Annotated in this window: 45 protein-coding genes, 1 tRNA gene and 1 riboswitch (1 of these 47 only partly in view); of the genes, 27 read left to right on the top strand and 19 right to left on the bottom strand. The window is 71.7% G+C overall.

Annotated features, from left to right (window positions below; translation table 11 throughout):
• Positions 1–102: 102 nt before the first annotated feature.
• Entirely contained in the window at positions 103–2,313 is a 2,211-nt protein-coding gene (locus ACZ61E_RS12340; RefSeq protein WP_469699524.1) for an MMPL family transporter, read from the bottom strand.
• Between the two features lie 86 nt (positions 2,314–2,399).
• Between ACZ61E_RS12340 and ACZ61E_RS12335 the strand changes: the two genes are divergently transcribed.
• The 11 genes from ACZ61E_RS12335 (at position 2,400) to ACZ61E_RS12285 (ending at position 14,561) form a co-directional block, all read left to right on the top strand.
• Positions 2,400–3,104: a TetR/AcrR family transcriptional regulator gene (locus tag ACZ61E_RS12335; protein ID WP_469699523.1), complete on the top strand. Its 705-nt coding sequence runs from the start codon at positions 2,400–2,402 to the stop codon at positions 3,102–3,104.
• Positions 3,105–3,553: 449 nt separating this feature from the next.
• A complete protein-coding gene (gene hpnC, locus ACZ61E_RS12330) occupies positions 3,554–4,474 on the top strand; it encodes a squalene synthase HpnC (protein WP_469699522.1) in 921 nt (306 codons plus the stop codon).
• Positions 4,471–5,421, top strand: coding sequence for a presqualene diphosphate synthase HpnD (hpnD, locus tag ACZ61E_RS12325; protein ID WP_469699521.1), 951 nt, complete (start codon positions 4,471–4,473; stop codon positions 5,419–5,421). The genes hpnC and hpnD overlap by 4 nt, the downstream gene beginning before the upstream one ends.
• 121 nt (positions 5,422–5,542) lie before the next feature.
• Positions 5,543–6,931: a hydroxysqualene dehydroxylase HpnE gene (gene hpnE / locus ACZ61E_RS12320; RefSeq protein WP_469699520.1), complete on the top strand. Its 1,389-nt coding sequence runs from the start codon at positions 5,543–5,545 to the stop codon at positions 6,929–6,931.
• A 62-nt stretch (positions 6,932–6,993) separates the two neighbouring features.
• Positions 6,994–8,088: a polyprenyl synthetase family protein gene (locus tag ACZ61E_RS12315; protein WP_469699519.1), complete on the top strand. Its 1,095-nt coding sequence runs from the start codon at positions 6,994–6,996 to the stop codon at positions 8,086–8,088.
• Between the two features lie 147 nt (positions 8,089–8,235).
• Entirely contained in the window at positions 8,236–10,323 is a 2,088-nt protein-coding gene (gene shc / locus ACZ61E_RS12310; protein ID WP_469699518.1) for a squalene--hopene cyclase, read from the top strand.
• Positions 10,323–11,054, top strand: coding sequence for a phosphorylase family protein (locus ACZ61E_RS12305; protein ID WP_469699517.1), 732 nt, complete (start codon positions 10,323–10,325; stop codon positions 11,052–11,054). The genes shc and ACZ61E_RS12305 overlap by 1 nt, the downstream gene beginning before the upstream one ends.
• A gap of 5 nt (positions 11,055–11,059) precedes the next feature.
• Complete coding sequence (hpnH, locus tag ACZ61E_RS12300) at positions 11,060–12,079, top strand: adenosyl-hopene transferase HpnH (protein WP_469699516.1); 1,020 nt, start codon at positions 11,060–11,062, stop codon at positions 12,077–12,079.
• Positions 12,080–12,185: 106 nt separating this feature from the next.
• A complete protein-coding gene (locus tag ACZ61E_RS12295) occupies positions 12,186–13,646 on the top strand; it encodes an aspartate aminotransferase family protein (RefSeq protein ID WP_469699514.1) in 1,461 nt (486 codons plus the stop codon).
• A 64-nt stretch (positions 13,647–13,710) separates the two neighbouring features.
• Complete coding sequence (locus ACZ61E_RS12290) at positions 13,711–14,337, top strand: helix-turn-helix domain-containing protein (protein WP_469699513.1); 627 nt, start codon at positions 13,711–13,713, stop codon at positions 14,335–14,337.
• A gap of 38 nt (positions 14,338–14,375) precedes the next feature.
• A complete protein-coding gene (locus ACZ61E_RS12285) occupies positions 14,376–14,561 on the top strand; it encodes a DUF6126 family protein (protein WP_469699512.1) in 186 nt (61 codons plus the stop codon).
• A 25-nt stretch (positions 14,562–14,586) separates the two neighbouring features.
• On the opposite strand, the gene ACZ61E_RS12280 is transcribed toward ACZ61E_RS12285, so the two are convergent.
• The gene (locus ACZ61E_RS12280) at positions 14,587–15,390 is read right to left on the bottom strand and encodes a tyrosine-protein phosphatase (RefSeq protein ID WP_469699545.1); all 804 of its coding nucleotides are present in this window, start codon (positions 15,388–15,390) and stop codon (positions 14,587–14,589) included.
• Between the two features lie 413 nt (positions 15,391–15,803).
• Positions 15,804–15,962, top strand: a riboswitch (cyclic di-AMP (ydaO/yuaA leader).
• Positions 15,963–15,966: 4 nt separating this feature from the next.
• Here ACZ61E_RS12280 and ACZ61E_RS12275 point away from each other — a divergent pair.
• Entirely contained in the window at positions 15,967–16,887 is a 921-nt protein-coding gene (locus ACZ61E_RS12275) for a peptidoglycan DD-metalloendopeptidase family protein (protein ID WP_469699511.1), read from the top strand.
• Between the two features lie 167 nt (positions 16,888–17,054).
• Positions 17,055–17,882: an SGNH/GDSL hydrolase family protein gene (locus ACZ61E_RS12270; protein ID WP_469699510.1), complete on the top strand. Its 828-nt coding sequence runs from the start codon at positions 17,055–17,057 to the stop codon at positions 17,880–17,882.
• Between the two features lie 21 nt (positions 17,883–17,903).
• Here the strand turns inward: ACZ61E_RS12270 and ACZ61E_RS12265 are convergent, their stop codons facing one another.
• The 6 genes from ACZ61E_RS12265 to ACZ61E_RS12240 are packed head-to-tail and all read right to left on the bottom strand — an operon-like array spanning position 17,904 to position 24,159.
• Entirely contained in the window at positions 17,904–18,755 is an 852-nt protein-coding gene (locus ACZ61E_RS12265; RefSeq protein ID WP_469699509.1) for an STM4011 family radical SAM protein, read from the bottom strand.
• A gap of 7 nt (positions 18,756–18,762) precedes the next feature.
• Positions 18,763–20,175, bottom strand: coding sequence for an STM4012 family radical SAM protein (locus ACZ61E_RS12260; RefSeq protein ID WP_469699508.1), 1,413 nt, complete (start codon positions 20,173–20,175; stop codon positions 18,763–18,765).
• On the bottom strand, positions 20,175–20,984 hold the full coding sequence (locus tag ACZ61E_RS12255) for an STM4013/SEN3800 family hydrolase (protein WP_469699543.1): 810 nt from the start codon (positions 20,982–20,984) through the stop codon (positions 20,175–20,177). The genes ACZ61E_RS12260 and ACZ61E_RS12255 overlap by 1 nt, the downstream gene beginning before the upstream one ends.
• A gap of 28 nt (positions 20,985–21,012) precedes the next feature.
• Complete coding sequence (locus ACZ61E_RS12250; protein ID WP_469699506.1) at positions 21,013–22,239, bottom strand: STM4014 family protein; 1,227 nt, start codon at positions 22,237–22,239, stop codon at positions 21,013–21,015.
• Positions 22,220–23,215: an STM4015 family protein gene (locus ACZ61E_RS12245; protein WP_469699505.1), complete on the bottom strand. Its 996-nt coding sequence runs from the start codon at positions 23,213–23,215 to the stop codon at positions 22,220–22,222. Before ACZ61E_RS12245 ends, ACZ61E_RS12250 begins: the two co-directional genes overlap by 20 nt.
• Positions 23,212–24,159, bottom strand: coding sequence for an STM4015 family protein (locus ACZ61E_RS12240; RefSeq protein ID WP_469699504.1), 948 nt, complete (start codon positions 24,157–24,159; stop codon positions 23,212–23,214). The genes ACZ61E_RS12245 and ACZ61E_RS12240 overlap by 4 nt, the downstream gene beginning before the upstream one ends.
• 169 nt (positions 24,160–24,328) lie before the next feature.
• Between ACZ61E_RS12240 and ACZ61E_RS12235 the strand changes: the two genes are divergently transcribed.
• A complete protein-coding gene (locus tag ACZ61E_RS12235; RefSeq protein WP_469699503.1) occupies positions 24,329–24,658 on the top strand; it encodes a hypothetical protein in 330 nt (109 codons plus the stop codon).
• A gap of 93 nt (positions 24,659–24,751) precedes the next feature.
• Entirely contained in the window at positions 24,752–25,753 is a 1,002-nt protein-coding gene (locus ACZ61E_RS12230; protein WP_469699502.1) for a DUF6745 domain-containing protein, read from the top strand.
• 30 nt (positions 25,754–25,783) lie between these two features.
• On the opposite strand, the gene ACZ61E_RS12225 is transcribed toward ACZ61E_RS12230, so the two are convergent.
• The 3 genes from ACZ61E_RS12225 to ACZ61E_RS12215 form a co-directional block, all read right to left on the bottom strand.
• Positions 25,784–26,659 (bottom strand): carbohydrate kinase family protein, encoded by an 876-nt coding sequence (locus tag ACZ61E_RS12225; protein ID WP_469699542.1) that lies wholly within the window; start codon positions 26,657–26,659, stop codon positions 25,784–25,786.
• Between the two features lie 162 nt (positions 26,660–26,821).
• Positions 26,822–27,460, bottom strand: a complete 639-nt coding sequence (locus tag ACZ61E_RS12220) for a TetR/AcrR family transcriptional regulator (protein WP_469699501.1) — start codon at positions 27,458–27,460, stop codon at positions 26,822–26,824.
• Between the two features lie 72 nt (positions 27,461–27,532).
• Positions 27,533–28,714 (bottom strand): Glu/Leu/Phe/Val dehydrogenase dimerization domain-containing protein, encoded by a 1,182-nt coding sequence (locus ACZ61E_RS12215; protein ID WP_469699500.1) that lies wholly within the window; start codon positions 28,712–28,714, stop codon positions 27,533–27,535.
• 293 nt (positions 28,715–29,007) lie between these two features.
• Between ACZ61E_RS12215 and ACZ61E_RS12210 the strand changes: the two genes are divergently transcribed.
• Positions 29,008–30,351, top strand: coding sequence for an MBL fold metallo-hydrolase (locus ACZ61E_RS12210; RefSeq protein ID WP_469699499.1), 1,344 nt, complete (start codon positions 29,008–29,010; stop codon positions 30,349–30,351).
• 58 nt (positions 30,352–30,409) lie between these two features.
• On the opposite strand, the gene ACZ61E_RS12205 is transcribed toward ACZ61E_RS12210, so the two are convergent.
• A complete protein-coding gene (locus ACZ61E_RS12205) occupies positions 30,410–31,201 on the bottom strand; it encodes a DeoR/GlpR family DNA-binding transcription regulator (protein WP_469699498.1) in 792 nt (263 codons plus the stop codon).
• A gap of 145 nt (positions 31,202–31,346) precedes the next feature.
• Here ACZ61E_RS12205 and ACZ61E_RS12200 point away from each other — a divergent pair, with 145 nt between their 5' ends.
• From ACZ61E_RS12200 to ACZ61E_RS12175, 6 genes are all read left to right on the top strand, one after another.
• Positions 31,347–32,240 (top strand): SIS domain-containing protein, encoded by an 894-nt coding sequence (locus tag ACZ61E_RS12200; protein WP_469699497.1) that lies wholly within the window; start codon positions 31,347–31,349, stop codon positions 32,238–32,240.
• A gap of 339 nt (positions 32,241–32,579) precedes the next feature.
• Entirely contained in the window at positions 32,580–34,571 is a 1,992-nt protein-coding gene (locus ACZ61E_RS12195; protein ID WP_469699496.1) for a sensor histidine kinase, read from the top strand.
• A 6-nt stretch (positions 34,572–34,577) separates the two neighbouring features.
• Complete coding sequence (locus tag ACZ61E_RS12190; RefSeq protein ID WP_469699495.1) at positions 34,578–35,015, top strand: roadblock/LC7 domain-containing protein; 438 nt, start codon at positions 34,578–34,580, stop codon at positions 35,013–35,015.
• A gap of 2 nt (positions 35,016–35,017) precedes the next feature.
• Positions 35,018–35,389 carry a DUF742 domain-containing protein gene (locus ACZ61E_RS12185; RefSeq protein WP_469699494.1) on the top strand — a complete coding sequence of 124 codons (372 nt, stop codon included), beginning with the start codon at positions 35,018–35,020 and terminating at the stop codon, positions 35,387–35,389.
• A complete protein-coding gene (locus ACZ61E_RS12180; RefSeq protein WP_469699493.1) occupies positions 35,367–35,996 on the top strand; it encodes a GTP-binding protein in 630 nt (209 codons plus the stop codon). Before ACZ61E_RS12185 ends, ACZ61E_RS12180 begins: the two co-directional genes overlap by 23 nt.
• 12 nt (positions 35,997–36,008) lie before the next feature.
• Entirely contained in the window at positions 36,009–36,548 is a 540-nt protein-coding gene (locus ACZ61E_RS12175) for a GAF domain-containing protein (protein ID WP_469699492.1), read from the top strand.
• A 7-nt stretch (positions 36,549–36,555) separates the two neighbouring features.
• Here ACZ61E_RS12175 and ACZ61E_RS12170 read toward each other — a convergent pair whose 3' ends face one another.
• Together ACZ61E_RS12170 and ACZ61E_RS12165 are read right to left on the bottom strand one after the other, a co-directional pair.
• Positions 36,556–37,716: a mandelate racemase/muconate lactonizing enzyme family protein gene (locus tag ACZ61E_RS12170; RefSeq protein WP_469699491.1), complete on the bottom strand. Its 1,161-nt coding sequence runs from the start codon at positions 37,714–37,716 to the stop codon at positions 36,556–36,558.
• A 47-nt stretch (positions 37,717–37,763) separates the two neighbouring features.
• Positions 37,764–38,828, bottom strand: coding sequence for a LacI family DNA-binding transcriptional regulator (locus ACZ61E_RS12165; RefSeq protein ID WP_469699541.1), 1,065 nt, complete (start codon positions 38,826–38,828; stop codon positions 37,764–37,766).
• Positions 38,829–39,090: 262 nt separating this feature from the next.
• Between ACZ61E_RS12165 and ACZ61E_RS12160 the strand changes: the two genes are divergently transcribed.
• From ACZ61E_RS12160 to ACZ61E_RS12145, 4 genes are all read left to right on the top strand, one after another.
• On the top strand, positions 39,091–39,939 hold the full coding sequence (locus ACZ61E_RS12160) for an ABC transporter permease (protein ID WP_469699540.1): 849 nt from the start codon (positions 39,091–39,093) through the stop codon (positions 39,937–39,939).
• Between the two features lie 89 nt (positions 39,940–40,028).
• On the top strand, positions 40,029–41,045 hold the full coding sequence (locus ACZ61E_RS12155) for an ABC transporter substrate-binding protein (RefSeq protein WP_469699490.1): 1,017 nt from the start codon (positions 40,029–40,031) through the stop codon (positions 41,043–41,045).
• Positions 41,042–41,911, top strand: coding sequence for an ABC transporter ATP-binding protein (locus tag ACZ61E_RS12150; protein ID WP_469699489.1), 870 nt, complete (start codon positions 41,042–41,044; stop codon positions 41,909–41,911). Before ACZ61E_RS12155 ends, ACZ61E_RS12150 begins: the two co-directional genes overlap by 4 nt.
• Before the next feature lie 250 nt (positions 41,912–42,161).
• Positions 42,162–42,692 (top strand): GNAT family N-acetyltransferase, encoded by a 531-nt coding sequence (locus ACZ61E_RS12145; RefSeq protein WP_469699488.1) that lies wholly within the window; start codon positions 42,162–42,164, stop codon positions 42,690–42,692.
• A gap of 141 nt (positions 42,693–42,833) precedes the next feature.
• Here ACZ61E_RS12145 and ACZ61E_RS12140 read toward each other — a convergent pair whose 3' ends face one another.
• Together ACZ61E_RS12140 and ACZ61E_RS12135 are read right to left on the bottom strand one after the other, a co-directional pair.
• Entirely contained in the window at positions 42,834–43,715 is an 882-nt protein-coding gene (locus ACZ61E_RS12140; protein ID WP_469699487.1) for a sugar phosphate isomerase/epimerase family protein, read from the bottom strand.
• Positions 43,716–43,783: 68 nt separating this feature from the next.
• A complete protein-coding gene (locus ACZ61E_RS12135; protein WP_469699486.1) occupies positions 43,784–47,284 on the bottom strand; it encodes a ThuA domain-containing protein in 3,501 nt (1,166 codons plus the stop codon).
• Positions 47,285–47,670: 386 nt separating this feature from the next.
• Between ACZ61E_RS12135 and ACZ61E_RS12130 the strand changes: the two genes are divergently transcribed.
• Positions 47,671–47,744 (top strand) — tRNA-Pro (locus tag ACZ61E_RS12130).
• Positions 47,745–47,952: 208 nt separating this feature from the next.
• On the opposite strand, the gene ACZ61E_RS12125 is transcribed toward ACZ61E_RS12130, so the two are convergent.
• The 3 genes from ACZ61E_RS12125 to ACZ61E_RS12115 form a co-directional block, all read right to left on the bottom strand.
• Positions 47,953–48,984: a TerC family protein gene (locus ACZ61E_RS12125; protein WP_469699485.1), complete on the bottom strand. Its 1,032-nt coding sequence runs from the start codon at positions 48,982–48,984 to the stop codon at positions 47,953–47,955.
• A 207-nt stretch (positions 48,985–49,191) separates the two neighbouring features.
• A complete protein-coding gene (locus ACZ61E_RS12120) occupies positions 49,192–50,517 on the bottom strand; it encodes a geranylgeranyl reductase family protein (RefSeq protein WP_469699484.1) in 1,326 nt (441 codons plus the stop codon).
• 239 nt (positions 50,518–50,756) lie between these two features.
• On the bottom strand, positions 50,757–51,169 hold the 3' portion of the coding sequence (locus ACZ61E_RS12115) for a hypothetical protein (RefSeq protein ID WP_469699483.1). Its footprint extends 856 nt past the window's final position; the window shows 413 of its 1,269 coding nt (coding positions 857–1,269); its start codon lies off the right edge, out of view — the gene reads right to left on this strand; its stop codon occupies positions 50,757–50,759.

Below are 51,169 nucleotides of genomic sequence, written 5' to 3'. Positions count from 1 at the left end.
ACGCCAAAACCGACAACCGCCCCCCCCCCCCCCCCCCCCCGTCCCCCCCCCCCCCCCCCCCCCCCCCCCCGGGCCCTGCGTCCGGGCCCTGCGTCCGGGCCGTCAGACGGCCGCCGGCGCCCGGTCCGCTCCGGCGGTGGCGGCCGACTCATCGGAGAGGCCGATCCTCCCGTGCAGCGCGCGCAGCGCGGACGGCGCGTACCAGGCGCCGCGGCCCAGCAGCCGCATCGCGGCGGGTACGAGCACACCGCGTACCGCCACCGCGTCGATGACGATCGCCAGGCCGCTGCCGATGCCGAACATCTGGAGGAAGCTGATCTGGCTCGTCCCGAAGGCGAAGAAGCTCACGGCCAGCAGTCCGGCCGCCATGCTGACGATCCTCCCGGTACGGGCCAGGCCCTGGGTGACGGTCGTCGTCCGGTCCGCGCCCGCGTCGTGCAGCTCCTTCATCCGGCTGGTCACGAACACCTCGTAGTCCATGGACAGACCGAAGGCGACGCAGAACAGCAGCACGGTCATCGAGGTGTCCATGGGCTGGGGGGTGAAGCCCAGCAGCGAGGACAGATGGCCGTCCTGGAAGATCCACACCATCGCGCCGATCGCGGCCGACAGGCTGATCGCGTTGAGCAGCAGGGCGCGCAGCGGCTGGACGACGCTGCCGGTGAACAGGAACAGCAGCGCGAACGTCGTCACGAGGACCAGCCCGATCGCCAGGGGCAGCCGGTCACCGATGGACCGACGGGAGTCGACCAGTGCCGCGTCCGTGCCGCCGACCAGCATCTCGGTGCCCGCGGGCCGGTCCACGGCGCGGATGTCCGCCACCAGGTCCTGGGCGGCGCCGGACTTGGGCGCGGTGTCGGTGACGACGGCGAGACGCTGCGCGTCTGGCCGGGCGAGTCCGGCGCCGGCCGGGCCGGGCGGCTCGCTCCGTCCGTCGGTGTAGCTGCCGGTGGAGGCGTCGACGCGTACGACACCGTCGAGCCGGGACAGTTCGGCCGCGTACGCCGCCAGCGGCGCCGCCGCGACGGCGGAGGTGCTGACGATCTGGACGGCGCCCGCCTCGTCGGCCGGGAAGTCGTGCCGGACCGCTGTCGCGACCTGTCGGCCGGCCGCGTCCTCGGGCAGCACCCGTTCGTCGGGCGTACCGAACGTGACCCCGAGCAGCGGGCTCGCGACCAGCAGCAGTACGGCGAGCACGGGCAGCGCGGTGAGGGCGGGGCGGCGCATGACGAGAGCGGCGAGCCGCCCCCAGAAGGGCGCGTCGGAGCGGCGCCCCCTCGCCCACGGCAGTCGCCCTTTGTTGACCCGGTGACCCAGCACGGCGAGCAGCGGCGGCACCACGAACAGGGCGGCGACGACCGCGATCAGGACCACGCCGATCCCCGCGTAGGCGAAGGACCGCAGGAAGAACGGCGGGAAGACCAGCAGCGCCGCGAGCGCGGCGGCGACGGTCGCGGCCGAGAACAGGATCGTGCGTCCCGCCGTCCGTACCGTCGTGCGCAGCGCCTCGGGGACCCCTTCGCCCGCGGTGAGCTGTTCGCGGAAGCGGCTCACCAGGAGGAGCGCGTAGTCGATGCCGAGGCCCAGACCGAGCGCGGTCGTGAGGTTGATCGCGAAGACGGACACCTCGGTCAGGCTGCCGAGGGCGGAGAGCAGCGCGAACGTGCCGACGATCGCGATCAGGCCGATCACCAGGGGCAGCGTCGCGGCCACCAGGCTGCCGAAGGCCAGGACCAGCAGCACGAGTGTGACGGGTACGGCGATCGCCTCGGCCACGGCCAGGTCGCCGGAGACCTGTGAGCCGACGTCGATGCTCACCGCGCTCTCACCGCCCGCCCGGACCTCGACCCCGTCGCGGTCACCGGTGTAGCGGTCGATGAGCCGCTCGGCGCGTTCGCCGCGCTCGGTCTCGTCCCCCTTCACATGGAGGGCGATCAGGGCCTCGCCGCCGTTCTCGGAGATCAGCCGCGGGCTCCGGGTGTCCCAGTACGAGACCACGTTGCTCACGGCGGGATCGTCCTTGAGGCCCTCGGTGATGGAGCGGCCCCGCTCGTCGACGGCGGGGGAGCCGGGCCCCTGCCGCCCGCCGTCCCCGGAGCCGATCAGGAACAGCAGGTTGGTCTCGCCCCCGAACCTCTCGTCGATCCGGACGGCGGCGCGCGAGGACTGCGCGTCGGGGTCGTCGAATCCGCCGCCGAGCAGTTTGCCGAAGGCGCCCGCGCCGAGCACGCCCATGGCGACGACGGCGACGGCGGCCAGTACGAGTAGGAGCCGTGACCTCTTCAGGGCCAGCTCAGCGATCTTGGACAGCACGGGATCCCCCATCTCCGATGTTAACGGCGTCAACAATGACTCTGACAGGGGATGTTAATGCTGTCAACATCGGGCAGGATGGGGGCATGGAGACCAACCGCGCGAACCGGGGGGCCAAAGCCGGCTATCACCACGGCGACCTGCGCAACGCGCTGATCGCCGCCGGAGTGGAGCTGGCGACCGATGGCGGACCGGCGAAGATCGTGCTGCGCGAGGCGGCCCGCCGCGCCGGCGTCTCGCCCACCGCTGCCTACCGGCACTTCGCTGGGCAGGGCGATCTGCTCCTCGCGGTCAAGATCCACGCGCAGCAGCTGCTCGCCGACGCCATGGAGCGGGTCGCGGCCGGTCTGCCCCCGGGTGGCCACCCCGGAGCCGCCGCCGAGCGCCGCCTGGCCGCGATCGGCCGGGGTTACGTGGGCTTCGCCCTGGAGCACCCCGGCCTCTTCCGTACCGCCTTCTCCCACCCGGTGCCGGGTACGGACGAGGACGCCGGATGGGGCGGTGTGACACCACCCGCCGACAATCCCCAGTACCGCTCGTACAACCTGCTCAGCCAGGCGCTGGACGAACTGGTCGCCACCGGCCGCATGCCCGCCGCCAACCGGCCCGGAGCCGAGGCCGCCGCCTGGTCGACGGCGCACGGCCTCGCGATGCTCCTCCTCGACGGCCCGATGCGGCTGCTCCCGGCCGCGGACCGCGACGCCGTGATAGGCCGCACGACCGACACGATCGTCGCCGGTCTCCTGGTTCCGCGCGACGGCGCTCCCCATGACGACCCCGGGGGCCGGTGAGTGGATCATGCGGGGATCGTGTGCCGAGACCGTGTGGAGTCCCCGTCGGGCGCCGCGCCCGGCCGCCGCTCCCCGGCCGGTGTCCGGCGCCGCTCCGGCCCGCCCATGGCCCGTGAACAGTCAAGATTCCGTCAAGTCCCGCACCCCGGCGGGAGGTTGAGGTCGGCCCAGCCGCCCTCGCCGCGGCCGAGGTGCCCCGGCGCGGCCATGGCCGTTGTACGACGTAAGCTGTAGCGGTGCTGATTCGTGGCAAGAGCGGCGATACGTCCGTAAGCCCCGGCTGACCCTTCGAGGGTCCGCCAGATCGGCGGCATCCCCGTGGTCAGGCCGCGCGGCGTGTCCGAAATGGGATGTTTGGGTCGGCAGTGTAGAACGGGAGACGTGACGGCAATGACGGTTGATCTCCAGCTCCGCGAGGGTCGCGCCGTCCCCGCAGCAGGCGGTTCGCAGTGACGGGCGGCCCCCAGAACCAGGCCGACAGCTCCTCGCGTGCCACTCTCGACAAAGCCTCCGGTGAGAACTTCCCGGTCGCCCCCTTCTTCCTGCCCCGCGCCTGGCGCGAGGACCTGATGGCCGTCTACGGCTACGCCCGCCTCGTCGACGACATCGGCGACGGCGACCTCGCACCCGGCGGCGCCGACGCCCGCCACCTCGGCCTCGACCCCGCGCGTACGGACGACAGGCTCGCCATGCTGGACGCCTTCGAGGCCGACCTGGGCCGGGTGTTCGATCCGGCGGGTCCGGGCCCCGGCCATCCGCTGCTGCGGGGCATCGTCCCCACCGTCCGGCGCCACCGGCTCACTCCCGAGCCGTTCCTCCGTCTGATCGAGGCCAACCGCCAGGACCAGTCCGTACGGCGCTACGGCACCTACGACGACCTGCTCGCGTACTGCGAACTCTCCGCAAACCCCGTAGGCCGCCTCGTCCTCGCCATCACCGGCACCACCAGCCCCGAACGCGTGCGCTGCTCCGACGCCGTCTGCACCGCGCTCCAGATCGTCGAGCACATCCAGGACGTCGCCGAGGACCTCGCCGAGGACCGGATCTATCTGCCCGCCGACGACATGAAGCGCTTCCATGTCTCCGAGGCGGACCTCGCCGCACCGACGGCGAGTGCCTCCGTACGGAGCCTGATCGCCTTCGAGGCCGAGCGCGCCGGCCAACTCCTGGACGAGGGAGGGCCGTTGGTCCACAGCGTCCGGGGCAGGCTCCGGCTGCTCCTCGCCGGATTCGTCGGCGGGGGGCGCGCCGCCCTCTCCTCGGTGGCCGCCGTGGGACACGATGTACTGCCCGGACCGCCCAAAGCCACCACACCACGTCTGCTGCGTGAAGTGGGAGCAGTCCTGCGGAAATCGCACAGAGAGGGGTGAGCCGGATCGTGGAGCAACAGCCCCCCGCGTCGGCGCCGGTACTGGCCGCGTACAGCTACTGCGAGGCCGTCACCGGGCAGCAGGCCCGTAATTTCGCCTACGGCATCCGGCTGCTGCCCGCCGAGAAGCGGCAGGCGATGTCGGCGCTCTACGCGTTCTCGCGGCGCGTCGACGACATCGGCGACGGCACGCTGGAGCCCGACGCCAAGCAGTCGAGACTGGAGGACACCCGCGCCCTCCTCGCACGGATCGCACAGGGGCGGGTCGAGGAGGACGACACCGACCCCGTGGCCGTGGCGCTCTCCGACGCGACCCGCCGCCTCGGGCTCCCGCTCGACGGGCTCGACGAACTGATCGACGGTGTCCTCATGGACGTCAAGGGCGAGACGTACGAGACCTGGGACGACCTCAAGATCTACTGCCGCTGTGTCGCCGGAGCCATCGGCAGGCTCTCGCTCGGGGTGTTCGGCACCGACCCCGCCGCGGCCGGCACCGAGCGCGCGCCCGAGTACGCCGACACCCTGGGCCTCGCCCTCCAGCTCACCAACATCCTGCGCGACGTCCGTGAGGACGCCGCCAACGGCCGCACCTACCTGCCCGCCGACGACCTCGCCAAGTTCGGCTGCTCGGCGGGCTTCGGCGCCGCCGTCCCGCCCGCCGGCGCCGACTTCGGCGGACTCGTCCGCTTCGAGGTCAGACGGGCCCGCGCGCTCTTCGCCGAGGGCTACCGGCTGCTGCCCATGCTCGACCGGCGCAGCGGCGCCTGCGTCGCCGCGATGGCGGGCATCTACCGCCGGCTGCTCGACCGCATCGAACGCGACCCCGGGGCCGTCCTGCGTGGCCGCGTCTCCCTGCCGGGACGCGAGAAGGCGTACGTCGCCGTGCGCGGCCTCTCCGGTCTCGACGCCAGGAGCATCTCCCGGCAGAGCGTCAGGAGGCGCCCGTGACACTCCCGCAGGGCACCGGCGCCCGCGCCCTCCCGGGCGCCGCGACCGACCCCACGGCCGCACGGCCGACCCACCGGGTACCTGGCGCGTCATCCGCCGCGACAGTCGTGGGGGAGCGCGCATGACGACGACGGACAGCGCGGGCCCCCGCCACGCGGTCGTCGTCGGCGGGGGCATCGCCGGGGTCACCGCCGCACTCCAGCTCGCCGACGCCGGAGTGCGCGTCACCCTGGTCGAGGGCCGCCCCCGCCTCGGCGGTCTCGCCTTCTCCTTCACCCGCGGCGAGTTGACCGTCGACAACGGCCAGCACGTGTACCTGCGCTGCTGCACCGCCTACCGCTGGCTGCTCGACCGGATCGGCGGCGCAGCGCTCGCACCCGTCCAGGACCGGCTCGACATCCCCGTACTCGACGTGGGACGCCCCGACCGGCCCCGCGTCGGACGGCTGCGCCGCGACGCCCTGCCCGTACCGCTGCACCTCGCCGGCGGGCTCGCCGCCTACCCGCACCTCTCGCTCGCGGAGAAGGCGTCCGTGGGACGCGCCGCGCTCGCGCTCAAGGCGCTCGACCCCGCCGACCCGGCGCTCGACGGCATGGACTTCGCGACCTGGCTCCGCCGGCACGGCCAGTCGGCGCGCGCCGTCGACGCGCTGTGGAACCTCGTCTGCGTCGCCACCCTCAACGTCCGCGCGGAGCAGGCGTCCATGGGCCTGGCCGCGATGGTCTTCAAGACCGGACTGCTCTCCGAGCGCGGCGCCGCCGACATCGGCTGGGCACGGGTGCCGCTCGGCGACCTGCACGACACGCTCTCCCGCAAGGCGCTCGACGCCGCGGGCGTACGCACCGAACTGCGCACCCGCGTCAGGGCCGTGGCCCGCACCGCGGACGGGCGCTGGAGCGTCGACGTACCGGGGGAGCGCATCGAGGCGGACACGGTGATCCTCGCCGTACCGCAGCGCGAGACGCACGCCCTGCTGCCCGACGGCGCGCTGGACCGGCCCGGCCGGCTCCTCGACATCGGCACGTCGCCGATCCTCAACGTGCACGTCGTGTACGACCGCCAGGTGCTGCGCCGCCCGTTCTTCGCCGCGATCGGCACCCCCGTGCAGTGGGTCTTCGACCGCACCGACGCCTCGGGGCTGAAGGAGGGGCAGTACGTGGCGCTGTCGCAGTCGGCCGTCGCGGACGAGATCGACCTGCCCGTCGCCGAACTGCGCGAGCGCTATCTGCCCGAGCTGAAACGTCTCCTCCCGGCCGCGAGAAGCGCCGCGGTGCGGGACTTCTTCGTGACCCGGGAGCGGACGGCCACCTTCGCCCCGGCACCCGGCGTGGGGCGGCTGCGCCCCGCCGCCCGCACCCGGGCGGCCGGGCTCTTCCTGGCGGGCGCGTGGACCGCGACCGGCTGGCCGGCGACGATGGAAGGCGCGGTCCGCAGCGGTTTCAGCGCCGCCGGTGAGGCCCTGTCCGAACTGGGCCGCGCCCACCGGCACCCGCTGCGGGAGGCCGCGTGAGACGGGACGCCGCCATGACGGGCGCGACCAGGACGAGTACGGCGACGGCGCGTACGGGACCCATGAGTACTGCGAATAGAGGAGAGACCGTGCCGACTGTGCCCCCGGCCGACCCGGCTGTCGACACCGCGGACGTCTTCGCTCTGCTGGAGCGCGGCCGCACCCTGGCAACCCCCGTGCTGCGGGCCGTCGTCGACCGGCTCGCCCCGCCGATGAACACCGTCGCCGCCTACCACTTCGGCTGGATCGACGCCGAGGGCCGGCCCGCCGACGGCGACGGCGGAAAGGCCGTACGCCCCGCGCTCTCCCTGCTGGCCGCCGAGGCGGCGGGATCGGCGCCCGAGACGGGTGTGCCCGGCGCCGTCGCCGTCGAACTGGTCCACAACTTCTCGCTGCTGCACGACGACCTGATGGACGGCGACGAACAGCGCCGCCACCGCGACACCGTCTGGAAGGTGCACGGCCCCGCCCAGGCGATCCTCGTCGGTGACGCCCTCTTCGCCCTCGCCAACGAGGTCCTGCTGGAGATCGGCACCGCCGGCTCCGGCCGGGCCGCTCGCCGCCTCACCACGGCCAGCCGCAAGCTGATCGACGGCCAGGCGCAGGACATCTCCTTCGAGCACCGCGAGCGGGTCACCGTCGAGGAGTGCCTGGAGATGGAGGGCAACAAGACGGGCGCGCTGCTCGCCTGCGCCGTCTCCATCGGGGCCGTCCTCGGCGGGGCCGACGACCGGACGGCCGACATCCTGGAGTCGTACGGCCACCACCTCGGCCTCGCCTTCCAGGCCGTCGACGACCTGCTCGGCATCTGGGGCGACCCCGTGGCCACCGGCAAGCAGACATGGAGCGATCTGCGGCAGCGCAAGAAGTCCCTGCCGGTCGTCGCCGCGCTCGCCGCGGGAGGCGCGGCGTCGGAACGGCTCGCCGAACTCCTGGCCGCCGACGCCAAGAGCAACGATCTCGACGGCTTCTCCGAGGAGGAGTTCGCCACCAGGGCCGCGCTCATCGAGGAGGCGGGCGGCCGTGAGTGGACCTCCGATGAGGCCCGCAGGCAGCACGCCGTCGCCATCGAGGCCCTGAACCGGGTCGACATGCCCGAACACGTCCGCGCGCGGTTCACCGCGCTCGCCGACTTCGTCGTCGTCCGAAAGAGATGATCACCATCGCGCTTCGCATATCCACGCTCACCGGAGGCTGACACAGCATCAGAAGCCTCCGTAGTCGCCGTCCGGCGGTCCTGACCGATCCGCCGGACGACGGAGACCCCAGCACAGCAGAGGACCAACTGCACGTAAGGGGAAGCCATGACTGCGACGACCGACGGAAGCACCGGGGCCGTGGGACCCCGCGCTGCCGCGGCGAGCGAACCGTCCGACACCACTCCCGCCACGAACGACATCGCGGAGGCCGCACGGCGGGCCACCGCACGCTCCGTCGAGCATCTGCTCGGCCGACAGGACGCCCAGGGCTGGTGGAAGGGCGACCTGGAGACCAACGTCACCATGGACGCCGAGGATCTGCTGCTCCGTCAGTTCCTGGGAATCCAGGACACGGCGACCACCGAGGCGGCCGGCCGGTTCATCCGCGGACAACAGCGGGCCGACGGGACCTGGGCCACCTTCCACGGCGGCCCCGGTGAACTCTCCACGACCATCGAGGGATACGTCGCGCTGCGCCTCGCCGGGGACCGGCCCGACGCCCCGCACATGGCGCGCGCCGCCGCCTGGATCAGGGAGCACGGCGGTATCGCCGGGAGCCGGGTCTTCACCCGGATCTGGCTCGCCCTCTTCGGCTGGTGGAAGTGGGACGACCTGCCCGAGGTGCCGCCCGAACTGATCTTCCTGCCCAAGTGGTTCCCGCTGAACATCTACTCGTTCGGCTGCTGGGCCCGGCAGACCATCGTGCCGCTCACCATCGTCTCGGCGCTGCGGCCCGTCCGTCCCGCGCCCTTCGCGCTGGACGAGCTGCACACTGACGCCAGCCGCCCGAACCCCGTCGAACCCCTTGCCTCCGCCACCAGTTGGGACGGCGTATTCCAGCGTCTCGACAAGGCGCTGCACTTCTACCACAAGGTCGCCCCGCGCCGGGTCCGCTGGACGGCGATGAACGCGGCGGCCCGCTGGATCGTCGAACGCCAGGAGAACGACGGCTGCTGGGGCGGCATCCAGCCGCCGGCCGTCTACTCGGTGATCGCCCTGCATCTGCTCGGCTACGACCTCCGGCACCCGGTCATGCGCGCCGGACTCGAATCGCTCGACCGGTTCGCCGTCTGGCGCGAGGACGGCTCGCGCATGATCGAGGCGTGTCAGTCCCCGGTCTGGGACACCTGCCTGGCCACGATCGCCCTGGCGGACGCGGGGGTCGGTCCCGACCACCCCGCCCTCGTCAAGGCGGCCGGGTGGATGCTGGACGAGGAGATCACGCGCCCCGGTGACTGGGCCGTGCGCCGGCCGGGACTCGCCCCCGGCGGCTGGGCGTTCGAGTTCCACAACGACAACTACCCCGACATCGACGACACCGCCGAGGTCATCCTCGCCCTGCGCCGGGTCCGCCACCCCGACTCCGCGCGCCTGGACGCCGCCGTCGAGCGCGGGGCGCGCTGGACGCTCGGCATGCAGTCGAGGAACGGCGCCTGGGGCGCCTTCGACGCCGACAACGTCAGCCCGTTCCCCAACCGGCTGCCGTTCTGCGACTTCGGCGAGGTCATCGACCCGCCGTCGGCCGATGTCACCGCGCACGTCGTGGAGATGCTGGCGTACGAGGGCCTGGCCCAGCACCCCGACACCCGGCGCGGCATCGAGTGGCTGCTCGCCGAACAGGAGGCCGACGGCTCCTGGTTCGGCCGCTGGGGCGTCAACTACGTGTACGGGACGGGCTCCGCCGTACCGGCACTCGTCGCGGCCGGGATCCCCGTCGGCCACCCCGCGATCCGCCGCGCCGTCGGCTGGGTCGAATCCGTGCAGAACGAGGACGGGGGCTGGGGCGAGGACCTGCGCTCGTACCGCGACGAGAAGTGGATCGGGCACGGCTCGTCGACCGCCTCGCAGACCGCGTGGGCGCTGCTCGCGCTGCTCGCCGCCGGGCGGCGCGGGACGCGGGCCGTCGAACGGGGCGTGGCCTGGCTGGCGGCGGCCCAGCGGGAGGACGGCTCCTGGGACGAGCCGTACTTCACCGGCACCGGTTTCCCGTGGGACTTCTCCATCAACTACCACCTCTACCGGCAGGTGTTCCCGCTCACCGCACTCGGCCGGTACGTCAACGGCGAACCGGGTCCGGACCGCACGCCCGCCCGCGCCGAGCGCCTCGTCCTGGGCCGGGCGGAGAGCATCGGGGAGCGACGGCCGGCCACCCGGTCGGCGGACAGCCGGGCGGACAGCCGCAAGGGGGCGTGATGGACGCTCCCGCCGACCGGGCCGACCGGGCCGACCGGGCCGACCGGGCCGACCGGGCCGACCGCGCCGGCGGCCCGGCCGGGACTCCGCTGCTGATCGCCTGCGCGCTCGGCATCGAGCAGCTGGCCCTGCGCAGCGCGCTGCGCGGGGGCCGGGCGGGCCGGAACGGCCGGGCACCCGGCGCCGGACCCGTGACCGTGCTCCGTACGGGCATGGGCCCCGGGAACGCCGAGCGTGCGACGGCGCGCGCGCTCGGCGCGGACCGGCACAGAAACGCCGCCGTCATCGCGTCCGGATTCTGTGCCGGACTGGCCCCCGGTATGAACCCCGGGGACCTGATCGTCGCCGAAGAGACCCGGGGTCCCCACGGCTCGACGCCATGCACGGGAACGGCGCTGCTGGTGGAGGCGCTGTCCAGGACGCTGCCCGGACGTACGGTCCACACCGGCCCGCTCACCGGCTCCGACCATGTCGTACGCGGCCCCGAGAGGGCCGGACTGCGCGCCACGGGGGCGCTCGCCGTGGACATGGAGTCCGCCGCCACGCTGCTCAGCGCGCTGAGCGCCGGGGCACGCCCCGTTGCCGCCGTACGGGTGGTCGTGGACGCCCCTGAGCACGAGCTAGTCCGAATTGGTACGGTTCGCGGTGGAATATCAGCTTTCCGTGTCCTTCATGCGGTCATTCCGGCTTTTCTTGAATGGCACCGTTCTTTGCTGCTCCCCAGGAGGTGAGCTAGATGGCCATGCCGCTCCGTCAGACCATCAGGGTCGGGACGTACCTCTTCGAACAGAAACTCCGCAGGCGTGAGAAGTTCCCACTCATCGTCGAGCTCGAACCGCTCTACGCCTGCAATCTCGCCTGTGAGGGCTGCGGCAAGATCCAGCACCCGGCCGGCGTCCTGAAGCAGCGCATGCCCGTGGCGCAGGCGGTGGGGGCGGTGCTCGAATCCGGGGCGCCGATGGTCTCCATCGCCGGCGGAGAGCCGCTGATGCACCCTCAGATCGACGAGATCGTCCGGCAGTTGGTGGCGAAGAAGAAGTACGTCTTCCTCTGCACCAACGCGCTGCTGATGCGCAAGAAGATGGACAGGTTCACACCGTCGCCGTACTTCGCGTTCGCCGTGCACATCGACGGCCTCCGGGAGAGGCACGACGAGTCCGTCGCCAAGGAAGGGGTCTTCGACGAGGCCGTGGAGGCGATGAAGGAGGCCAAGAAGCGCGGCTTCCGGGTCACCACCAACTCCACCTTCTTCAACACCGACACCCCGCAGACCGTCATCGAGGTCCTCAACTACCTCAACGACGACCTCAAGGTCGACGAGATGATGATCTCGCCCGCCTACGCCTACGAGAAGGCGCCCGACCAGGAGCACTTCCTGGGCGTCGAGCAGACACGGGACCTTTTCAAGAAGGCGTTCTCCGGCGGCAACAGGGCCCGCTGGCGGCTCAACCACTCCCCGCTCTTCCTGGACTTCCTGGAGGGCAAGGCCGACTTCCCGTGCACGGCCTGGGCCATTCCCAACTACTCGCTCTTCGGCTGGCAGCGCCCCTGCTATCTGATGAGTGACGGGTACGTCCCGACGTACCGGGAGCTGATCGAGGAGACCGACTGGGACAAGTACGGCCGTGGCAAGGACCCGCGCTGTGCCAACTGCATGGCGCACTGCGGTTACGAACCCACCGCCGTGCTCGCCACCATGGGCTCCCTCAAGGAGTCGCTGCGGGCGGTTCGCGAGACGGTCTCCGGCGGCAAGTAGACCCCCGGCCCGTGACGTCGTGGCCACCGGAGGGACGGCGGCGCCCGTCGCCGCCGTCCCTCCGGCGCCCCGGCCCGCGAGCACGGTTCCTGGAGGAGAACACACCATGACGGAGTACAGCGAGAGCCGCGCGGGGCGCGGCGGCGCCACCGGAGCGGCGGGACACCGGGAGCTCGGCACCCCGGGCAAGGGCTTCGACCTCGCCAAGCTCCTCGCCGAACGCGGCGGCGAGCGCTACGAGTTGCACACCGCCCACCTCAACCACCAACTCCCGCGCATGCTGCGGACCATCGGCTTCGACAAGGTGTACGAACGCGCCGAGGGTGCCTACTTCTGGGACGCCGAGGGCAACGACTACCTCGACATGCTCGCCGGCTTCGGCGTCATGGGCCTCGGCCGGCACCACCCCGTCGTCCGCGAGGCCCTCCACGACGTCCTCGACGCCTCGCTCGCCGACCTCACCCGCTTCGACTGCCAGCCGCTGCCCGGCCTGCTCGCCGAGAGACTGCTCGCCCACAGCCCGCACCTGGACCGGGTCTTCTTCGGCAACAGCGGAACCGAGGCCGTCGAGACCGCCCTGAAATTCGCCCGGTACGCCACCGGCAGGCCCAGGATCCTCTACTGCGCCCACGCCTTCCACGGCCTTACCGCCGGCTCGCTCTCGGTCAACGGCGAGTCCGGATTCCGCGACGGCTTCGCACCGCTGCTCCCGGACACCGCGCTTGAACTCGGTGATCTCGACGCGCTGGAGAGGGAGTTGAAGCGCGGCGACGTCGCCGGCTTCGTCGTCGAACCCATCCAGGGCAAGGGTGTGCGCGCGGCGCCGCCCGGATTCCTGCGGGCGGCGCAGGAGTTGCTGCACCGGCACAAGGCGCTGCTCATCGCCGACGAGGTGCAGACCGGCCTCGGCAGGACCGGGGACTTCTACGCGTACCAGCACGAGGAAGGAGTCGAGCCGGACCTGGTCTGCGTCGCGAAGGCGCTCTCCGGCGGCTACGTGCCGGTCGGCGCGACCCTCGGCAAGGACTGGATCTTCCGGCGGGTCTACTCCTCGATGGACCGGGTGCTGGTCCACTCGGCCAGCTTCGGGTCCAACGCGCAGGCGATGGCCGCGGGGCTCGCCGTCCTGTCGGTGATCGAGGACGAGCGGATCGTCGACAACGCCAGGACGACCGGCGATCTGCTCCGGACACGGCTGGCGGAGCTGGTCGGCCGGTACGAGTTCCTGAGCGAGGTGCGCGGCCGGGGGCTGATGATCGGGATCGAGTTCGGGAGGCCCGCGTCGATCGGACTGCGTGGCCGCTGGACGATGCTCCAGGCGGCCCGGAAGGGTCTCTTCGCGCAGATGGTCGTGGTGCCGCTCCTCCAGAAGCACCGCATCCTCACCCAGGTCTCCGGGGACGAGCTGGAAGTGATCAAACTGATTCCGCCGCTGACCATCGGGGAGCGGGAGGTCGACCGCTTCGTCACGGCCTTCACGGCGGTCATGGACGACGCGCACAAGGGCGGCGGACTGATGTGGGACTTCGGCAGGACGCTGATGAAACAGGCGATCGCCAACCGGTGAACAGGCTTTTTGCCTCATAGGCAAGAGATTTGCCTCAGAGGAAAAATCCTGGCGCAATGGAGGCATGGACAACCCAGCCGCCATCGACGGGCCCGACCCCGGGACCGAGGCCCTGCCGGACGTCGCCCCACAGCTGCGCGAGCTGCGCCGGGGCCGTGGCCTCACCCTGGAGGCCGCCGCCGCACGGGCCGGGCTCTCCCCGGCCCATCTCTCCCGGCTGGAGACCGGGCGCCGCCAGCCCTCGCTGCCCATGCTGCTCGGTCTCGCGCGTGTCTACGGTACGACGGTCTCCGAACTGCTGGGCGAGGAACCGCCCGAACGCGATCCGGTCATCCGCGCCGCACGGGCGGAACCGGTGGAGGCCGACGGCTGGATCTACCGCCAGGCCGGCAGCTCATCCGGCCGCGCCATGCAGCCGCTGCGGGTCACGGTGCCCTACGGGGCGCAGGGCGACCTCGTCCGCGTCCACCCGGGGGAGGAGTGGATCCACGTCCTCCAGGGGCGGCTCCGGCTGGGTCTCGGGGACGCCGCCCATGTGCTCGGGCCGGGCGACAGCGCCCACTTCGACTCGATGACACCGCACCGTCTCGCGGCGGCCGGCCCCGACGGCGCCGAGCTGCTGTTCGTACACACCCTGCTCACCAGCCCCACCACCGAGCTGTGCCTGCCGGGCGGGGCCCACCGCCGCTGATCCGCCATCGGCTCCGACCAGATGAGAGAGGCCACCCCGTGTCCGACAGCCCCGTGGACCCCGCCGCCGCGCGTGAGCCGGAGACGGCCGCCGAGCCCGTCATGGACGAGGAGCGCAACTTCCCGCGCGGCCTCGCCATCCGCCTCTTCGCCTACCTCGTGGCCGGCCATGTCCTGGCCGGCTTCCTCTACCTGCTCTTCGAGGCGGGCGCGCAGGGCCGCTAGGGTCTGTCCGGGCGGGCCGGACGTGCTACGTCTCGTCGACCAGACGGCTCCGCAGCCGCTCGCGCCTCTCGTCCGTCAGGCCCAGGCCGTCCGTGAGGTAGCGGTCGATGCTGCCCCACGTCTCCTCCATCGTCGTGAAGGCCGTTTCGAGGTACTCGGCCCGCGCGTCGAACAGCGGCGCCAGCAGCTCCATCACCTCGGGCGAGGTCCCGTCCGGCGCCGTGCCGCTGCGGCGTACCCGGTACCTGCGGTGCGGCTCGTTCGACTTCAGGTAGTCCGCCTCGATCGCGTCCCGCTCCACCCCCACGGCGAGCAGCGACACGGCGATGGAGAGACCGGCCCGGTCCTTGCCCGCGGCGCAGTGCATCAGGGCGGGCAGGCTCTCCTCGGCCAGGGCGTGCAGCACGCGCCGGTGCTCGGCGGTGCGGTCCAGAATGATCGAACGGTACGAAGCGGACATCCGGGCCACGCCCTTGCCGTCGGCGAGGATCGACCGGAGCTGGTCGAGATCCCCGTCGCGGACCATCTTCCAGAACTCGGTCCCGTCGGCCGGGTCGGTGAGCGGGATGTTCACATTGCGTACGCCGATCAGCTCGACGTCCAGACCGTCCAGCTTCTGGTCGGCCGCGTTGCGGAAGTCGAAGACCGTGTGCAGTTCCAGTGACGTGAGGAACGCGGTGTCCTCGGCCGTGGCGTGCGCGAGATGACCGCTGCGGAAGAGCCGGCCGTACCGCACGCGCCGTCCGTCGGAGGTCGGCAGGCCGCCCACGTCGCGGAAGTTGCGTACACCGGCCAGTTCGGGCTCGGTCGTCGGGACCGGCTGCGGCACCTCGTGCGTCACGTGAGCTCCTCCGCGTCTGCGGCCGGCGCTCGTCGCCGACGCTGTCGCGCTCCGACTTTACGACATCGGTTTCCGGCGAGATCACTGCGCGATTGCGGCTTCTGTCCGTATTGGAGGATTCAACCCAACGTGCCCTGTTCGCGGGTGAGATGGGGGCAGATCGTCCACGGCTGGTGAGCCAGATCATATCCGTGACGGTGTGTGGCGGCGCCGGGAAGGGGAATTGGGGCGGCGCACGGAATTCGAAGATCCGTAATCCACGCAGGGTGACCACTCACGGAGACCGGTATTCGACGACGTATTGCCGGAGGAATACGACGGCTTGTCCGCGTCGGTGCACGCGGCTTACCGTCACCGCAATCCGAGCGGATCGCCGAATCCTGCCGCCGTTCGGAATCCGCATCCACCCAGCACCCATCCACGTGTGGCAGGAGCGGGGGACCCAGGTAGTACGCCGGTCCGGACTTCCGGAACGGCTCGGGGTGAAGTCGCGTCACGGCGCGGCCGGGCATCTCCAGCCCGAACCCGACAGCTCACCTCGCAGGCGCCGGAGAGGAATCCGCCATGCCCGGAAAGGGTAAGCACCGTCGTCCGAGGACCAACCCGATCACCCGCGGATTCGTCGCCGCCGGAACGGGTGGCGCCGCCATCGCAATTCCGCTCATCGGTGCCACCGGCGCGCACGCCGCCGAACAGGCCGCCGCCCCGTCCGTCGCGCCGGAGCGCGCCGCGCACGCCGCCCCCGCCACGCAGACGCCCAAGCAGGCCGCCACCGCCAAGACCGTCAAGACGTACTCGGTCAAGGCCGGCGACTACCTCGCCAAGATCGCCGCGACGCAGAAGGTCAGCGGCGGCTGGCACAAGCTGTACAAGGACAACCGCGCGGCCGTCGGCGACGACCCGTCGCTGATCCACCCGGGCCTGAAGCTCACCATCGGCGCGAAGAGCAAGGCGTCCTCCGAGGGCAAGGCCCGGACCACCCCGGAGAAGCCGGCCCCGGCCGAACCCGCGCCGGCCGAGCCCGCGCCGGAGGCCGACACCACCTCGGCGAACGAGCCCGCCGCCCAGAGCGGCAGCTCCGGGTACACCGCGCCCGTCGACGGCGCGAGCGCCACCACCGCCTACCGCGCGGCCGGCGGCAGCTGGGCCAGCGGCTACCACACCGGTGTCGACTTCGCGGCCGCCACGGGCACCACCGTCAAGGCGGTCGGCCCCGGCACCGTCGTCTCGGCCGGCTGGGCCGGGTCCTACGGCAACGAGGTCGTCATCAAGCACGACGACGGCCAGTACTCGCAGTACGCCCACCTTTCCTCGCTCGCCGTCACCGCGGGCCAGACCGTCGCGGGCGGCGACCAGATCGGCCTCTCCGGTTCCACCGGCAACTCCACGGGACCGCACCTGCACTTCGAGATCCGCACCGGCCCGAGTTACGGCTCGGACGTCGACCCGCTGGCGTACCTGCGCGAGCACGGCGTTTCCATCTGACCGGTTCGACCGCACCGGAAAAGGCCGTTGGCCGGCACCCCGGGTGCCCGTCAACGGCCTTTTCGCTATTCCGGCTTGAACGAATTTTGACCGGTGGTGTTTCTCACCGGCGTCAACCTCTCCTTACGGTCGCGTAGGTCACATACGCGGGTGAAGGATGTTCCGCTGTGGCTGACGATTCGAGAAGAGAAACAGGCAAGTTCTTCGGGTCGTACGCCGCCGTCGGTGACAGTTTCACCGAAGGCGTCGGCGATCCCGGACCGGGCGGAGTGTATGTCGGCTGGGCCGACCGGCTCGCCGTACTGCTCGCCGACCGGACACCCGACGGTGCGGCCGTCGACGACCCGGACCACGGGTCGTTCCGGTACGCCAACCTCGCCGTACGAGGACGGCTGCTCGACCAGATCGTGGCCGAGCAGATCCCGCGCGCCAGGCAACTCGCCCCGGACCTGGTGACCTTCTGCGCCGGCGGCAACGACATCATCAGGCCCGGCAGCGACCCCGACGACGTCGCCGAACGCTTCGAACGCGCGCTGGCGGACCTGACGAGCGCGGTCGGCACGGTCATGGTCCCCACCGGGTTCGACACCCGCGGCGTGCCGGTGCTGCGCCATCTGCGCGGCAAGATGGCCACGTTCACCGCCCATGTCCGTTCCATCGCCGACCGCCACGACTGCCCGGTCCTGGACCTGTGGTCACTGCGCTCCGTCCAGGACCGCCGTGCCTGGGACGGCGACCGGCTGCATCTGTCCCCGGAGGGCCACACCCGCGTCGCCCTGCGCGCCGCCCAGGTCCTCGGCCTCGACGTCCCGGCCGACCCGGACCAGCCGTGGCCGCCGCTGCCCCCGCGCGGCACGCTGGAGGTGCGCCGCGACGACATGCAGTGGGCGCGCGAATACCTGGTCCCGTGGATCGGCCGCCGGCTGCGCGGTGAATCCTCGGGTGACCACACGGTCGCCAAACGCCCGGACCTGCTGCCGCTGGCGCGGCACTGACGCCCCTTCACCGGTGACCCGTCACCGGGCCGGCGCCGCCGGTATCCGTTCCAGGACGCCGCCCGCGAAGACGTCGTACAGCGGCAGCGTCTCCAGGTGGACGTAGCCGATGTGGCAGTCGCACGTCGCCAGCGGGCACACGCGCGGCTCCAGGGCCGCGCGGTACGAGCCGTCGTAGAGGTTGCCCAGCTCCGCCGGGACGAAGTGGCAGCGGCGGACCGTGCCCTCGCCGTCCACCGAGATCACCGATTCGCCCGTCCGGCACGGCAGGCCGGCCGAGCGGTGGGGATGGCGGCTGTACGGGAACAACGGGTCGACCGACGTCCAGTCGGCGGCCTCGGCGTCCGAATAGATGCGGCCCTCCGCCGCGTTGACCCACAGATAGACATGCCCGGGGAGGTCGGCACGCAGGCGGCGTGCCCGGTCCAGGTGGTCGGGGAAGCCCACGATGCCGACGCTGAAGCGGATGCCCGCGGCGCCCAGCTCATGGCACTTGGTGAGGAAGCGGTCGTACGGTGTCTGACCCGGGTGGTACGTGCACCACAGGGCCACCTTCGCCGGGTCCGCGTCCTTCAGCCAGTCCGTGCGGCAGCTCAGGTTCGTCTGGATGGCGACCCGCGCGACGTGCGGGAGGTGGGAGAGGCCGGTGAGCGCGCGCCGGTACCAGGAGCGGGTGAGCCCCTCGCCCCACGGGGTGAACAGCACCGACAGCCGGTCGTCCGTCCGCTCCGCGGCCCAGGCCGTGAACCGCTCCAGCGCCGCGCGGTCCGCGCGCAGCTGGTCGGGGGTGTCACGGCGCTTGGCGAACGGGCAGTAGGGGCAGTCGTAGTCGCAGGACGCGAGGGGACCGCGGTAGAGGATCGTCAGGTCCACGTCTGTCTCACTTCGGTTCGTACGACGCCATCGCCGCCCGGACGGCGGGCGAGAACAGCGCCGGACCCAGTGCGTCGGAGTGGGCCAGGCCCTCGGGTGAGAGCCGCAGCAGACCGGGGCCCGCGTCCGTGTCGAGCCAGCCGAGGGCGGCGAAACGGTTCAGCTCGTCGGGGAAGTCGTCGTCGGGGCCGCCGCCGAACCGCTCACGGTAGTCGGCCACCGCCATCCCCCCGGCCTGGAGCAGCGACTGGAGCAGATGGCGCCGGCGCGCCTCGTCCCCGTCGATCGCCCGCCCCACCTCGGCACGGGAGAAGTCATCGGCGAGCGTGTACGCGTCGATGATCGTGCGTATCTCGCGCATCCCGACCGCGTAGTCGAAGGAGTAGTGCAGCCCCGAGGTGTACGAACGGGCGCCGCAACCGAGTCCGATCATGCCGTCGGTCTGGCACGCGTGGTCGTCCGCACCCTCGCGCGGGGCGCCCGGCAGCCGGAACATCCGCATCGACACCTGCTCGTAGCCCTGGGCGAGGAGATGGTCCCGCCCCTGGCGGTACAGCTCCAGCCGCTGGGCGTCCCAGCCCGCCTCGCTGGGATGGGCGCGCGCGCCGAGCGGGGTCAGCGGCCGGGTGTACAGCGGATAGAGATAGAGCTCCTCGGGCCGCCACGCGAGCGCCGCGTCGAGCGAGAGCCGCCAGGACCGGGGGGTCTGCCCGTCGATGCCGTAGATGAGGTCGATGTTGAGGACCGGGATCCGCGCGTCCCGGATCCTGCCGAGGGCCGCCTCGACGTCGGAGCGGCGCTGCGGGCGCACCGCGGCCTTCGCCTCCTCCTCGACGAAGCTCTGCACACCGATGCTCAGCCGGGTCGCTCCCCGGTCGGCCAGTACCGAGAGCCGGTCGGCCGTCGCGGTCGCCGGAGACGTCTCGACGGAGAGCGGAACGGACCGCAGATCGGCACCCATCCGCTTCTCGGCGATGTCGCACAGCCGCTCCAGCTCGCCCGCGGTGAGGAAGGTGGGCGTGCCGCCGCCGAAGGCCGCGGCGGCGAACCGCACCGGGCCCGCCTCCGCGTCCGCCTCCCCGCCCGGAACGGGGCCGGCGTGCAGCGCGTCGGCGACGGCCGTCGCCTGCCGGTCCAGCGCGTCGAGATAGCGGGTCGTCAGCTCGCCGGGCGCGCCGATCCGGGTGAAGAGATTGCAGAAGCCGCAGCGCACCTCGCAGAACGGGATGTGCAGATAGAGCGAGAGCGCGTCCTTGTGTTCACCCGCCCACAGCGTGCTCAGGGCGGGGCGGTCGGAGAGCGGGCGGTACGCCGTCTTGTGCGGGTAGGCGTAGACGTAACTCTCGTACGGACGCGGCGCGATGGTGGTCGCCGGGTCGGCAGGGTCGGCCGTGTCGTTCGGGTGGGTCGGTTCGGTCATCAGGGTGCCCCAGGTTCCAGGAAGAAATGGGCGTACGGCACGGTCCAGACGGACTCGTGGCCCAGGCGGTGCCCGCTCCAGCCGTCGTCACCGTAGGCCGTGCCGTGGTCGGAACAGACGATCGCGAAGCAGCGGCGCCGGCTGCTCGCCGCGGTGAACAGCCGGCCGATGTGCCGGTCGACGTATTCGAGCGCGGCGGCGTGCGTCTCCCGCGAGTCGCCCGCCGCACGGGTGGCGCCCGGCAGATGGAACCAGTTCGGCTGGTGCAGCGAGGGCACATTGACGAAGAGGAACAGCCGCTGGGCGGCGGGCAGTCCGGCCACCACCTCCTCAGCGCGAGCCACCTGCGACTCGAACGACGTCGGCGAAGCCACCCCGAACTCCGGCGCCCAGTGGCTCTCCTGGAACATTCCCGGCAGTACGGAGCCGAGCGCGCCGCGCTTGTTGAAGAAGCCGACGCCCCCGATGCACACCGTGCGGTACCCGGCTTGGGCGAGACCGGACACGAGGTCGGGCGTGTCGAAGACGAACGTCCTGTCGGCCGTGGACTCGCTCCCCTCGAACCGCGCGGCGAAGAGCCGCGGATGCGGGCCCGGCGCCGCCGGCGTCGGCAGGAAGCCGGCGAACATCGCCTGGTGCGAGGCGTAGGTGAAGCTGCCGGGAGCGTGCCGCTCCTCCCAGCGCCCACCCGGCAGATGACGTGCGAGATTGGGCAGCCGGCCCGCCTCGGCCAGCTCGGCGGCCACATCGAAACGCAGTGTGTCGAGCGTGACCAGCAGCAGGTCGTCGCGGCCGACGACCCGGCTCATGTCGGGCAGGTCGGCGGCGGCTCCGGTCTCAGATGTGAGCATGACGCTCCCGCCGCACGAGATCCCCGGCACCGACCCCGGCCCCGGTGGCGTAGGCGTCGGTCTCCGGGCCGCCGACGCGGCTGCCCGACCGCAGCGCCGCGAGCTGCGCCCCGTAGGTGTCCAGGCCCTCCGCACCGCTCCCCGGCAGTCCGGTGAGACCCGGCAGCAGGTCGCCGAAGGCGTTGACCTCGCCGACGGCGAAGCGTCGCCAGCCCGTCGCGGGCAGCAGGTCCACCCCCACGCAGTGCGTGCCGGGGAAGCACGCGGCCGCCCGCTCGCAGATCTCCAGCGCGGCGGCCCAGCTCCCGCTGCCCCCGGCCGCCTCAGCCGCCTCCCGCGCCGCTGCCAGATCGCCGCGGGCCCCGCCGAGATGCAGATTGGTCATCGGCGACGAACTCGTCCGTACGACGGCGTGCGTCGCCCGGCCCGCGACGACCACCACCCGCAGATCGGCCGCCCGGCCGTGCTGCGTGGCCTTCGGCAGCCACCGCTCGACATGCAGCCCGTCCGGGGCCAGCGCGTCGACGATCGCCGCCACCTCGGGCTCGGTGGTCAGCCGCCGTACCCGCAGCGAGTTGAACAGCCGCCCGGCGGTGTCGCGTTCGACCGATGTCGTCGCCCGCACCCGCCCCGGACCGGCGGTCTCGACCGCGAGCACCCCGGAGGCGGACGACCCGTGGGCGAGCTTGACGAACGCCCGGCGCATACCGGGACCGCCCATCAGGGCGCGTACGTCGTCCCAGCCCCGCACGGCCGGCGCGCGGGAACCGGAGGTGGGCGACGGGGGCACGGGCACGGACGCCAGGTCCAGCGCCTCGTGGCACAGCCGCTTGTCGAACAGCACCGCCAAATCGTCCGGCTCGTCCAGGAGACCGGCTCCCGCCGCCCGTACGGAGCTGCCCAACTCCCGCACGGCGGAGACGAACCGCTCGTACCAGCGGGCCGTGCCCTCCACCCGGGTGGCGTCGTCCGTGCCACGCAGCAGCCGTTCCACCGCCGCGTCCTCGCCCGGCGACTCGACCCGCACGACCTCACCCGGGCGGAACACGGCCCGCCCGCCCAGCACATCGAGCCAGGCCACCTCACGGGCCGGCGGCAGGCCCGCCGCCCGGACGGCGTCCCGGAACAGGCCGACGCGCCGGTTGGCGGGATTGCCGACGACAGCCAGGGCCGGCACCCGGCGCGGCGCGGCGCTACTCGGAGACGGCGACATAACGCCACTCGTCGTCGTCGGTGCCCTCGCTGTAGTCCATCGCCGACTCCAGCTCCAGCCGCACGCCGTGCGGCCCCAGAGCATCCTCAATCCGTCCGGTCCACGCCTTCGAGACGAAGTGATGCCTCAGGTCCAGCTTCTCCAGATGGGTGAGCGGCTGGCCGGCGAGGAGCGCCTCGGCCCCGGCGTCGGTGAGCGTGCCCATGGACAGGGCCAGCGACCGGAGCCCGGCGACGACCGGCGCCGAGGCCACGGCGCCCGCGATCTCGTCCTGGATCTCGCTGTTCTGGAGCCCCAGATGGCGCAGCCGCGGGAACCGGCCGCCGTCGAGGAGCGGCGCCAGATCGGCGACGGTCGCGTTGCCGCCGTACTCCTCGACGCCGAGCCACAGCTCCAGATGCTCCAGCGCGGGCAGTCCGCTCGCACCGACGGCCCGCACGACGGTCCCCGGCAGCCCGCCCGACTCGAAGCGCAGGACCCGCAGCCGGTCGTGCTCCACCGGCCGCAGCCGCAGGTCACCGTCCCTGTACGTGTCGCCGCAGCCCCGCACCCCGAACTCCTCCAGCAGCGGGAACGCCTCGATCGCCGGGGTGATGTCGTTGATCCGCAGCCAGGACACCTCGCACTCCTCGCCGACCACGTCCGCCAGGAACAGCGCGCGCAGCGCGGGGAACCGGGCCGCGTCGGCGACCAGCAGCTCCAGGACGGGGCGCAGCTCCGAGTACTCGCCGCACCACCACGGCCCGATGACCAGGGCCCGCACCCGCTCGGTGTCCACGACGTCCGTGAAGCGCCGCCACAGCCTGTCGTACGGCCACTCCTCGTCCCATCCGCAGTCCAGCCGCCACGCGACGGCGTCGGGCTCGGGCAGGGACCCCGGTCCAGGGGTCTCCTCGCGCGGAAGGGTGAGGACGGGCAGCCCGTAGAACTCCTGGATGTGGTCGATCCCGTCCGGGCCGGCGTCGAGGCCGGTCATTCGGCCACCGCCGTGTAGCGCGACTCTTCCTCCCTGGCGGACTCGCGCTCGGAGAGGTCCACGACGACCCCCGCGGGCTCCAGCGTCTCGCGCAGCCGCTTCTCCATGGGCTCGCTCAGATAGTGGTGGTGCAGGTCCAGCTTCTTCAGATGGGTGAGCGGCTGCCCGCTGAGCAGCGCCTCCGCGCCCTCGTCCCCGAGGGTGCCCATCGACAGGTCGAGCGTCTCCAGGCGTGCCACGACCGGCGCTCCCGCCATCGCCGCGGCTATCTCGTCCTGGATCTCGCTGTTCCGCAGGGCCAGGGACGTCAGCGCGGGCAGCCGGGCACCGGTGAGGAACGGATCCAGGTCCGCCACGATCGTGTTCGCCCCGTACCAGGAGACCCCCAGCCAGATGTCCAGACGTTCGAGCGCGGGCAGGTCGGCCGCGCCGATGTCCCGTACGACCTCGGCGTCCAGGCCGCCCGTCTCGACGGTCAGCGAACGCAGCCCGTCGTGCTTGACACCGGCCATGTTCAGCCCCTGGCCGCCGCGCACCCCGAACGAGTGGAGCTGCGGAAAGCCGTTGATCAGTGGGCCCATCGCCGTCTGGTTGATCCAGGAGATCTCGCACTCCTCGTACGTGATGTCACCGACGAACAGCGCCCGCAGCGAGGGGAGCCGGTCGCTCGCCGCGAGGAGCGCGGCCGTCACCTCGTCCGGCGCGGTCTCGTACACCTCGCTCCAGGCGCCCACGATCAGCGCGCGGACCCTGGTGGGGTCGACGGCGGCCAGGAAGCGCGCGAACGCCTCCTGCCACTCCTCCTCGCTGTCGTACGCGTCGACGCCGACACGCCAGGCCACCGAACCCGCGTCGGGCAGTTCCGCCTTCGGCTCGGCTTCGGCGTCGGGGAAGTCGAACGCGGGCAGGCCGTCCAGCTCCTGCAGATGGTTCGAAACGGTCATGGCGATTGCTCCAGACACCGGGCGTCGGCGTTGATCGGCTTGATGCTGAGAGAAGTTGTAACAGGCCCCACTGACAACTCGGTTCGGGGGTCGGAGCCTGTTGTCAGACCCACCGTCTAGCGTCGTTTCCAGGTCGGCGCACTCGGCGCCGTCCGTGGAGGGGAGAGCCATGTACCGGCAGGGAGACGTGCTCATCGTGCCCGTCGCTGAGGAGAGTGTGCCGTCCGGCATCACCGAAACGCGCAGCGAGCCGAGGGACGCGCGGGGCCGCCTGGTCCTGGCGCTGGGCGAGGTCACGGGACACGCCCACGCGGTGACGGGCCCCGGCAGGCTCGTCCGGGAGACCGGCGGCGAGTTCGGGCCGATGCTGCTCCATCTGCCGGAGGGCGGCCGGGTGGTGCACGAGGAGCACGCGACGATCCCGCTGCCCAAGGGGTGGTTCCGCGTGGTGCGCCAGCGCGAGTACCTGCCGGGTGCGGTGCGTGTCGTCGCCGACTGAGGGCGGACGGGCGCCCGCGCCGACGGCACGGCGTGATCACGGGGCAGGGCAGTGGACGGGACGACAGTGACAACAGGGGACGGGGCATCAGACATGCAGCAGATGGAGAAGTGGCGTGGCGTCGCGGCGGCGACCGGGGCGGCCGACCGGCCGGCGGCCGAGGCGGGGATACGGCTCGCGTACCGTACGGCCGGGCTGGCCGAGCCGGAGCGGATCGTCTGGGCGGACTCGCCGCTCGCCGCGCTCACCGCGGTCCGTTCCCTCGCGGACCAGGGCAGATCGGTCCGTGACGAGGTGCGCACCAAGCCGTGGGCCGAGGAACGGCGCCGTATCCACGACGAGCTGGGCCCCGCGGGCTGGGCCGAGTGGTGGGGCGCCACCGGCGCCCGGCTCTGGGACACCACCCGTGCGCTCGCCGAGCGCATCCGCTCCGGCATCACCGACGCGTCCACCACGGACCCCGAAGATCTGCCCGGGACACGCCAGTTGCTGCTCGACGCGGTCCTCGGCCAGCACGACGCCGCCTGGCTCGCCGCGTTCGACGGCCGGGGCGACCGGCTGACGGGTCTCGCCGAGGTGGCGGCCCACGCCGGCTGGTGGTGGCCGTACGAGAAGGTGACGGTGGTCTGCGAACGCCCGGTGGAGCTGCACCGCGACGAGGCGGGACGCCTCGACCGCGGTGACGGTCCTGCCCTGGCCTACCCGGACGGTTTCGCGCTCTACGCATGGCGCGGTATGCCGGTCCCCGCCGCCTTCCTCGCCGAGCTGACCACGCTCGACCCGGCCCGGATCCGTAACGAGGAGAACGCGGAACTGCGCCGCGTGATGCTGGAGCACTACGGCTACGACCGCTATCTCGCCGAATCCGGCGCCGAGCCGATCGGCAAGGACGAGACCGGAATCCTGTGGCGGATAGCGCTCGACGACGACGAGGACGTCGTGATGGTCGAGGTCGTCAACTCCACCCCGGAGCCCGACGGCATGAGCCGCACCTACTGGCTCCGGGTGCCGCCGAACACCCGCACCGCCAGGGAGGGCGTCGCCTGGACGTTCGGACTCGACGCCCAGGCGTACGAACCGCTCAAGCAGACCTGACGGGACGGACTCCGGGCCCGCCGGCCGTTTCTACACCCCCGACAGCAGCGCCTCGGAGGTGATCAGTGACGAGCTGCCCTCCACCGTGCACGCGTAGGCGCCCGCGACCGCGCCGAGACGTGCGCAGTCGTCCAGGTCCCGTCCGGTCAACTGGCCGTAGAGAAAGCCGGAGACGTACGCGTCGCCCGCGCCGTTGGAGTCCACCACCGGTGCGGGCGGGACGGTCGCCGGGATGGGGCGGGGCGTACGGCCGCCCTCACGGGTCAGCAGGTACGAGCCGCCGGCGCCCGCGGTGGCCACCACCGTCCGAGCCCTGCCCTCACGCAGGATCTCCCGCATCACCGGCGCTATGCGCTCGCGGGCACCGGCGGCGCTGAGGAAGACGAGATCGGCGCGGTGGGCGAACTCCCGGTGGTAGGCGTCCACCCCGTCCCAGTCGTGCAGGTCGGTCGAGACCGGGATCCCCAGCTCGATGATGTCGTCCAGCAGGAAGCGGGTGAAGTTCGTCAGCGACACATGGACGCGGCGGGCCCGCCGCAGGTGCGGCAGGTAGAACTCGCGCGGCATCCGCAGGTCATCCGGGTCGCGCCCGTCGTAGAAGGACATCCTGCGGCCCGTCTTCTCGACGAGATTGACCGCGCGGCGGGTGCCCGCGGGCGAGATCAGCCCTTCGAAGTCCACCCCGCCCTTCGCGAGATGCTCACGGACCTGACCGCCCGTCCAGTCGTCACCGACGAAGTCGAGGAATTTGACGTTCAGTCCGAGGGCCCGACAGCCCAGGGCCACGTTGCCGCCGGTCTGTCCCGGCCACTCCCGGATGGGCCCGACACCGATCGCGTCGGCGAGCGGGACGGGGAGCGAGTCGACACGGACCACCGTGTCCACACCGCTGCCGCCGACGACCAGCACGTCGACGTCCGGCCCCGCTTCCGGACCGGCCCCCGACCCCGTCCGCTCGACCTCCGGGTGTTCGGTCTGCTGCTGCGCCACAGTCTCCACCTTCGTTCCGGATTCCGGATGTCCGCCACAGTATGGCCGCGGTGGCGGCGGACGGCGGGTGGGCGTCCCTCACCCGGCGGTTCCGGTCACCAAGTCGTCGGCGCCGAGGACCGCCCGGTCGACGCCCAGTTCACGCGCGAGCGCCTCGTCCGACCACTCCAGCAGGGTGGCCCGGCTCAGCGATCCCGCGTACGACGTCATCTGCACCGCGAGGCCGTCCAACAGCGCGGTCAGCCGCCAGGCCGTCGCCACCGGGTCCGCGCAGCGGAACTCCCCGGCGTCGACGCCCTCTTCGATGACCGCGGCGAGCGCGGCCTTCCACTGCTGGTCGAGATCGCTCGCCACCTCGTGCAGCGCGGGCTCGCGCGGCGCGGCAGCCCATCCCTCGATCCACAGCCGCCGGCCCCTGGCCTCGCCGGTCGGCGCGTACCAGCGGGTCGCGGCGTGCAGCCGGTGAAGCGCGCTCGCACGGCGGCCGAGCAACTCCCGTACCTGTGCCAGTTCTTCCTCGGCGGCGTACCGGAAGGCGGCGGCGAGCAGCTTCTCCTTCGTGGAGAAGTGGTAGAGCACCAGGGCGTTGCTCACTCCGAGGACGGCGGCGACGTCCGCGATGCGCACGGCCGCCACCCCCCGTGTCTGGATCTGCTCGATCGCGGCGCGCAGCAGGTCCTCGCGTCGCTCCTCCACACTCAGCCTTACTCTCGCCACAACTGAACCCTAACCCCAGCCGGTTGACAGGAATCTCCCCCCTGTACACCAGCCGCCGCCGGAACCGGCCGGTCAGCGGTCGTGGCCGAACCGCTCGGTGATCAGGGCCAGTCGGTCGGCGGCGATCGCGTGCGCGGCGGCTCTGGGGGTGGCGCCGGCGGCCTCCGCACGCGCCAGGGTCAGGCGGGTCAGCGCGCGCATGGCGCGGCGCGTATGGGTGAAAGCCTCCTCCGCGTCCGCCCCGATGTCGCCGAAGAGGGTCCACCACCACCAGGCGTTCGTGGCGGAGTTGACGACGACGTCCGGCAGCACCGTGATCCCCCGAGCGGAGAGCAGCTCCTCCGCCTCGGCCAGGACGGGCATGTTCGCCGCCTCCACGATCCAGCGGGCGGTGATCCGCGCCTGGTTGGTGGTGTCGATCGCGTACGAGACGGCCGCGGGCACCAGGATGTCGGCGTCCGCCGTCAGCCACGCGTCACCCGGCAGTTCCCGGTCACCGGGCCGCAGCACGGCGCGGTCCACGGTCCCGAACGGGTCACGGGCGGCGAGCAGCGACTCGACGTCGAGGCCGTCCGGACAGGCGATGGTCCCCTCGACGTCCGCCACGGCCACGATCCTGAGCCCGGCCCGGGACAGGAACCGCGCGGTCGCCCCGCCCATCGTCCCCAGTCCCTGCACGGAGACCCGTGTCCCGGCACGGGGCACCCCGGCCCGGTCGAGCGCGGTGAGCGCGGACTCGGCGACGCCGCAGCCCCCGGCGAGTTCGTCGAGGCCGATGCCGTCGACGTCCACCGCGAAGGCGTCGGCGAGACGCCGCCGCGCGGCCCGCTCGTCGTCCAGGAGCGGATGGATCGCCTGAATGGTCGAGACGAGCCCCGCCTCGGCCGCGGCCCGGTCGATCAGGTCCTGGGTCAGTCCCAGGTCCTCGCCCGTGGTCCAGACGGTCTCGATGTACGGCCGGACGGCCCGCAGGTAGCGGACGAGGACGCCGTACGCCGCCGGGTCCCGGGGATCGCAGTCGATACCGCCCTTGGCCCCGCCGAGCGGGATGTAGCGCACCGACGGTTCGTCGTCGTAGTGCAGGGCCTCCTTCATGGTCATGCCACGGGCAAGCCCGGTCACCTCGTCCAGCGAGCAGCCGTCGCGCATCCGGAGCCCGCCGCTGGCGACGCCGCGCACGAGCCGGTCGACGACCAGATACCCCCGGCGGCCGGTCACGTCGTCGCACCAGGTCAGCGATATCAGCGGGGACATGGGTGCCTCCAGGCACGACGGCGGACCACGGGGGAGCGCGGCAACTGAATGAGAGGTCAGTGTCGGGAGCGGAGCGTGCGGGTGTCAAAGAGATCGGGGACGCCCGGCGGGCGGGCCGTGGGCCCCGCGCGGCGGTGACCCTGTGGCCGGAATTCGCCGGTCGGTGATCGCGCGGGGGAATCCGCGAGATCGTCCGCACGTTGCACCACCGTGCCCCGGACGGCACAACCGGCGTGGCACCCCGGTCCGATGAACCGCCCATAATGGGATGAACCGAACCTTCAGGAGATGCAGTGAACGGCGCCGGCTCCCCACCCTCACTCCGCTCCCGGCTGCGCTCGATGCGGTCCGAGGCATTCGGGGCCGACTCGGCCGGCGAACGCCTGGAGCGGATCCACCGCTCCCCGAACTTCGCCGACGGTGTCTTCCAGAACCCCGAGGGCACCGCCAGAACCAGACCGTCCGGCTCCATGGTGGAGCTGTCGAAGGTCTACCTCCGTAAGGAGGCGCGGGTCCGGCGCGCGCCCGCCGGCCCCGTCCCCGTCCATCAGGACACCCTCGCGGACCTCGCCGTACCGCCCGCCTCCGGGCTGCGGCTGACCTGGATGGGACACTCCAGCGTCCTCGCCGAGATCGACGGGCGCCGCGTGCTCTTCGACCCGGTCTGGGGCGAGCGCTGCTCCCCCTTCTCCTTCGCCGGACCCAAGCGGCTGCACCCCGTGCCCGTGTCCCTCGCCGCGCTCGGGCCGGTCGACGTCGTCGTCATCTCGCACGACCACTACGACCACCTCGATCTGCCGACGATCAAGGGGCTCGCCTCCACCGACACCGTGTTCGCGGTGCCGCTCGGCGTCGGCGCCCACCTGGAGCGGTGGGGCGTGCCCGCCTCGCGCCTGCGCGAGCTGGACTGGAACGAGAGCGCCGAGGTGGCGGGCATCTCCTTCACCGCGACCCCCGCGCGGCACTTCTGCGGCCGCGGCCTGCGCAACCAGCAGCACACCCTCTGGGCGTCCTGGGCCGTCGCCGGTCCCGAGCACCGCGTCTACCACAGCGGTGACACCGGCTACTTCTCCGGCTTCCGCGACATCGGCGCCGCGCACGGCCCCTTCGACGCCACGATGATCCAGATCGGCGCCTACAGCGAGTACTGGCCGGACATCCACATGACCCCCGCCGAGGGGCTCCGCGCGCACCTCGACCTCCAGCGGGGCGAGCCGTCCGGTGTGATGCTCCCGATCCACTGGGGCACCTTCAACCTCGCCCCGCACCCGTGGGCCGAGCCCGGCGAGGGCACGGTCACCGCCGCGGCCGAGGCGGGCGTACGGATCGCGCTGCCGCGTCCGGGGGAGTCCTACGAGCCGACGCTCACCGACACCATCCCCGGCGCCCCGTGGTGGCGCGCGGTCGCCGTCCCGCCGGCCGGCGGCTGGCCGGAGGCGGCCCCGGCGGGGGACAAGGCGCCGGTCCCGGCGACAGCGGCGACCCCGGCCACGGCGACCGCCTCCGCCGCCGACCCGTCCGTCTCGGACCGGGCCCCTGCTGCCGGTGCCGGTGGCGCGGGCGCCGGGACGGAGACCGGTCCCGGCAGCGGCGCGGGGTCCACCGGGGCGGCACCCTCCGCGCGGAGCGCGCCGTAGGACTGCCGCGCCGCAGCACCGCCGGTGCCGTGCGCCGCGCCGGGCGCACGGACCGTTCTCAGACCTGGATGACCGTCACGCCGCGCTCCTCGAACAGGCTCGCCTGTTCGGGGGCGCCGGTGTCCGTGATCAGTGTGCCGATGGCCTCCGTCGGACAGATCCGGGCGAAGGCCGTCGTGCCCAGCTTCGTACTGTCCGCCACCACCACGAGGCTGCGTGCACGTTCGGCGAGCAGCGCGTTGACGCTCGCCTCGTGTTCGCTGCGCGCGCTCGCCCCCGACTCCGCGTCGACGGCGTCGGCTCCGATGAAGGCGATGTCCAGGCTGACCTCGTCCAGGATGTGTCTGGCCAGCGGGCCCACGAGTTCGTACGACTGGGGCATGGCCACCCCGCCCGTGGTGACGATCTTGATGTGCGGACGCACGGCCAGTTCATGGGCGATGTTGAGCGCGTTGGTCACCAGGGTGACGGCGGGCTCCCCGCCCCGGTCCGGCGCGCCGGCCAGATCGCCCCGGGTGGCGACCGCCCGCGCCACCTCGGCCGTCGTCGTGCCGCCGTTGAGCCCGATCACCGTGCCCCGGTGCACCAGCGCGGCGGCGGCGCGGCCGATGCGCTGCTTCTCCGCGGACCGCCCCACCCGCTTGTAGCGGGGCGGCAGCCCGTACGAGACCGAGTGCGCCACCGCCCCGCCCCGGGTGCGGGTGAGCAACTGCTGTTCGGCGAGGTGGTCGAGGTCCCTGCGCACCGTCGCCGCCGACACCGCCAGCTCGGCGGCGGCGTCGTCCACGTCCAACCGGCCCCGCTCGGAGAGGAGTTCGAGCAGGGTGTGGTGCCGTTCGTACCGGTTCAACGCTTCTCCTTCGCCGCGCTCCGGATCATTCAAGCACTTTCGGGTGCGCCCGAATCCTCGACGGTCTTGTTTGAAGGTGCTCGAAAACCTCCTCTAGCATGCACGAACAAGCATCTTCCGGAGAGACCGAGAGTGGAGAGCCGACATGACCTTCGTCCAGGAGGAACTGGCCAGTCAGCCCGCGAGCTGGAGCCGGGCGGCGGAACTGGCCGGGGGTCTGCGCGGCTCGGGCCGGCTCCCGGAGGCCGGTGAGCGCACCGCGGTCGTCGGCTGCGGCACCTCGTACTACATGGCCCAGGCGTACGCGGCGCTCAGGGAGGGCGCGGGGCAGGGGGAGACCGACGCCTTCGCCGCCTCCGAGTTCCCGGCCGACCGCCGGTACGACCGCGTCGTGGCGCTGACCCGGTCCGGTACGACCACCGAGGTCCTTCAGCTGCTGGCGGCGGCGCGCGGCACAGCCGCCCGCACGACCGCGATCACCGCCGACCCCGAGACGCCCATCCGCTCGGCCGCCGACGACCTCGTCGTCCTCGACTTCGCCGACGAACGGTCCGTGGTGCAGACCCGGTTCGCCACCACCGCCCTCACCCTGCTCCGCGCCCACCTCGGCCTGCACACCGGATCGATGGTCGCCGACGCGGAGCGCGCCGTGGCGGAGCCCCTGCCCGAAGGGATCACCGACTGCTCGCAGTTCACCTTCCTCGGGCAGGGCTGGACCGTCGGACTGGCCAACGAGGGCGCGCTCAAGATGCGGGAGGCGGCGCTCGCGTGGACGGAGTCCTACCCCGCGATGGAATACCGGCACGGCCCCATCAGCATCACCACCGAGGGCACCGCGACCTGGCTGCTCGGCCCCGCGCCCGACGGCCTCGCCGAGCAGGTCGGCGCGACCGGCGGGCTGTGGGTGGCCGGTGAACTCGACCCGCTGGCCGAGCTGGTACGGATCCAGCGCCTCGCCCTGGCACTCGCCGACGCCCGGGGTCTCGACCCCGACCGGCCGCGCCACCTCACCCGTTCGGTGATTCTCGCCGAGGGGTAGCCCGGCGGAGGGAAACCGGCGGAGACGGCCCCGCGGCCGTGGGGGCCGGGCGGACGAGAGAGCCGGAGACGTGGGCAACCGCTCCGGCCCTCCGTGCGATTGCACTGTTTCGGACTGATGTGCGACGGCTCATACCAGAGCGGGATGCTCTGTGGGGAAGTTCGTCAACTGCCCGCCGAAACTGACTATTCGCCAACTACCGTGTGTGCTCGGTGATCAACGCTGGGCTTCTTCCGCATGTCCGCCCCTCGTTACGCCGACGACCACGCACCACGCACACCACGCGACACACAGCCGCAGAACACCGAATGCCTGGGGCCCCACGTACCGAGGACGCTGATGTCTCAACTTCGCGCACCCGCCGCGCGACCCGAACGCCGAGAAGGCGGCCGGCACGGCCGGCCGGGCACCCGGACGCCCTCGGCCAGAGCGCCGAAGCCCAAGGGCCCGGCCGCACCCGAGCAGCCCGCACCGGCCCCGCCCGAAGCCGGTATACGCCCCCAACTCCTGCGCGCCGCCGTGCTGCCGACCGTCATAACCACGCTCAGCGGGCTGCTCGCCGTGCTCGTCACCGTCCGCTCCGGCGCGGTGGCGCCGACGCCCGAGATCTGGGCCGCCGTCGTCGGCACGGTGCTGGCCGGCGTCCTCGCCGCGACCGCCGCAGCCGTCGGCGCCGACCGCGCGGCCAGATCCGTGCACGACCGCTCCAACGCGCTGCGCCGGTCGAACGCCCGCGCCCGCGCCGACCTGCGCGCGGTGGTGGAGCGACTGCGCCGCGGCGAGGGCCCGCCACCACGGCGGCCACACCCGGCGAACGCACCCGCGGGTGACGAACTGGACCTGCTCGCACACGAACTGGGCCGCTCCCAGGAGCACGCGGTCGCGGCCGTCGTCCAGGCGTCCCGGCTCTCCAGCAGCGTCGGCAACGAACAGAAGGTCGAGGTCTTCGTCAACCTCGCCCGCCGCCTCCAGTCCCTGGTGCACCGGGAGATCCAGCTCCTGGACGAGTTGGAGAACAAGGTCGAGGACCCGGACCTGCTGAAAGGTCTCTTCCAGGTCGACCATCTCGCCACCCGCATCCGCAGGCACGCCGAGAATCTCGCCGTGCTCGGCGGGGCCGTCTCGCGCCGCCAGTGGAGCCGGCCGGTCACCCTGACCGAGGTGCTGCGCTCCGCCGTGGCGGAGGTCGAGCAGTACCCCCGGGTCAAACTCGTACCGCCCGTCAACGGCACCCTGCGCGGGCACGCCGTCGCCGACGTCGTCCATCTGCTGGCCGAACTCGTCGAGAACGCCACCCTGTTCTCCGCGCCGCACACCCAAGTCCTGCTCCGTGCGCAGGAGGTGACCGCCGGACTGGCCATCGAGGTCGAGGACCGCGGGCTCGGTATGCCGGCCGACGTGCAGAAGCGGATGAACGCCCTGCTCGCCGATCCCGACCAGGTCAATGTCGGCCGTCTCCTCCAGGACGGGCGTATCGGTCTGTTCGTGGTCTCGGCCCTCGCCCGGCGGCACGGCATCGCCGTCCGGCTGCACGCCAACATCTACGGCGGCGTCCAGGCCGTACTCGTGCTGCCGCAGGCGCTGTTGGGCGCCGACGGCGACGGGACGGGGCAGGCCGGAGAACGCGCGCCGGGAGCCCCCGTGGCCGGATCCCCGCCCGCGAACCCGCTGCCGAACGTGAACGTGAACGCGAACGGGCAGGCGCCCGCGCCGGTGCCCGCTCCGGTACGGGAAGCGGCCCCGGCGCCCGCACCCCCGTCCGTACCCGCGCAGGTGTACGAGACGGCCCGGCCCGGCCCCACCGACCCCGGCCCCGGCCCCGGCCCCGCGAAGGAGACTCCGCGGCGCCCCTCCCACCGGAGGACGTCGGGGCGCCGGCCGCTGCCCGTCCGGGGTGAGCGCCCGCCGCGCCCCGCGACCGCCGACGCACCGACGGGCCCCACCGCGCGGCCACGCTCTCCCGAACCGGCCCAGCAGTCGCCACCGGAAGAGTCGTTTCTGCCGGAGCACCCGCTCCAGCCCCCCGAGTTCCTGCCGGTGGCGGAGAGCCCCTCCCCGCCCGGCGCCTTACGCGGCACCATGGACCGCCCCCAACTGCCCAGGCGCCGCAGCCAGGAGCACCTCGTCCCCCAACTGCGGGACGCGCCCGCCCCGCCCGGCGACGGCGAACAGGCACTCCACGACCCCGGTCTGATGGCCGCCTTCCAGCGCGGTATCGGCCTCGCCGAGGCCCAGCCCGCCCGGGACCACGAGCCCGGCCCCGGCCCGGCGCCCGCGACGGAACCGCCGGATCCGCGACACGCGGTCCGGGACAACCCCCCCAAGGAGTAGATCACCATGGCGAGCGATGCGCCGACAGGCCACGTCTCCGACCTCGACTGGCTGCTCAGCGGCCTCGTCCAGCGGGTGCCGTACACCCGCAGCGCCGTACTCCTCTCCTCCGACGGACTCGTCAGGTCGGTCCACGGCCTCGACCCCGACAGTGCCGACCACATGGCCGCTCTCGCGTCCGGCCTCTACTCGCTCGGCCGCAGCGCCGGCGCGCGCTTCGGCGACAGCGGCGAGGTCCGCCAGGTGGTGGTGGAACTCGACTCCACCCTCCTCTTCGTCTCGACGGCGGGCTCCGGCACCTGTCTGGCCGTACTCGCCGGACGAGAGGCGGACGCCGCCGTCCTCGGCTACGAGATGGCGATGCTGGTCAAGAGCGTCAGGCCGTATCTGGCGACGCCGGTCAGGCAGGCGGCCGGCACCGCATCGAGCGTCACGGGGCAGTGACCGTGACGGTCCCGGCGGACGGGCCATGGGTGGACGACGCGGCGGGCCGGCTCATCCGCCCGTACACGGTCAGCGGCGGCCGGACCCGCCCGACGGCGGAGCTGGACCTGCTGTCGCTGGTCATGGCCACGGGAGCCACGAGCCGGACACATCTCGGCCCCGAGCACAGCGAGGCGCTCGCCCTCTGCCACGGGCCGATGTCCGTGGCGGAGATCGCCGGGCACCTGCGGCTGCCCGCCGTCGTCGCGAAGATCCTGTTGTCCGACCTCATGGACAGCGGCGCGGTCACCGTCCGGCCACCCCACAACTTCGACAACCCCAGCGACTGTTCCCTCCTGGAGGCAGTACTCGATGGCCTACGACGACAGCTCTGACTCCCTCCCCACCCCGTTCCCCACCGCGCTCAAGGTCCTGGTGGCCGGCGGCTTCGGGGTGGGCAAGACGACATTCGTGGGAGCGGTCAGTGAGATCGCGCCGCTGAGCACCGAGGAACTGCTGACACAGGTCGGCGTCGAGACGGACGATCTGACGGGTGTCGAGCTGAAGACCTCGACCACGGTCGCCATGGACTTCGGCCGCATAACCCTCGACGAGCGCCATGTCCTCTATCTCTTCGGCACGCCCGGCCAGGAGCGCTTCTGGTTCATGTGGGACGAACTCAGCCGGGGCGCCCTCGGCGCGATCGTCCTGGCCGACACACGGCGGCTGGAGAACTCCTTCTCCGCCGTGGACTTCTTCGAGCAGCGCGGCATCGGATTCATCGTCGCGGTCAACGAGTTCGACGGCGGCTTCCGCTACGACCCGGAGGAGGTACGGGCGGCGATCGATCTCAGGCCGGACGTGCCCGTCGTGATGTGCGACGCGCGCATCGCCAGCTCCGGGATCCGGACACTGGTCACGCTCGTCCAGCACCTGCTCACCGCCGTACCGGCCCCCGCCGCCGTCGGCGCCGCCGGACCGGACGACGGGATGACGGGATGACGGGATGACGGGATGAGATACGACCCCATCGGGCGGCTGCTGCTCACCCCCGTCGACCGGGACGCGCCCGACCGGGTGCGGCGGCTGCGCCTGCTCGGCATCGGCGAACGGGCCGAGCCGGACCTCGACGGCTTCGCGCTGCGTCTCGCCCAGCTCGCGGGCACACCGTACGCGATGGTCAACTTCATAGCCGAGGAACGGCAGTTCTACGCCGGGCTGCACGCGCCGGCGCCCGGGACCGAGCGCTCCAGGGACCGGGACCACGGCTACTGCCCCCATGTGGTGGTCCGGCGCAGGGCCCTCGTCCTGGAGGACGTACAGGACTTCCCGCGGTTCGCCGGCAACGCCGTCGTCGACGAGACCGGCCTGCGCTCCTACCTGGGCGTGCCGCTCATCGACCGTACTGGTATCGCGCTGGGCACCGTCTGCGTCGTGGACACCCGGCCCCGGCACTGGGGGAGAGCCGGCCTGGAGACCGTCAAGTCCCTGGCGGCCGAACTGTCCGAGCGGATACGCCGACGGGAGGACGGCGGAGCGGCCCACCCCGACTGACGACCCGTCAGGCCCGCTGCTCCAGCACGTCGACCGCCAGCTCCCGCACCACCGACTCGTCCACCTCCACCCCGAGGCCCGGCCCCTCGGGCACCCGCGCCGTACCGTGCTCCACCCGTACGGTCTCGCCCGCGTACGGCGAGCCGATGAACTGCCTGCCGTTGAGATCGACCGGCGTCGTGATGCCGTACGCCGCGAACAGGTGCAGCGAGGCGGCCAGCCCCAGGTCAGACTCGGTGAGCCCCGAGCCCATCAGCTCGACCCCGCAGTCCTCGGCGAGCGAGCACAGCCGCCGGGACAGTGTGAGACCACCGCTGCGCTGCACCTTGGCGATCGCGACATCGACCGCCCCGAGCCGCACGAACGTCGCCAGATCGCTCGGGTGCCGCAGGCTCTCGTCCAGCGCCACCGGCACCGCCGACTGGTCCCGCAGCCGACGCAGCCCCGCGATGTCGTTGGCGGGCAGGGGCTGTTCGAAGGCCGTGACCCCGAGCGCGTCCAGCCGGCGGGCCATCCGCAGCGCCACGGGCACGGTGTACGCCTGGTTGGCGTCGACCCACAGCGGCGCGTCCGGGGCGTGTTCGCGTACGGCGGCCACCACGGCCGCGTCGGTGTCCACGTCGTGCAGACCCACCTTGACCTTGAAGGCGCGGTACCCCTCGGCCAGGCCCTCCGCGACGCTGTCGCCCACCTCGGCCGGCGACTGCCCCGAGACGATCCAGCCGAGTTCGATGCTCTCGGCCCTGCGCTGCCCCCACAGCACCCCGAGGGGGACGCCCGCCGCCCGGCCCAGCAGATCGTGCAGCGCCACGTCCACGGCGCTCTTGGCCAACGGCGCGCCGATGCTGAATCCCCGGTTGACCGCGCGGTCGAAGGCGGTGTCGACGGCGTCCAGATTCCAGACCGGGGTACCGATGATCGCGGGCGCGAGATAGCGGTCGACGGTCGTCACGATGGACTCGGCGGTCTCGTACGTCCAGGCGGGGATGGGAGTCGCCTCGCCCCACCCGTACAGTCCGTCGGCGCCGACCCGGACCAGGATCCGGACGGACGGGGTGCCCGCGACGGCCACCGAGCCGCCCGCGACACCGAACGAGCGGTGGGTGGGCAGCTCGACGGCGAACGTCTCGACACGGTCGACCTTCATCCCGACGGGGTTCCCCCGCATCCCAGCCCTCTCCCTCTCACTCTCCGTCATCGCCCGCCCCTCATCCCTCATCCCTCATCCCGCGTCTCCCGCACGGTGTTCCGCCCGGACGGGACGTCGGCCGGCGGTGGCGCCGTACTCGCCCGCAGCACCACCTCCCCGCCCACCCGGAGCACCCGCGAACGCTGCCCGTGCGGCTCGCGCAGCGCCAGCGAGATGGCGTGCTGCCCCATGGCGGTCAGCGGCAGGGCGACCGTGGTGAGCGGGGGAGTCAACTCCCTCACGAGCGGGATGTCGTCGAACCCCGCGAGTGAGATGTCGGTCGGCACGTCGATGCCCGCCTCCCGGAACGCGGCGAGTGCCCCGACCGCCATCACATCGGTCACGCCGAAGACGCAGGTGGGGTGGGTCCGGCGGGTGAGGAGTTCCCGCGCCGCCGCGTAACCGCCGTCACGGGTGAACGCGCCTTCCACGACGCATTCGGGCGCCAGCGCGATCCCCGCCTCGGCGAGCCCCTCACGGAACCCGGCCAGCCGGTCGGCGACGGTGGTGAGGTTGGGCGGCCCGGTCAGCACCGCGAACCGCCGGTGCCCCAGCGCCAGCAGGGCGCGGGCGAGCGCCGCCGCGCCCGCGCGATTCTCGGGCAGGACGGCGTCGGCGCGCACACTGCGGTGCCGGCTGACGACGGCCACCCGGCCGCCCGCGCGGAGGTACGGATCGAGCTCCGCGCTCAGCGCCCGTTCCCAGGTGCGGTCCTGGAAACCGGAGCCGATCAGCAGGATGGCGCGGGCGCGCTGGGCGCGGAGGATGGAGACGTACTCGATCTCCCTGGCCGGTTCGCGGAAGGTGCTCGCCAGCATGACCAGGACGTCCTGTTCGGCGGCGGCGCGCATCACGCCGTCGGCGATCGCGGCGAAGTACGGGTCGCCGACGTCGTGACAGATCAGTCCGACCGTGTTGCTCGACGAACTGGCGAGCGCCTGGGCGTGGGCGTTGGGGATGTAACCGAGCAAATCCGCCGCCGCCCTCACCCGGTCCCGAAGTTCGTCCCTGACCCGCGCCGTTCCGTTGAGGGCTCTGGACGCGGTCGCGAGGGAGACGCCCGCGCGGCGGGCCACGACGTCCAGCGTCACATGGCCACTTGCTTCCCGTTCACTCAAGAAGGCCCCCGTGTCGCGGTGGCGGCGGGTCCCCTGGCGGGGCCCCGAAACTTCCGGACGACCTATTGACCGTTCGGACAAGCAGTCATTAGCGTGGCGATCACCTTACCAGAAAGCGCTTTCTGAAAGCGCTTCTTCCGTTGGCCAGTACGGCAGCGGCCGGTACAGCAGAGGGTCGGACAGCGGTGCCCAACCGCTCTTGATTCCCGAGGAGTTGACTGTGAGCCAGAGCGTCATGCCGGGACCGACTAAAGAGATCGCGGGAGTCGCCACACGTAACAGGCCAGGAGCGGGGGAGCGGTTCGGCAAGGTCGTCGAGACCAGCTGGCGGCCCGTCGCGCTGCTGTTCGCGTGCTTCGTCGCGTGGTGGGCCGTCGCCGCCGCCGAGTTGGTCGAGCCGTATCTCGTCCCCTCACCCGGGGCGACCCTGGACGTGCTGACGGGCAAGACGAGTTACATCTGGGAACACACGTGGGTGACCACCTACGAGACCCTGCTCGGCTTCCTCATCGCCGTCGTCGTCGGGGTGCTCGCCGCCGTCGTCATGGTCTACTCGTCGACGGTGGAGAAGACCCTCTACCCGATCCTGCTCTTCGCCCAGGTCGTACCGAAGATCGCCATCGCGCCGCTGTTCGTCGTCTGGCTCGGCTTCGGCATCACGCCGAAGGTCCTGATCGCGGTGCTCATCGCCTTCTTCCCCGTCGTGATCTCCATGGTCACCGGCCTCAAGGCGGTCGACCCCGAGATGCTCCAGCTCTCCGCGACGATGGGGGCCAAGCCCTGGCAGACCTTCACCAAGATCCGTTTCCCGGCCTCGCTGCCGCATCTGTTCTCCGGACTCAAGGTCGCCGTGACGCTCGCGGTCACCGGCGCGGTCGTCGGTGAGTTCGTCGGCGCCAACGAGGGCCTGGGCTATGTGATCCTCCAGGCCAACGGCAACCTCGACACCCCGATGCTCTTCGCGGGCCTGCTCGTCATGTCACTGATCGGCGTCGTCCTGTTCGTCCTGGTCGAGATCGCCGAGAAGCTCTTCCTGCCCTGGCACGCCAGCCGCCGGGACAACAACGTCACGACCTCCTTCTGATGAGGCCGGCCGCCCACGACGGGCCGACCGGCCACGGCCGTGCCACCGATCACGTCCGACCCCGACCTCTCCTCCGAGAAGGGCCAGCCATGCACTCCCGCAGACTCCTGATCGGCCTCGTGCCGCTTCTTCTGGTCGCCACCGCCTGCGGCGAGGACGGCGACAAGACCACCACCAGCGACTCCGGCGAGAAGCTCGACAAGGTCACGCTGACGCTCAACTGGTACCCGTACGGCGAACACGCGCCGTTCTACTACGGCGTCAAGGAGAAGATCTTCGAGAAGCACGGCATCGACCTGGAGATCCGCGCGGGCCAGGGATCCCAGAAGACCGTGCAGGCGACCGCCGCCGGGCAGACCGACTTCGGCTGGGCGGACACCCCCGCCGTGATCAGCGGGGTCGACCAGGGCGTCAACGTCAAGAGCCTCGGTGTGATGCTCCAGACGACACCCTCGTCCGTGCAGTTCTTCGCCGACCAGAACATCAAGACGCCCGCCGACATCAAGGGCAAGACGATCGCGGGAACGGCCGGTGACGCACTCAGCAAGACGTTCCCGATCTTCCTGGAGAAGAACGGCCTCAAGCCGTCCGACGTCAAGATCCAGAACACCGACCCGGCGGGCAAGATCGCCGCGGTGATCTCCGGCAAGACGGACGCGCTGCTCGGTTACGCCAGCGACCAGGGCCCGACGATGGCCGACAAGGCCAAGAAGGACGTCGAGTACCTCCGCTTCTCGGAGCACGGACTGAACTTCTACTCCAACGGCCTGATCGCCGGCCAGAAGATCCTCCAGTCGGACGCCGACCTGACGAAGCGCATGGCCGCCGCGGTCAGCGAGGCGTGGGCCGCCGCCGAGAAGGCGCCGGAGCCCGCGGTCGCCGCCATGGAGGGCGCGTCCGAGCAGCTCCCGCCGGAGACCGTACTGACCGAGCAGTTCGCGACGACGATCACACTGCTGCACACCGAGGCCACCCAGGGCAAGGCCCCCGGGCTCAACACCGAGGCCGACTGGCAGGAGACCATCGACGTCTTCGCCGAGGCCGGTCTCGTCAAGGACCCCAAGGCGCCCGCGGATTACTGGGACAGCTCGGCACTGAAGGGATGACGATGCCCAGGGAAGCGACTCTCCGGGAGCATGGCGTGAGCGACACCAGACTGAGCAAGGACGGCGGAACCGGGAACGGCGCCGGCGCCGACGGCAGGGCGGCGGTCTCCCTGGACGACGTCGCCGTCCGGTTCCGTACGAAGGACCGCGACGTGACCGCCCTGCGGGACGTGTCGCTCGACGTCCCGATGGGCGAGTTCGTCGCGATCGTCGGCCCCTCGGGCTGCGGCAAGTCGACACTCCTCAAGCTGGTCGCCGGGCTGCTGAAGGCGTCCAGCGGTGACGTAAGGCTGCACGGCGAGCGGGTCGACGGGCCACGGCCCGACATCGGATACGTCTTCCAGCGGGCCGCCCTGCTGGAGTGGCGCAGCGCCCGGCGCAACATCCTGCTCCAGGCGGAGATGCGCCGGATGCCGAACACGACGGCCCGTGAACGCGCCGACGAACTCATCAGGATGACCGGCCTCAGCGGCTTCGAGGACGCGTATCCGCATGAGCTGTCCGGCGGGATGCAGCAGCGGGTGGCCCTGTGCCGGGCCCTGCTGCACCAGCCGCCGGTACTGCTGATGGACGAGCCGTTCGGCGCGCTGGACGCACTGACGCGCGAGCAGATGAACATGGAGCTCAACCGGATCTGGCGGGAGACCGGCACGACCGTGCTACTGGTGACCCATTCCATCTCGGAGGCGGTCTACCTGGCGAACCGGGTCGTCGTGATGAGCCCCAGGCCGGGCACGATCACGGAGATCATCGACGTGGGGCTGCCGCCCGAGCGTGACTACGTGCAGACCCTGGCCCGGCCGGAGTTCCGCGAGGCCACGACACACATCAGGGAACTGCTGGGCGCGGCGTCGGCGGAGGACTGACGGGGGGCCGGTCCCAGCGGCCGGGCGGTGGTGGCACGACTTGTCGAAGTGCCGCCGCCGCCCGTGTACGCCGCTCCGCGCGGTGACCCGTGCCCCGGGCCGACCGGGCCGCTGACCCGGTGAGACCGCGTGGCGCACACCCTCCCGCCCCTCCCGCCCCGGCGGAAGGGGCGGTTCGCTGTCCGGCCGGCCGCCCGGCCGTCCCGAAAACCGGGGTGTCCGCGGGCCGGCGCTGTGATTGGGTGCGTCGGTGAGCCATGAACGCATCTCCGTCAGACGCCGTGACCCCTCCGACCTCGACGCCTGTGTCCGCGTTCTGGCCGAGGTCCACGCGAGCGACGGCTACCCGGTCAACTGGCCCCAGGACCCCGCTGGTTGGCTGACGCCACCCGGATCCCCCGCCGAGCCGCCCGCCGTCTGGGTGGCGCTGCTCGACGGCGTCGTGGCCGGCCACATCTGCCTCTCCCCGGCCCGGCCCGACGACGCCGCGCCCGGACTCTGGAGCGGCCGCACCGGCATCGGTCCGGAGCGGACGGCGGTGGTGAGCAGGCTGTTCGTCGCGCCGGAGGCCCGGGGCCACGGAATCGGCGCGCTCCTGCTGGCCGAGGCGGACCGCGACGCCCGCGGACGCGGGCTGCATCCCGTACTGGACGTCGTGACGTCCGACCGGTCCGCGGCGGCGCTGTACGAACGCCAGGGATGGACGCTGATGGCCACGGCGGAGCAGCGGTGGGGGCCGGAGCAGACGGTACGGGTGCACTGTTACGCCGCACCCTCGTGAGCACGCCCGCCCGCCGGCGCCGCACCGACCCCGCTGCCGCCCCCGGCCCCCGGAACGGCGTCCCCGTGACGCACCGCACCCTCCGACCGGCCAGAAGACCGGTCGGAGGGTGCGACACACCGTCAGGAGTGCTGTCCCGCCTCAGTACCGCAGCCTCGACAGATGCCGGTAGCTGTTGCGCGCCGTGGCGAACGGGTCCTTCGGCGAGTCGTGCTCGACCAGCCACTGCCGTACGCCACCCCGGTGCGCCGTCTCGAACATCTCCGCGAAGTCCAGGACGCCCGAGCCGACATCCGCGAAGTCACCGTTCGGTGCCATGTCCTTGACGTGCAGCGCCGGGAAGCGCGGGCCCTCCTCCACGAACAGCCGGCGCGGGTCCGCGCCGCCCTTCGCCGCCCAGTAGACGTCGAGTTCGAACCCCACGTACTCCGGGTCGGTCTCGTTGAGGAGGATGTCGTACAGCACCTCTCCCTCGACCGTGCGGTGGTCCGCGTCGTGGTTGTGGAAGAGCACCGGGCCGAGGCCCGACTCGCGCGCCACCCGGCCCGCTTTGTTCATCGCCGCCGCCGCCTCGCGGTAGCCCGCGGGGGTGTGCATCGCGGTCGGCAGACTCGGTACGACGACCCACTCGCCGCCCAGCGTGTGGACGTCCGCGACGGCCTGCTGGAGACCGGTGCCCGCCACCGTGGTGTAACCGACGTGCTCCAGAACGGCCTTGAGGCCGACGTCGTCCAACACCTGCCTGATCTGGGTGGCGTTGCGGCCGTACCGTCCGCTGACCCCGACCGTCGCGTAGCCGATGTCCGCCAGCTGCTCCAAGGTCCCCTCGAAGTCCGTCTCCAGGACGGACCGCATGGTGTACAGGTGCATGCCGATGCCGCCGCGCGGAATCCGCCGCCGGCACTTCGGGTCGTGGTGCCGGCCGGACTCCGCCGCGTGGGCGGTGACCGGCGTGGACGCCAGTCCGACCGCGGCCAGCCCCGCCGCCGCCGTACCAAGGAACGCTCTTCGTGTGCCCTTCACGTGACCTCTTCTCTCGGTTCGTTCAACTCGCTCTGCTGCGGCTCGCGTTGGTCCGGTGTCCGGTGAACTCACTTCGCGAGGACCTCGACGGCGCCGGTCGTCGTGTCGCCCTTGTCGTCCGTGACCGTGAGATGCGCCGTGTAGGCGCCCGGCCTGGCGTACGTGTGGGTCGCGTTCGCGCCCTGCTCGCCGGTGGGCTTCGTGTTGTCACCGAAGTTCCAGCGGTACGAGGCGACCGTCCGGCCCTCGGCGAGCTTCACCGTGCCGGTCAGCTTCGTGGCCAGCGGCGCCGCGCCCTCCTCCACCGACGTGGCGACGGTGACACTCGTGCCCGGCTTGCGCTCCACCCCGCGGCCGTTGAAGTGCAGCCAGTCGAGGGACAGCACGTCCTGCCCGTCGGGCTTCCACTCCGGGTTGCTGAAGACCGCGTACATCTTCACCGTGCCGCCGACCGGCCGGAGAGCGGTCGTCGGTGAGACGAAGTTGGTCCAGCCGCCGGTGTTCGGAATGGTCACCGAACCCATCAGCGGGCCGGTCGGCGAGCCGTTGCGGAACTCGATGGTGCCGCCGGTGCCGCCCGAGGAGCCCCCGACGGTGACGGACTGGACGCCCGTGAGATTCACCGGGTCGTACGCGACCCAGTCGCCGTGCTCGACCTCGATGACGCGCTTGCCGCCGGACGCCTCGGCGCGGGCGCCCACGGTGACGCCGCCGTTCTCGCCGCCGGTGGAGGTGAAGAACTCCCCTTCGCGGTACGAGGACTTGAGATTCGACGTGGCGGTGCCGGTCAGCGCGGGCACGCCCTCACCCTCGCCACCGTCGTCCCGGTAGCTCGCGGTGATCCGGTAGAAGAGGTCCTGGTCCGCGTGCTCGTCGGACGTCGGGACGGTGAACTCACCCGAGCAGCCCTGCTTGGACTCCAGCGCGTGCAGGGTGGTCCCGTGGCCGAGCCGCCCTTCGACCTTGACGCGTTCGCAGTCGATCTGCGCGCCCTTGCCGTCCTCGCGGTCGTTGACCCTCACCGTGAAGGGCACGGTGTCGCCGAGGCTGAACATACCGCCGTCCGGGGCCTGTTGGATGGTGACCACCGGCCGTGTGTTGCCGACGGTGATCTCCTGGGTGGCCTGCGCCGACAGCTTGTCGGGCCCGGTGACCGTCAGCCGCGCGGCGAAGACACCGTCGTCGGTGTAGATATGGGTCGGGTTGGCCTTCGTGGAGTCGATCGTGCCGTCCCCGTCGAAGTCCCAGGCGTACGTGACCGGCTTGCCCCCCGGCAGGCCGGAGCCCTCGCTGGAGAACTTCACGCTGCGCGGCCCGGGTCCGGTCTCGGAAGTGGCCGTGATCCTGGCGGTGGGCAGTTGGCCGTCGCCCACGTAGTCGATCCGGTAGATGCCGGTGCCCTGGTTGATCACACCCGTACGGCCGGCGCCCGAGCCGATGCCGAAGTCGATCACGTACATGGAGCCGTCGGGCCCGAACTCGGACTCGAAGAGCTGGTTCCACTTCATGTCGGTGAAGATCTTGTTCACCGACTGGATGTCACCCGCCTTCGCCGGCGGGAAGCGCGGATCGCTGAACGACTGGTCCTTCTGCTGGACGGAGAAGGTCTTGAACCAGTTCTGGCCCAGGTCGTAGGCGAACCACTTCGAGTCGAAGTACTCGGGGAACTTCGTCGGCGACGCGTTGTCGGGGTCGTAGTCGTAGACGGGACCGCTCATCGGCGCACCGCCACCGCCGACCTCGGGGAACTGCGGCGAGCCCGAGTAGAGATACGGCACCGTCGCCGGCACGGCCGGCGGCAGCTCGCGCAGACCGGTGTTGTTCGGCGACTCGTTGACCGGGTTGTCGCAGTCGAACTTCGGGCCCGAGACCTTCGTCGCGAAGTCGTAGTCGTTGAACGGGGTGTTGGCGCCGATGCAGTACGGCCAGCCGAGGTTCGCCGCCTTCGGCACGCGGTTGAACTCGACCGTGCCCTCCGGCCCGCGGTTCGGGTCCGGCGCCCGCGAGTCCGGCCCGTAGTCGCCGACCAGCAGCGCTCCGCTCTTGGGATCGGTCGTGATGCGGAAGACGTTGCGCAGCCCCATCGCGTAGATCTCGGGACGGGTCTTCTCCGTACCGGGCGCGAACAGGTTCCCCTCCGGGATCGAGTAGGAGCCGTCGTCCTCGGGGGTGATGCGCAGGACCTTGCCGCGCAGGTCGTTGGTGTTGGCGGAGGTGCGCTGCGCGTCGAAGACGTGCCGTCCCTCGCGCTCGTCGATCGGCGTGAAGTTGTCCGAGACGAACGGGTCGGTGTTGTCACCGGTCCCGATGTACAGGTCACCGTTCCTGTCGAACGCGAGCGAGCCCGCCATGTGCACATTGGCGCGCTGCTCGTCGCGTTCGGTGGCGAATTCCAGCACACGCTTCTCGGACGCCGGGTCCACGGTGTTCCCCGTCAGCGTGTACCGCGACAGGTTGAGCTGTTTCTTCTCCTTGTCGGAGTGCAGGAGATAGAGCCAGTTGTTCTCGGCGAAGTCCGGATCGAGCGTCAGACCGATGAGCCCGTCGGACTGCTCCGTCATCTTGCGGCTGAACTCGAAGTCCAGCGCGGTGGTCGTCTCGCGGGTCGCCTGGTCGAGCACCTGGAGCTTGCCGGTGCGCTCGATGTAGATCACCCGGCGGTCCGGGGTCACCGCCAGTTCGTACGGGTCGGAGAGGTCCGTCGCCAACTGCGTACGGGTGAACGCCCCGGTCTTGCTCGCGGAGCAGTCGCCGGGCTTGTTGCCCGCAGCCCACTGGATGCCGCCGAGCAGGTGCTTGAGGAAGTTCTCCTCCTCGAAGGCCGACGCGTCATGACCGCCGGCGGTGAACCAGGAGCGCCCGCCGTCGTAGTTCTGGCACCAGGACCACGGATGGTCCACGCCCTCGTCGAGCCCGGTGATGCCGTCGTTCACCTTGATCTGCGCGAGCGTGTGGACCTTGCCCGTCGGGTTGGTGCGCCAGTTGTACCACTCCTCCGTACGCTCCCAGAGCTCAGGAAGTCCCTTGGTGGAGGGGTGCGCCTGGTCGAGCACCTTGACCCGGCCGGTCTGGACGGCGGGGTGCTTATCGAAGATCGCCCCGGTCAGCCCCTCGTACCAGGCCCAGTCGCGCTCGCTCGCGGACGCGGCGTGCAGTCCCACCCAGCCGCCGCCCGCGCGGATGAACTTCTGGAGCGCGGCGCGCTGGGAGCTGTTGAGCAGATCGCCCGACTCCGGTGTGGAGTTGGTGTTGTTGAAGACGATCGCCTGGAAGCGCGCGAGGTTCGAGTCGGAGAACACGGCGGCGTCGTCGGACGCCTCCACCTCGAAGCCGTTCTCCTCGCCGAGCTTCTTGATGCCCGCGATACCGGCCGGAATCGACTCGTGCTCGAAGTTGGTGACCTTGGAGAAGACCAGGACACGGTAGGGCGCGGCCTCCGCGGGAGGGGGCGAGGCGACCCCGAGTCCGAGCACGAGAGCGAGCAGTGCCAGGACGACGGTGAAGGGCGTCAGTGCCTTTCGGGATCGGCTTCTGTGTGTGGGGGGTCGTTCCGGTGGACGGCTACTCACGGGCGCTCCCGGTGCAGGTGGCGGCTACGAATGGTAGAAAGCGCTTTCTTAAGTACGTCGCATAGCGTAGGTTCACTGGTTCCGGAGGGTCAATGGGTCGGAAGCGCCCACTGTGGTAGGGGAGTTGCCCGCGCCGGGGGCGGCGCCGTGCGGCCGGGCGTTTTCGGCCGACGTGGGCCGAATGTGGCCGGGGTAGGCGGTGCGGACGGGGGCGTTGCCCGGCGCCGGCCCATCGGCCCGTCCGCCGGCGGACGGCGCTGCGGCCCGGGGCGGGGGACAAGCCCCCGGTGGGGAGGGCCGGCCAAAGCCGTTCGTGACCACCGGCCTGAGTGCGGTATTGTTCTCATGCGCGTTCGGCCAGGGGAAACCCCAGGTCAGGCGGGCATCGGGACGTGGCGCAGCTTGGTAGCGCACTTGACTGGGGGTCAAGGGGTCGCAGGTTCAAATCCTGTCGTCCCGACTTGAGAGAGTCGCAGGTCAGGGCCTGTTTCGGAGAAATCCGGGACAGGCCCTCAGCTGTTTCACCGCTCGTGTCGACCATCGACGGTGTCGCGCGGCGATGCCCGTTCCCGGCGCGGCGATCGCGGGTGGCGCGTCCGGCGGTGACCGGGCATGCGCCAGGCCCTGTCCGGCGCGCGCGGACAGGGCCTGGTCGGTGATGCGCGGGCTCAGCCCTGGGCGTCCGTCTTCTCGGACGGTCCCGGCTTGTCCGCCCCGGCCTTCACGGCCTCCTGCTCGGCGGCTTCCTGCTCCGCGGCCTTCTTCGAGGCCGCGAGGCTGGTGATCGTCGTGATGATCAGCACGCCGCAGATGACGCTCAGCGAGACGGGGAGAGAGATCTCCGGTACGTGCAGGCTCGTCGTCTCGTGGATGCCGTGCAGCACCAGCTTCACGCCGATGAAGGCGAGGATGACCGACAGGCCGTAACTCAGGTGGACCAGCTTCTTGAGCAGGCCGACGATGAGGAAGTAGAGCTGCCGCAGACCCATCAGCGCGAAGGCGTTGGCGGTGAAGACGATGTACGGGTCCTGGGTCAGGCCGAAGATCGCGGGGATCGAGTCCACCGCGAACAGCACGTCCGTGATGCCGATCGCCAGCATGACGATCAGCATCGGGGTGGCCAGCCGCTTGCCGTTCTCACGGATGAACAGCTTCGTACCGTGCCACTTGTCGGTGGAGGGCAGCCGCCGCTGGACGGCCTTCATCAGGCGCCCCTCCTCCCAGTCCTCGTCGTCCTCGCCGGCCCGCGCCTCCTGGATGAGCTTCCAGGCGGTGTAGATGAGGAAGGCACCGAAGATGTAGAAGACCCAGGCGAACGAGTTGATCGCGGCCGCACCCGCGGCGATGAAGACCGCACGCAGCACCAGCGCGATCAGGACACCGATCATCAGGACGCGCTGCTGGTAGATCGTCGGGACCGCGAACTTCGCCATGATCAGCACGAAGACGAAGAGATTGTCGATGCTGAGCGACTTCTCCGTGACGTAGCCCGCGAAGAACTCGCCGGACGCCTGGCCGGTGCCCCAGATCGCGAGGCCGATGCCGAAGAGTACGGCGAGGACGATCCAGACGACCGTCCAGATGCCCGCTTCCTTGATCGAGACTTCGTGCGGCTTCCGGCCGCCGATGAAGAAGTCGGCCGTGATGAGTGCGCACAAGCCCACAATCGTGAGCACCCACATGGTCGTTGAGACGTCCAACCCCGGTCCCTCCCTATGTTCTGAAGCGCCAACGGTACAAGGATGACCAAGGAATGGTAAAGAGAAGGTCTAAAGTCCCTGGTCGTGGCGATCCTCACATGTCTCGGCACGCCCCGGTCGCGAGGGAGCCGAGGCGGTCGATGCGGTCGACGGAACCAGCGGGGTCGAGGCGGTCCAGGCGGTCAACGCGGGCCGACGCGCCCGCGGTCACCGTCTCCGTGTGCCGCCGCTCAGGGCCGGCCGGGGCACCAGACGCAGCAGGCTGTGCAGGACGGCGTCGATCGCGTCGTGGCCCGGTTCGTCGGCGACTTCGGTCAGCAGCCGTGCGAGGGAGCGGACCAGGACGGGGGAGGCCATGACGCGCCGGTGGAGGACGGGCCGGTAGCCGTACCGTCCGAGGACGAGGTCTGCGGCCTGGTTGCCCAGCCGGTAGTAGCGTCCCCAGAGGCGGTTGATCTCCTTCGGGTACTGCCGCAGCGCCTCCTCCCGGCCCGGCCCGCTCGGGCGCAGCAGGGCGAGGACGACGGCTTCGGCGGCGGCCTCACCGGCCTCCATGGCCTGTGTGACACCCTCGCCGCTCCAGGGGCTGATCATGCCCCCGCTGTCGCCGGCCAGCAGCAGACCGCGGCTGTACTGGGGACGGCGGTTGAAGCCCATGGGCAGTGCGGCGCTCCGCAGGGGCGAATCGGCGTTCTCCTCGGTCAGCTCCGACTCCTTCGGCAGGCGCGCGAGCCACTGGTCCATGGTGGTCCGCAGGTCGACCGCTCCGTGGCGGCGGTGGGGCAGGGACCCCAGGCCGACGTTGACCCGGCCGTCACCCAGGGGAAAGATCCATCCGTATCCGGGCAGGTCGCGGCCGGTGCGGGAGCAACGCAGATCGGCCCAGAGCTCAAGGTAGGGATCATGGGTACGGGAGGCGCTGCGGTAGTACCGGCGGGCGGCGGTGGCGATCGGGCGGGCCGGATCGCGCTCCAGGCCCATGGCCAGGGCCGTCCTGGCGGAGGCGCCGTCGGCGGCGATGACCACCGGCGCGCGGTACGTCCTCGGCTGCTTGTCCGCGCCCGCGACCGCCGTCACACCGATGATCCGCCCGGCGCGGTCCGTCAGGGGGCCGGTGGCTTTCACCTCCGCGCGCAGCCGTGCTCCGGCCTCGCAGGCGTGGCGGACCAGGATCTCGTCGAAGTCGTACCGGCTGCGGGTGAGGCCGAAGTCGGGATGACCCCCGAGGCGGGGCCAGTCGATGTGCACCTGCCGGCCCTCGCAGATCCAGCGCATTCCCCGAGTACGCGTCCAGCCGGGGGCGTCGATGTCGACGCCCATGCGTACGAGCTGGCGCACACCGCGCGGGGTGAGGCCGTCACCGCAGACCTTCTCCCGGGGGAACGTGCCCTTCTCCAGCAGCAGGACGTCGACGCCCGCGCGTGCCAGATACATGGCGGCGGTCGCACCGGCGGGCCCCGCGCCCACCACGATCACTCGCGCCTCTTCGTCTCCGGTGACCGGGCCCGGCTGCCGCGGGTCTGTACTCGGCACGTACGCCTCCTGGAATCGTCGGCTGACCGTGTCCGCGCCGTGCTGCGAGCTTCCGCGGCTTCGTCGCGGGTACTGCTGGTCACGTCCAATGGGACGGATCTACCCAATCCGCAGCCCTGGCAGTCCGTCGGCCCACGGCGGGCGCCTCGGGGGCCCCGGAACGAGCCGTCACGGCGGATGACATGGATCGGCGCCCCTACGGACCGTTGGCCGTAGGGGCGCCGAAGACACCGTGGGGGTCAGCCGGTGTGCTGGGCCCGGCGGCGTACGACGAGGACGATGCCCGTACCCGCGACCAGCGCGGCGGTGCCCGCGCCCGCGATCGGCAGCGCCGAGGAGGAACCGGTGCTGGCCAGGTCGCCGCCTCCCGTGGCCGACTCGCCGCCGGCCGACGACGAACCGGCACCGCCGGTCGACGAGGAGCCGCCGTCCGAGTCGCCGCTCCCACCGCTGCCGCCGGTCGAGCCACCGGAGCCGCTCGCCGAGCCGCCGTCGGCGGATCCGCTCGATCCGGACGTCCCGCCGCCCGTCACGTCGAGCGTGATGGTGGCCTTGTCGTTGGCCTTGTCCGGGTCGAACGGCCGCGCCTCGCCGCTCAGCGCCACCGACCCCTTCGCGCCCGCCACCTGCTTGTCGATCCTCAGCTTGAAGG

This window comes from Streptomyces sp. NPDC104581 (assembly GCF_055583685.1).
This window is presented reverse-complemented; position numbering and strand designations above follow the sequence as displayed.

What these genes read in the sequence shown, in the direction of transcription:
- ACZ61E_RS12195 (WP_469699496.1), top strand. Translation starts at nt 32,580, where the DNA reads ATGTCTCAACTTCGCGCACCCGCCGCGCGACCCGAACGCCGAGAAGGC.
- ACZ61E_RS12155 (WP_469699490.1), top strand. Translation starts at nt 40,029, where the DNA reads ATGCACTCCCGCAGACTCCTGATCGGCCTCGTGCCGCTTCTTCTGGTC.
- ACZ61E_RS12240 (WP_469699504.1), bottom strand. Translation starts at nt 24,159, where the DNA reads ATGACCGTTTCGAACCATCTGCAGGAGCTGGACGGCCTGCCCGCGTTC.
- ACZ61E_RS12190 (WP_469699495.1), top strand. Translation starts at nt 34,578, where the DNA reads ATGGCGAGCGATGCGCCGACAGGCCACGTCTCCGACCTCGACTGGCTG.
- ACZ61E_RS12150 (WP_469699489.1), top strand. Translation starts at nt 41,042, where the DNA reads ATGACGATGCCCAGGGAAGCGACTCTCCGGGAGCATGGCGTGAGCGAC.
- ACZ61E_RS12200 (WP_469699497.1), top strand. Translation starts at nt 31,347, where the DNA reads ATGACCTTCGTCCAGGAGGAACTGGCCAGTCAGCCCGCGAGCTGGAGC.
- ACZ61E_RS12215 (WP_469699500.1), bottom strand. Translation starts at nt 28,714, where the DNA reads ATGTCCCCGCTGATATCGCTGACCTGGTGCGACGACGTGACCGGCCGC.
- ACZ61E_RS12235 (WP_469699503.1), top strand. Translation starts at nt 24,329, where the DNA reads ATGTACCGGCAGGGAGACGTGCTCATCGTGCCCGTCGCTGAGGAGAGT.
- ACZ61E_RS12335 (WP_469699523.1), top strand. Translation starts at nt 2,400, where the DNA reads ATGGAGACCAACCGCGCGAACCGGGGGGCCAAAGCCGGCTATCACCAC.
- hpnH (WP_469699516.1), top strand. Translation starts at nt 11,060, where the DNA reads ATGGCCATGCCGCTCCGTCAGACCATCAGGGTCGGGACGTACCTCTTC.
- ACZ61E_RS12305 (WP_469699517.1), top strand. Translation starts at nt 10,323, where the DNA reads ATGGACGCTCCCGCCGACCGGGCCGACCGGGCCGACCGGGCCGACCGG.
- hpnE (WP_469699520.1), top strand. Translation starts at nt 5,543, where the DNA reads ATGACGACGACGGACAGCGCGGGCCCCCGCCACGCGGTCGTCGTCGGC.
- ACZ61E_RS12230 (WP_469699502.1), top strand. Translation starts at nt 24,752, where the DNA reads ATGCAGCAGATGGAGAAGTGGCGTGGCGTCGCGGCGGCGACCGGGGCG.
- ACZ61E_RS12275 (WP_469699511.1), top strand. Translation starts at nt 15,967, where the DNA reads ATGCCCGGAAAGGGTAAGCACCGTCGTCCGAGGACCAACCCGATCACC.
- ACZ61E_RS12170 (WP_469699491.1), bottom strand. Translation starts at nt 37,716, where the DNA reads ATGCGGGGGAACCCCGTCGGGATGAAGGTCGACCGTGTCGAGACGTTC.
- ACZ61E_RS12245 (WP_469699505.1), bottom strand. Translation starts at nt 23,215, where the DNA reads ATGACCGGCCTCGACGCCGGCCCGGACGGGATCGACCACATCCAGGAG.
- ACZ61E_RS12315 (WP_469699519.1), top strand. Translation starts at nt 6,994, where the DNA reads ATGAGTACTGCGAATAGAGGAGAGACCGTGCCGACTGTGCCCCCGGCC.
- ACZ61E_RS12255 (WP_469699543.1), bottom strand. Translation starts at nt 20,984, where the DNA reads ATGAGCCGGGTCGTCGGCCGCGACGACCTGCTGCTGGTCACGCTCGAC.
- ACZ61E_RS12250 (WP_469699506.1), bottom strand. Translation starts at nt 22,239, where the DNA reads ATGTCGCCGTCTCCGAGTAGCGCCGCGCCGCGCCGGGTGCCGGCCCTG.
- ACZ61E_RS12175 (WP_469699492.1), top strand. Translation starts at nt 36,009, where the DNA reads ATGAGATACGACCCCATCGGGCGGCTGCTGCTCACCCCCGTCGACCGG.
- ACZ61E_RS12160 (WP_469699540.1), top strand. Translation starts at nt 39,091, where the DNA reads ATGCCGGGACCGACTAAAGAGATCGCGGGAGTCGCCACACGTAACAGG.
- shc (WP_469699518.1), top strand. Translation starts at nt 8,236, where the DNA reads ATGACTGCGACGACCGACGGAAGCACCGGGGCCGTGGGACCCCGCGCT.
- ACZ61E_RS12180 (WP_469699493.1), top strand. Translation starts at nt 35,367, where the DNA reads ATGGCCTACGACGACAGCTCTGACTCCCTCCCCACCCCGTTCCCCACC.
- ACZ61E_RS12290 (WP_469699513.1), top strand. Translation starts at nt 13,711, where the DNA reads ATGGACAACCCAGCCGCCATCGACGGGCCCGACCCCGGGACCGAGGCC.
- ACZ61E_RS12260 (WP_469699508.1), bottom strand. Translation starts at nt 20,175, where the DNA reads ATGACCGAACCGACCCACCCGAACGACACGGCCGACCCTGCCGACCCG.
- ACZ61E_RS12295 (WP_469699514.1), top strand. Translation starts at nt 12,186, where the DNA reads ATGACGGAGTACAGCGAGAGCCGCGCGGGGCGCGGCGGCGCCACCGGA.